The organism is Agrobacterium sp. 22-209-1, assembly GCF_053522485.1.
The window spans coordinates 57,134-112,515 of sequence record NZ_JBNWCH010000001.1 but is presented as its reverse complement, the minus strand read 5'-3'; the positions used below and the strand labels follow the sequence as shown (position 1 = coordinate 112,515).

The 55,382-nt window shown below is 59.9% G+C and carries 58 protein-coding genes (1 of these 58 cut by a window edge); 37 read left to right on the top strand and 21 right to left on the bottom strand.

Annotation, left to right across the window (positions count from 1 at the left end):
- The 4 genes from ugpE to ACQZ48_RS00540 all read right to left on the bottom strand — a co-directional run.
- Positions 1–726 carry the 5' portion of a sn-glycerol-3-phosphate ABC transporter permease UgpE gene (gene ugpE / locus ACQZ48_RS00555; protein ID WP_077984239.1) on the bottom strand. Its footprint begins 123 nt before the window's first position, so 726 of the gene's 849 nt are visible here — the first part of the coding sequence; the start codon lies at positions 724–726; the stop codon falls past the left edge of the window.
- Between the two features lie 9 nt (positions 727–735).
- The gene (gene ugpA / locus ACQZ48_RS00550; protein ID WP_077984238.1) at positions 736–1,617 is read right to left on the bottom strand and encodes a sn-glycerol-3-phosphate ABC transporter permease UgpA; all 882 of its coding nucleotides are present in this window, start codon (positions 1,615–1,617) and stop codon (positions 736–738) included.
- A 69-nt stretch (positions 1,618–1,686) separates the two neighbouring features.
- Complete coding sequence (gene ugpB, locus ACQZ48_RS00545) at positions 1,687–2,997, bottom strand: sn-glycerol-3-phosphate ABC transporter substrate-binding protein UgpB (RefSeq protein ID WP_169538598.1); 1,311 nt, start codon at positions 2,995–2,997, stop codon at positions 1,687–1,689.
- 36 nt (positions 2,998–3,033) lie between these two features.
- Complete coding sequence (locus tag ACQZ48_RS00540; RefSeq protein WP_448728343.1) at positions 3,034–3,264, bottom strand: hypothetical protein; 231 nt, start codon at positions 3,262–3,264, stop codon at positions 3,034–3,036.
- A 71-nt stretch (positions 3,265–3,335) separates the two neighbouring features.
- On the opposite strand from ACQZ48_RS00540, the gene ACQZ48_RS00535 reads away from it, so the two are divergent.
- From ACQZ48_RS00535 to ACQZ48_RS00525, 3 genes are all read left to right on the top strand, one after another.
- Positions 3,336–4,442 (top strand): CobW family GTP-binding protein, encoded by a 1,107-nt coding sequence (locus tag ACQZ48_RS00535; protein WP_448728342.1) that lies wholly within the window; start codon positions 3,336–3,338, stop codon positions 4,440–4,442.
- On the top strand, positions 4,439–4,708 hold the full coding sequence (locus ACQZ48_RS00530; protein ID WP_077984236.1) for a hypothetical protein: 270 nt from the start codon (positions 4,439–4,441) through the stop codon (positions 4,706–4,708). Before ACQZ48_RS00535 ends, ACQZ48_RS00530 begins: the two co-directional genes overlap by 4 nt.
- Positions 4,709–4,805: 97 nt before the next feature.
- On the top strand, positions 4,806–5,243 hold the full coding sequence (locus tag ACQZ48_RS00525; RefSeq protein ID WP_448728341.1) for a YqaA family protein: 438 nt from the start codon (positions 4,806–4,808) through the stop codon (positions 5,241–5,243).
- A gap of 93 nt (positions 5,244–5,336) precedes the next feature.
- On the opposite strand, the gene zigA is transcribed toward ACQZ48_RS00525, so the two are convergent.
- The gene (gene zigA / locus ACQZ48_RS00520; RefSeq protein WP_137411714.1) at positions 5,337–6,542 is read right to left on the bottom strand and encodes a zinc metallochaperone GTPase ZigA; all 1,206 of its coding nucleotides are present in this window, start codon (positions 6,540–6,542) and stop codon (positions 5,337–5,339) included.
- A gap of 295 nt (positions 6,543–6,837) precedes the next feature.
- Between zigA and aztA the strand changes: the two genes are divergently transcribed.
- From aztA to ACQZ48_RS00465, 11 genes are all read left to right on the top strand, one after another.
- Complete coding sequence (aztA, locus tag ACQZ48_RS00515; RefSeq protein WP_448728340.1) at positions 6,838–7,671, top strand: zinc ABC transporter ATP-binding protein AztA; 834 nt, start codon at positions 6,838–6,840, stop codon at positions 7,669–7,671.
- Complete coding sequence (aztB, locus tag ACQZ48_RS00510; protein WP_077984362.1) at positions 7,664–8,530, top strand: zinc ABC transporter permease AztB; 867 nt, start codon at positions 7,664–7,666, stop codon at positions 8,528–8,530. The genes aztA and aztB overlap by 8 nt, the downstream gene beginning before the upstream one ends.
- Positions 8,531–8,558: 28 nt before the next feature.
- The gene (aztC, locus tag ACQZ48_RS00505) at positions 8,559–9,584 is read left to right on the top strand and encodes a zinc ABC transporter substrate-binding protein AztC (RefSeq protein WP_077984232.1); all 1,026 of its coding nucleotides are present in this window, start codon (positions 8,559–8,561) and stop codon (positions 9,582–9,584) included.
- 170 nt (positions 9,585–9,754) lie between these two features.
- Positions 9,755–10,228, top strand: a complete 474-nt coding sequence (locus ACQZ48_RS00500) for a ribonuclease H family protein (protein WP_077984231.1) — start codon at positions 9,755–9,757, stop codon at positions 10,226–10,228.
- Positions 10,229–10,510: 282 nt separating this feature from the next.
- The gene (locus tag ACQZ48_RS00495; protein WP_162520603.1) at positions 10,511–11,203 is read left to right on the top strand and encodes a FadR/GntR family transcriptional regulator; all 693 of its coding nucleotides are present in this window, start codon (positions 10,511–10,513) and stop codon (positions 11,201–11,203) included.
- On the top strand, positions 11,200–12,372 hold the full coding sequence (locus ACQZ48_RS00490) for a PLP-dependent transferase (RefSeq protein WP_448728339.1): 1,173 nt from the start codon (positions 11,200–11,202) through the stop codon (positions 12,370–12,372). The genes ACQZ48_RS00495 and ACQZ48_RS00490 overlap by 4 nt, the downstream gene beginning before the upstream one ends.
- A 37-nt stretch (positions 12,373–12,409) precedes the next feature.
- A complete protein-coding gene (locus tag ACQZ48_RS00485) occupies positions 12,410–13,669 on the top strand; it encodes an ABC transporter substrate-binding protein (RefSeq protein WP_142913978.1) in 1,260 nt (419 codons plus the stop codon).
- A 150-nt stretch (positions 13,670–13,819) separates the two neighbouring features.
- Entirely contained in the window at positions 13,820–14,764 is a 945-nt protein-coding gene (locus ACQZ48_RS00480; RefSeq protein ID WP_003499971.1) for a carbohydrate ABC transporter permease, read from the top strand.
- 3 nt (positions 14,765–14,767) lie between these two features.
- Positions 14,768–15,598: a carbohydrate ABC transporter permease gene (locus ACQZ48_RS00475; protein ID WP_077984227.1), complete on the top strand. Its 831-nt coding sequence runs from the start codon at positions 14,768–14,770 to the stop codon at positions 15,596–15,598.
- 4 nt (positions 15,599–15,602) lie between these two features.
- The gene (locus tag ACQZ48_RS00470; RefSeq protein ID WP_077984226.1) at positions 15,603–16,679 is read left to right on the top strand and encodes an ABC transporter ATP-binding protein; all 1,077 of its coding nucleotides are present in this window, start codon (positions 15,603–15,605) and stop codon (positions 16,677–16,679) included.
- Between the two features lie 171 nt (positions 16,680–16,850).
- Complete coding sequence (locus ACQZ48_RS00465) at positions 16,851–17,864, top strand: LacI family DNA-binding transcriptional regulator (protein WP_448728581.1); 1,014 nt, start codon at positions 16,851–16,853, stop codon at positions 17,862–17,864.
- Positions 17,865–17,911: 47 nt separating this feature from the next.
- Here ACQZ48_RS00465 and ACQZ48_RS00460 read toward each other — a convergent pair whose 3' ends face one another.
- Positions 17,912–19,108: an MFS transporter gene (locus tag ACQZ48_RS00460; protein ID WP_448728338.1), complete on the bottom strand. Its 1,197-nt coding sequence runs from the start codon at positions 19,106–19,108 to the stop codon at positions 17,912–17,914.
- Positions 19,109–19,232: 124 nt separating this feature from the next.
- Between ACQZ48_RS00460 and ACQZ48_RS00455 the strand changes: the two genes are divergently transcribed.
- Positions 19,233–20,078, top strand: coding sequence for an AraC family transcriptional regulator (locus ACQZ48_RS00455; protein WP_142913975.1), 846 nt, complete (start codon positions 19,233–19,235; stop codon positions 20,076–20,078).
- Here the strand turns inward: ACQZ48_RS00455 and ACQZ48_RS00450 are convergent.
- Positions 20,075–20,965 (bottom strand): helix-turn-helix domain-containing protein, encoded by an 891-nt coding sequence (locus tag ACQZ48_RS00450; protein ID WP_077984222.1) that lies wholly within the window; start codon positions 20,963–20,965, stop codon positions 20,075–20,077. The genes ACQZ48_RS00455 and ACQZ48_RS00450 overlap by 4 nt on opposite strands.
- Before the next feature lie 92 nt (positions 20,966–21,057).
- On the opposite strand from ACQZ48_RS00450, the gene ACQZ48_RS00445 reads away from it, so the two are divergent.
- From ACQZ48_RS00445 to ACQZ48_RS00420, 6 genes are all read left to right on the top strand, one after another.
- A complete protein-coding gene (locus ACQZ48_RS00445; protein WP_448728337.1) occupies positions 21,058–22,329 on the top strand; it encodes an ABC transporter substrate-binding protein in 1,272 nt (423 codons plus the stop codon).
- A gap of 253 nt (positions 22,330–22,582) precedes the next feature.
- The gene (locus ACQZ48_RS00440; protein ID WP_448728336.1) at positions 22,583–23,443 is read left to right on the top strand and encodes a carbohydrate ABC transporter permease; all 861 of its coding nucleotides are present in this window, start codon (positions 22,583–22,585) and stop codon (positions 23,441–23,443) included.
- Complete coding sequence (locus ACQZ48_RS00435) at positions 23,440–24,276, top strand: carbohydrate ABC transporter permease (protein ID WP_077984220.1); 837 nt, start codon at positions 23,440–23,442, stop codon at positions 24,274–24,276. Before ACQZ48_RS00440 ends, ACQZ48_RS00435 begins: the two co-directional genes overlap by 4 nt.
- A gap of 11 nt (positions 24,277–24,287) precedes the next feature.
- Complete coding sequence (locus tag ACQZ48_RS00430; protein WP_448728335.1) at positions 24,288–25,373, top strand: ABC transporter ATP-binding protein; 1,086 nt, start codon at positions 24,288–24,290, stop codon at positions 25,371–25,373.
- A gap of 45 nt (positions 25,374–25,418) precedes the next feature.
- Positions 25,419–27,422, top strand: a complete 2,004-nt coding sequence (locus ACQZ48_RS00425) for an aldo/keto reductase (RefSeq protein WP_448728334.1) — start codon at positions 25,419–25,421, stop codon at positions 27,420–27,422.
- 316 nt (positions 27,423–27,738) lie between these two features.
- Positions 27,739–28,971, top strand: a complete 1,233-nt coding sequence (locus ACQZ48_RS00420) for a M24 family metallopeptidase (protein WP_448728333.1) — start codon at positions 27,739–27,741, stop codon at positions 28,969–28,971.
- 8 nt (positions 28,972–28,979) lie between these two features.
- Here ACQZ48_RS00420 and ACQZ48_RS00415 read toward each other — a convergent pair whose 3' ends face one another.
- The 3 genes from ACQZ48_RS00415 to ACQZ48_RS00405 all read right to left on the bottom strand — a co-directional run bounded on the left by ACQZ48_RS00415 (position 28,980) and on the right by ACQZ48_RS00405 (position 30,984).
- Positions 28,980–29,297: a cupin domain-containing protein gene (locus ACQZ48_RS00415; protein ID WP_003522691.1), complete on the bottom strand. Its 318-nt coding sequence runs from the start codon at positions 29,295–29,297 to the stop codon at positions 28,980–28,982.
- Positions 29,298–29,339: 42 nt separating this feature from the next.
- Entirely contained in the window at positions 29,340–30,077 is a 738-nt protein-coding gene (locus tag ACQZ48_RS00410) for a FadR/GntR family transcriptional regulator (RefSeq protein ID WP_448728332.1), read from the bottom strand.
- 109 nt (positions 30,078–30,186) lie between these two features.
- Positions 30,187–30,984 carry an NAD-dependent epimerase/dehydratase family protein gene (locus ACQZ48_RS00405; protein WP_142913966.1) on the bottom strand — a complete coding sequence of 266 codons (798 nt, stop codon included), beginning with the start codon at positions 30,982–30,984 and terminating at the stop codon, positions 30,187–30,189.
- A 139-nt stretch (positions 30,985–31,123) separates the two neighbouring features.
- Between ACQZ48_RS00405 and kduI the strand changes: the two genes are divergently transcribed.
- From kduI to ACQZ48_RS00380, 5 genes are all read left to right on the top strand, one after another.
- Entirely contained in the window at positions 31,124–31,948 is an 825-nt protein-coding gene (gene kduI / locus ACQZ48_RS00400) for a 5-dehydro-4-deoxy-D-glucuronate isomerase (protein WP_142913965.1), read from the top strand.
- Complete coding sequence (kduD, locus tag ACQZ48_RS00395; protein ID WP_448728331.1) at positions 31,945–32,688, top strand: 2-dehydro-3-deoxy-D-gluconate 5-dehydrogenase KduD; 744 nt, start codon at positions 31,945–31,947, stop codon at positions 32,686–32,688. Before kduI ends, kduD begins: the two co-directional genes overlap by 4 nt.
- 113 nt (positions 32,689–32,801) lie before the next feature.
- Positions 32,802–33,713 carry a 5-dehydro-4-deoxyglucarate dehydratase gene (kdgD, locus tag ACQZ48_RS00390; protein WP_448728330.1) on the top strand — a complete coding sequence of 304 codons (912 nt, stop codon included), beginning with the start codon at positions 32,802–32,804 and terminating at the stop codon, positions 33,711–33,713.
- Positions 33,714–33,737: 24 nt separating this feature from the next.
- Complete coding sequence (locus tag ACQZ48_RS00385) at positions 33,738–34,874, top strand: D-galactarolactone cycloisomerase (protein ID WP_448728329.1); 1,137 nt, start codon at positions 33,738–33,740, stop codon at positions 34,872–34,874.
- A complete protein-coding gene (locus tag ACQZ48_RS00380; RefSeq protein ID WP_448728328.1) occupies positions 34,871–35,749 on the top strand; it encodes a D-galactarolactone isomerase in 879 nt (292 codons plus the stop codon). The genes ACQZ48_RS00385 and ACQZ48_RS00380 overlap by 4 nt, the downstream gene beginning before the upstream one ends.
- 36 nt (positions 35,750–35,785) lie before the next feature.
- Here the strand turns inward: ACQZ48_RS00380 and ACQZ48_RS00375 are convergent, their stop codons facing one another.
- A complete protein-coding gene (locus tag ACQZ48_RS00375) occupies positions 35,786–36,712 on the bottom strand; it encodes a helix-turn-helix domain-containing protein (protein WP_448728327.1) in 927 nt (308 codons plus the stop codon).
- A 212-nt stretch (positions 36,713–36,924) separates the two neighbouring features.
- Here ACQZ48_RS00375 and ACQZ48_RS00370 point away from each other — a divergent pair, with 212 nt between their 5' ends.
- The 6 genes from ACQZ48_RS00370 to ACQZ48_RS00345 all read left to right on the top strand — a co-directional run bounded on the left by ACQZ48_RS00370 (position 36,925) and on the right by ACQZ48_RS00345 (position 43,908).
- Positions 36,925–37,806 (top strand): carbohydrate ABC transporter permease, encoded by an 882-nt coding sequence (locus ACQZ48_RS00370; RefSeq protein ID WP_006311867.1) that lies wholly within the window; start codon positions 36,925–36,927, stop codon positions 37,804–37,806.
- A 4-nt stretch (positions 37,807–37,810) separates the two neighbouring features.
- The gene (locus tag ACQZ48_RS00365; RefSeq protein WP_191218182.1) at positions 37,811–38,695 is read left to right on the top strand and encodes a carbohydrate ABC transporter permease; all 885 of its coding nucleotides are present in this window, start codon (positions 37,811–37,813) and stop codon (positions 38,693–38,695) included.
- 2 nt (positions 38,696–38,697) lie between these two features.
- Positions 38,698–39,798, top strand: a complete 1,101-nt coding sequence (locus tag ACQZ48_RS00360) for an ABC transporter ATP-binding protein (RefSeq protein ID WP_077984208.1) — start codon at positions 38,698–38,700, stop codon at positions 39,796–39,798.
- A 43-nt stretch (positions 39,799–39,841) separates the two neighbouring features.
- Positions 39,842–41,110, top strand: coding sequence for an ABC transporter substrate-binding protein (locus ACQZ48_RS00355; protein ID WP_448728326.1), 1,269 nt, complete (start codon positions 39,842–39,844; stop codon positions 41,108–41,110).
- A 111-nt stretch (positions 41,111–41,221) separates the two neighbouring features.
- The gene (gene pglA / locus ACQZ48_RS00350) at positions 41,222–42,775 is read left to right on the top strand and encodes a polygalacturonase PglA (RefSeq protein ID WP_448728325.1); all 1,554 of its coding nucleotides are present in this window, start codon (positions 41,222–41,224) and stop codon (positions 42,773–42,775) included.
- 8 nt (positions 42,776–42,783) lie between these two features.
- On the top strand, positions 42,784–43,908 hold the full coding sequence (locus ACQZ48_RS00345; RefSeq protein ID WP_448728324.1) for a glycoside hydrolase family 88/105 protein: 1,125 nt from the start codon (positions 42,784–42,786) through the stop codon (positions 43,906–43,908).
- A 2-nt stretch (positions 43,909–43,910) separates the two neighbouring features.
- Here the strand turns inward: ACQZ48_RS00345 and ACQZ48_RS00340 are convergent, their stop codons facing one another.
- Entirely contained in the window at positions 43,911–45,173 is a 1,263-nt protein-coding gene (locus ACQZ48_RS00340; protein WP_077984204.1) for a HAMP domain-containing sensor histidine kinase, read from the bottom strand.
- Complete coding sequence (locus ACQZ48_RS00335; protein ID WP_193600487.1) at positions 45,170–45,901, bottom strand: response regulator; 732 nt, start codon at positions 45,899–45,901, stop codon at positions 45,170–45,172. Before ACQZ48_RS00335 ends, ACQZ48_RS00340 begins: the two co-directional genes overlap by 4 nt.
- 202 nt (positions 45,902–46,103) lie before the next feature.
- Between ACQZ48_RS00335 and ACQZ48_RS00330 the strand changes: the two genes are divergently transcribed.
- From ACQZ48_RS00330 to ACQZ48_RS00315, 4 genes are all read left to right on the top strand, one after another.
- Complete coding sequence (locus tag ACQZ48_RS00330; RefSeq protein ID WP_077984202.1) at positions 46,104–46,742, top strand: hypothetical protein; 639 nt, start codon at positions 46,104–46,106, stop codon at positions 46,740–46,742.
- Positions 46,743–46,866: 124 nt separating this feature from the next.
- Entirely contained in the window at positions 46,867–47,166 is a 300-nt protein-coding gene (locus ACQZ48_RS00325; protein ID WP_374638419.1) for a hypothetical protein, read from the top strand.
- Positions 47,167–47,188: 22 nt separating this feature from the next.
- Positions 47,189–48,412 carry an efflux RND transporter periplasmic adaptor subunit gene (locus ACQZ48_RS00320; protein ID WP_173990556.1) on the top strand — a complete coding sequence of 408 codons (1,224 nt, stop codon included), beginning with the start codon at positions 47,189–47,191 and terminating at the stop codon, positions 48,410–48,412.
- 3 nt (positions 48,413–48,415) lie between these two features.
- Complete coding sequence (locus ACQZ48_RS00315; protein WP_173990554.1) at positions 48,416–50,374, top strand: MacB family efflux pump subunit; 1,959 nt, start codon at positions 48,416–48,418, stop codon at positions 50,372–50,374.
- Between the two features lie 13 nt (positions 50,375–50,387).
- On the opposite strand, the gene ACQZ48_RS00310 is transcribed toward ACQZ48_RS00315, so the two are convergent.
- Complete coding sequence (locus tag ACQZ48_RS00310) at positions 50,388–50,624, bottom strand: acyl carrier protein (protein ID WP_448728323.1); 237 nt, start codon at positions 50,622–50,624, stop codon at positions 50,388–50,390.
- Between the two features lie 312 nt (positions 50,625–50,936).
- Here ACQZ48_RS00310 and ACQZ48_RS00305 point away from each other — a divergent pair, with 312 nt between their 5' ends.
- The gene (locus ACQZ48_RS00305; protein WP_448728322.1) at positions 50,937–52,034 is read left to right on the top strand and encodes an acyltransferase family protein; all 1,098 of its coding nucleotides are present in this window, start codon (positions 50,937–50,939) and stop codon (positions 52,032–52,034) included.
- Between the two features lie 367 nt (positions 52,035–52,401).
- Here ACQZ48_RS00305 and ACQZ48_RS00300 read toward each other — a convergent pair whose 3' ends face one another.
- The 7 genes from ACQZ48_RS00300 to ACQZ48_RS00270 form a co-directional block, all read right to left on the bottom strand.
- Positions 52,402–52,689: a hypothetical protein gene (locus ACQZ48_RS00300; RefSeq protein WP_077984197.1), complete on the bottom strand. Its 288-nt coding sequence runs from the start codon at positions 52,687–52,689 to the stop codon at positions 52,402–52,404.
- 546 nt (positions 52,690–53,235) lie between these two features.
- Positions 53,236–53,373: a hypothetical protein gene (locus ACQZ48_RS00295; protein ID WP_162854307.1), complete on the bottom strand. Its 138-nt coding sequence runs from the start codon at positions 53,371–53,373 to the stop codon at positions 53,236–53,238.
- A gap of 96 nt (positions 53,374–53,469) precedes the next feature.
- On the bottom strand, positions 53,470–53,685 hold the full coding sequence (locus tag ACQZ48_RS00290) for a hypothetical protein (RefSeq protein ID WP_077984196.1): 216 nt from the start codon (positions 53,683–53,685) through the stop codon (positions 53,470–53,472).
- A 38-nt stretch (positions 53,686–53,723) separates the two neighbouring features.
- The gene (rpsU, locus tag ACQZ48_RS00285; RefSeq protein ID WP_077984195.1) at positions 53,724–53,960 is read right to left on the bottom strand and encodes a 30S ribosomal protein S21; all 237 of its coding nucleotides are present in this window, start codon (positions 53,958–53,960) and stop codon (positions 53,724–53,726) included.
- 27 nt (positions 53,961–53,987) lie between these two features.
- Entirely contained in the window at positions 53,988–54,278 is a 291-nt protein-coding gene (locus tag ACQZ48_RS00280; RefSeq protein WP_077984194.1) for a cold-shock protein, read from the bottom strand.
- Positions 54,279–54,387: 109 nt separating this feature from the next.
- On the bottom strand, positions 54,388–54,597 hold the full coding sequence (locus tag ACQZ48_RS00275) for a cold-shock protein (RefSeq protein WP_003508146.1): 210 nt from the start codon (positions 54,595–54,597) through the stop codon (positions 54,388–54,390).
- Between the two features lie 281 nt (positions 54,598–54,878).
- A complete protein-coding gene (locus tag ACQZ48_RS00270) occupies positions 54,879–55,049 on the bottom strand; it encodes a hypothetical protein (RefSeq protein ID WP_162854306.1) in 171 nt (56 codons plus the stop codon).
- Positions 55,050–55,382 lie beyond the last annotated feature (333 nt).

Here is a 55,382-nt window from a genome sequence, read left to right as displayed (position 1 = left end):
GGTAAAATCCACCATGCGCTTGAGGCCGATGATGATCGTGTTCATCTTGGCGTCGTTGGTCACGAGCAGCGGCCAGAGATATTGGGTCCAGCCATAGATGAACAGGATCACGAACAGAGCGGCGATATTGGTTCTCGACAGCGGCAGCAGGATATCCCGCATGAAGCGGAACGGCCCTGCATTGTCGATACGCGCCGCCTCGACCAGCTCGCCGGGAATGGTCAGGAAGAACTGCCGGAACAGGAAGGTTGCCGTCGCAGATGCCATCAGCGGCAGCGTAAGCCCCGCATAGGTGTCGATCAGCCCAAGATCGACGATGACCTTGTAGGTCGGCAGGATACGCACTTCCACCGGCAGCATGAGCGTGATGAAGATCATCCAGAAAAAGCCCATGCGGAAGGGAAAGCGGAAAAACACGATGGCGAAGGCCGACAGGAACGAAATGACGATCTTGCCGATGGCGATGGCGAGCGCCACGACGAAGCTGTTGAACAACAGCCGTTCGAGGCTCACACCGACCACTCTTTCGACACCGCCAACCATGGCCTCGGCGTAATTGGCGCCAAGATGGTCACCGGGCAGGAGAGACATGGGCGGGCGGATGATATCCGTCGACGTCATGGAGGAGGCGACGAAGGTGTAATAGATCGGGAAGGCCACGATGATGATGCCGAGTACCAGCATCAGATGGGCGACCACACGGGCGACCGGGCGATTTTCAATCATGGGAAATCCTCAGCCGTAATGCACGCGCTTCTCGACGAAGCGGAACTGGAAGGCGGTGAGCGCTATGACGATCACCATCAGGATCACGGATTGCGCGGCGGAAGAGCCGAGATTGAGGTTCACGAAGCCATCATTATAGACTTTGTAGACCAGTGTTTCCGTCGCCTTGGCAGGGCCGCCACCGGTGACGGCATGGATGATGCCAAAGGTATCGAAGAAGGCGTAGACCGTGTTGACGACCAGAAGGAAGAAGGTGGTTGGTGCTAGCAGCGGGAAAACGATGGTCCAGAAGCGCCGCGAACCGCGCGCGCCATCAATGGAGGCGGCTTCCAGCAGTGATTTAGGAATTGCCTGCAAGCCTGCGACAAAAAACAGGAAATTGTAACTGATCTGCTTCCAGGCGGCAGCCGCGACGACGAGCAGCATGGCCTGGTCGCCGTTGAGCAGCGGGTCCCACATGATGCCGTTACGGCGCAGGATATAGGAGAAGGTGCCCATGGCCGGGTTGAACATGAAGAGCCACAACATGCCGGCAACCGCAGGGGCGACGGCATAGGGCATGATCATCATGGTGCGGTAAAAGCCCTTGCCGCGCACAACGCGGTCGGCAGCCGTCGCCAGAAGCAGCGCCAGCCCCATGGAGACGAGCGCGGTCAGGATGCTGAAGATGATCGTGACCTGCAGCGAGTTCAGATAGCTTTCGTCTGAAAGCACAGCGGAAAAATTCGCCAGACCGACGAAATTGCTGTTCAGCCCGAAGGCATCCTCGCGCATGGTCGATTGGTAAAGCGCCTGGCTTGCCGGCCAGAAGAAAAAAATCACCGTGAGGATGATCTGCGGCGCGACCAGCAGATAGGGCAGGATTTTGTTGGGGAATACGACGCTTTGCACGGCGATCTCCTGATGAGATGGGAATGCCGCCCGCACCCTGTCGAGGATGCGGGCGGGGCAGGGGATCGTTTAGTTGCCGGCGGCCTGCTTGATGGCGGCGTCACCGCGCTCCACGATCTTGTCGAGGGCGGCTTTCGCGTCCTGCTTGCCGGCCAGCATCGCCTCGAACTCTTCATTCATGATATCGCGCACCTGTGGCAGGTTCACGAGACGCACGCCCTTGGAGTTTTCTGTCGGCGGCTTACCCATCATCTGCAGCAGCGGCGTTTCACGGGCGGGGTTCTTGTCATAAAATCCGGATTTCTTGGTTTCCTCATAGGCCGCGATCGTCACCGGCATGTAACCGGAGACCTGATGCAGGCGCGCCTGAATCTTGGTCTGGGAGAGGAAGTGGAAGAACTCGGCCACGCCCTTATATTCGGCGTCGCTTTTGCCGCCGAAGACCCAGAGGCTGGCGCCGCCGGGAATGGTGTTCTGCGGACCATGGCCCTCATAATAAGGAAGCTGGCCGATGCCGTAATTCATGCCGGTCTTGACGATATCGCCAAGGCCGCCGGAGGATTCGGTCAGGATGCCGCATTCGCCGGACATGAACAGCTGTTTGGCTTCTGAAGTGCGGCCGCCATAACGGAAAGTGCCGTCCTTCGCGAGGTCTGCAATCGCCTGGAAATGCTCGACGAAGAGCGGCGCGTTGACCGCAAGTTTCACATCCGTGCCACCAAGACCGTTTTCATTGCTGCCATAGGAGACGTTGTTCCAGGCGGCGAAGTTCTCGGTCTGGATCCAGGTGAGCCAGGTGGAGGTGAAACCGCATTGGGCGGCGCCGCTGGTCTTGATCTTCTTGGCGGCTTCGAAAACTTCCGGCCACGTCTTCGGCGGGTTGTCGGCGTCGAGGCCGGCTTTCTGGAAGATATCCTTGTTGTAATAGAGGATCGGCGAGGACGAATTGTAGGGGAAGGACAGCATGGTGCCGTCGGGCTTGGAATAATAGGCCACGATGCCGGCCAGATATTCATCCTTGTTGAAGGTGTATCCCCCTTCCTTCAGGACGTCCGCCACGGGCTTGATGGCGCCGGCGGCCCCCATCATCACGCCCGAACCGGCATCGAAGACCTGAATGATTGCCGGCGGCTGCTTGGCGCGGAACGCTGCAATCCCGGCATTCAGCGTTTCCGGGTAAGTACCCTTGAAGACCGGTGTGATCTTGTATTCTTTCTGGCTGTCGTTGAATTCTTTCGCAAGCGTATCCACGACCTCGTTATTCGCGCCGGTCATGGCGTGCCACCACTGAATCTCCGTCGCGGCGAAAGCATTCGATGTGACAAAAAACGAAAGCGCGGATGCCGCAGCAAGGCGGTAGCTGAGTTTTTTCAAGGCGATTCCTCCCGTTATGAAAACAGTAAAAGATACAGCCCCTTATTGCAGTCGTTCCTCCATGATCCGGCTGCGGGCGATCTTTTCTGCATTAGCGATCTGATTAAAAGCGAACTCTAATGAAAATGCAAGAGAACGTGGAACGATTAAAACGAAAGTGAAGGAAACGGTTTTATTATTCCATTTTCTTCGTTCCGTGGTTTTTTCATGCGCCTGCCCGTTGGCGACGCGCTGGCGCTGGTTTAGCGCGCGCCAGACATCAAATAATCGCAATTGATATGTTATTACATTACGTACTATGGTGCGGCGAATTTTTGGATGGTGAAGGTGCGGATGTGTTCGGAATGAAGCGGAAGAATGCGGTCGGTCCCAGGGGCGATTCGGCCGTCGCGCCACCTGCCCGCACAGTGCCGGTTACCCTGCTGACGGGTTTTCTGGGCGCAGGCAAGACGACGTTGCTGAATGCGCTTCTGACTGAGCCGGCCATGCGCGACGCCGCGGTCATCGTCAATGAATTCGGCGCAGTTCCCATTGATCACGGTCTGGTGCGGACGGGGTCTGAGCGATATTTCAGAACGACAACGGGCTGCATCTGCTGCACCGCCACCAGCGATATTCGCACTTCGCTTTACGAGCTGCACCAGGCCTTTCTGGAAGGGGTGATGCCGGAAGTATCGCGGGTCGTCATCGAAACCACCGGCCTTGCCGATCCCGCACCTATCATCAACAGCCTGATCGCTGGCGGAACGCCGGCGCTTGGCCTGCGCGATCACATCGTGGCGCGGCATTTTCATCTTTCCGGCGTGGTCACGGCTTTCGACGTTGTCTCCGGCCCGGCGATGCTCGACAGCTTTATCGAAGGCTGGAAACAGCTTGCCTTTGCCGATCATATCGTCCTGACGAAAACCGATCTTGTCGATGCTGCAGCCGTGGACCGCGAAAGCCTCGCCGATCTCAATCCTGCGGCCTCGTTTCATGACCGCAATGCGGTCGATTTCGATCTGATGTCGTTGTTTGCAGCCTCGGATTATTCGCTGCGCGGCAAGCCGGAGGATGCGCCGGGATGGCTTGCGGCCGACAGGCTGAGCCTTCATGCCGCCCACCAGCACGATATCAACCGCCATGGCGTCGGGGTCGAGGCTTTCGATCTTACCTTTGACGGCGCTTTTGATCCGCAAGCGATTGTCACTTTTCTGGAGCTCGTCACCAGCAATGTGCATTCCGGCCTGCTGCGACTCAAGGGAATTTTCGGCGCGACGGATGATCCGGAGCGGCCGGTTATCGCCCATGCGGTACAGCATCGGCTTTATCCATTGACCCGCCTGGAGCGCTGGCCGGATGGCAATCGTGGCACGCGCATCGTGCTGATCGGCATGGAGATGCCGCAGCAGCCGATCCGCGCTCTCTTCGAGACATTGGCCGCGCAGGCGGGGCGAAAGGGCAGGGCATGAACAATCCGCTTGCGCGCAGCGGCTCCGCAATCGTCTCGCAGGCCCGTCTTGTGAAGCAATGGTCCCGCGATTTGCTGCATCTCCACCCCGAAGACATTATTACAGTCACCGAGCTTTCCTGCGCCCTGCCGGATTGCCCGCCGCGCGAAACGGTGATCGTCATTCTGTCGGCTTCCGGCACAAGCCGGCAACTATCCATCCACAAGGCGCTTCTCGCCGTGGATCATGACGATATCGTGCGCGCCATCGCCGCGAATTCGGCTTGAGAACCCGTTTTCAGGCTCAAGATGCGCTTGACCGCCGCCGCCCTCATCCGCCACTTCAGGGGCAGCGACGGGATTCGTCGAGGATGAAGGGCGGGCAATGGCCGATCTGGCGGTATATGCGGGTTTGTTCCTGACGGCGTTCATAGCAGCGACCATTCTACCCATGCAGTCGGAGGCCGCATTGGCCGGCCTCATCCTTCTGAAATCACAGCCCGTCTGGCTGCTGGTCGTCGTGGCCAGCGCCGGCAATGTCGCCGGCTCCTTTGCGAACTGGCTGCTCGGCCGCGGCATCGAGCGCTTTCGGCATGAACGCTGGTTTCCGGTCGGTGACGCGGCGCTGGAGCGCGCCCAGAACTGGTATCGGCACTATGGGAAATGGTCCCTGCTGCTCAGCTGGGCGCCGCTGATCGGCGATCCGCTGACGGTTGCCGCCGGGATCATGAAGGAACCGCTGCCAGTGTTTCTGCTGCTGGTCACCGTCGCCAAGGTTGGGCGTTATCTCGTTCTGGCGCTGGTGACGCTGAATTTTCTGTAGTGTTTCGCAAGAAACGGGGCGGCCTGTTTCTTCTCCCCGGCGGGGAGAAGACGACAGGCGCATACGCCCGGCTAAAATAAGGGCGAGGAACGATCAAGCCGCCTGCCGGTCCCAGCTTGCGAAAGGATCGGGCAGGTGCCGCCATGCATCCGGTGTGAATGCCTCGGTATCGATCAGGCAGGCATCGAGCTGCGCGCGGATGCGTGCCTCGTTCATCGGATCGGAGCCGATGAAGACGATTTCCTGCCGGCGGTCACCGAAGACCGGATCGAGATAGGGCTTCATCATATCGAGGAACTGCTTCTCGCGCGGCCATTGCTCTTTCGGCACGGCGGACCACCACAGGCCCATCTTGCCGGTACGCACCAACGCGCCGGCCTGGCTGATCTCGCCGACATAACGCGGACGCGTCGCAAGCCAGAAGAAGCCCTTGGCGCGCACCACGCCTGGCCAGGCGCGGTCGATGAAGCGTTGGAACAGCACAGGGTCGAAGGGTTTTTTGGCGCGGTAAACAAAGGAGCGGATGCCATATTCCTCGGTTTCGGGAATGTGGTCCTTGAAGCCGTGCAATTCCTTGAACCATAGGGGGTGTTCTTCCGCCCTGGCGAAATCGAAACGGCCGGTGCCCAGAACCTCCTTCAACGCCACCTTGCCGAAATCGGCCTCGATGAGTTTTGCATCCGGGTTCAGCCCGACGATGATCTTGCGGGCGGCGTCCCGCTCCTCCGGCGTCGCGGTGCCGATCTTGTTGAGGACGACGACATCGGCAAATTCGATCTGCTCCACCAGGAGATCGACAATGGTGCGGTTGTCGCCATCGCCTGCCGTTTCGCCCCGGTCGGCCAGAAAATCGGACGAACCGTAATCGTTGAGAAGATTGGCGGCATCCACCACCGTCACCATGGTGTCGAGACGCGCAACATCGGAAAGGCTGCGGCCGTTTTCGTCGCGAAAATCGAAGGTCGCAGCGACCGGAAGCGGCTCGGCGATGCCGGTGGATTCGATCAGCAGGTAATCGAAACGACCCTGTTCGGCCAGCGCCCGCACCTCCTTCAGGAGGTCGTCGCGCAGCGTGCAACAGATGCAGCCATTGGTCATTTCCACCAATTGCTCCTCCGTGCGGGAGAGATTGGCGCCGCCATCGCGCACCAGCGCGGCGTCGATATTGATCTCGCTCATGTCATTGACGATCAACGCCACACGCAGACCATCACGATTTGCGAGAATATGGTTGAGGAGCGTCGTCTTGCCAGCGCCCAGAAAGCCGGAAAGCACGGTGACGGGAAGTTTGTGCGACATAAGGACCTCGTTCTTTGGTAACGCTCGCGTGCACCTCATGGCGACCACGCGGACGATCTGAAAACGACGGGTTCGGTGCTACCCGTCTCTGTGATGTAATGTAATAACATTACAAATCGTCCGCCTGTCAACGGGCGACAGAAAAAAAGTGTCCCGCTATGCGGGGGCTGTGACTTATGCGAAGCGCAACGCATCTTTCCGATAGTTAATGTTATTTCATTACGTATTCGTTTGACGAATGTAATAACATTACATATCAAGGGCCATCGAATGACATCCTGCCTTGGAGGGATCGATGAGCGATCCGTGCCTCACCTTCAAAAACCTGACGCTTGGATATGCCGGCCGCGCGGCCGTGCATCATCTGAATGGCGATATCGCCAAAGGCTCGCTCACTGCGGTGGTCGGCGCCAATGGCTCTGGAAAATCGACGCTGATGAAAGGCATTGCCGGCATTTTGAAACCGCTCGGCGGGGAATGCCGGTTAAGCCCAAATCTGTCCGTCGCTTATCTGCCGCAGCAATCGGAACTCGACCGCTCCTTTCCGGCGCAGGTGCGGGATCTGGTGGCGCTTGGTCTCTGGCCGCAACGCGGCCTGCTTGGCCGCCACCGTCCCGAAGACCGGGCGGCGATGGGCCGCGTGATGGAGGCGGTCGGGCTTTCCGGTTTTGAAAATCGGAATATAGATTCGCTGTCGGGCGGCCAGATGCAGCGCGCCCTGTTTGCCCGCGCGATGTTGCAGGATGCGCAGCTGATCCTGCTCGACGAACCCTTCAACGCCGTCGATGAGAAGACTGTTGCCGACCTTATGGTCCTGATCAAGTCATGGGTGGCTGAGGGGCGCACGGTGCTGGCGGTCCTTCATGACTTCCAGCTCGTGCGGCAGCATTTTCCAGAGACCCTGTTCCTCGCCCGAAAGCTCGTCGGGCTGGGTCCTACGGCCGAGGTGTTGAAGTCCGAGAACATCCGGCAGGCGCGGCATTTTCACGAGGCGTGGGAAGAAAATGCGCCCTGGTGCGATCCGGCCGAAGCACCTTCGCTGCAGATCGTCGGGGCAAGTCCGCACGCTGCCGCCGCCCATTCCCATTCCCATGACCACTCACGCGCGAATTCGAATGCCCATGGCTGATATCTTCATCCAACCCTTCGTCCAATATGTCTTCATGCAGCGGGCGCTCGCCGGTGCGCTGATCCTTGCCATCAGCTGCGGCCCGGTCGGGGTGTTTCTGATGCTGCGCCGCATGAGCCTGACGGGCGACGCCATGTCTCATGCCATCCTGCCGGGGGCGGCAGTCGGGTTTCTGTTCTACGGGCTGGAAATCCTGCCCATGACCATCGGCGGGCTGGCTGTCGGCCTTCTGGTCGCGCTCGGCGCCGGCGCGGTGTCACGCTTCACCATCCAGAAGGAAGACGCTTCCCTTGCCGCCCTTTATCTCATCTCGCTTGCGCTCGGCGTGCTGCTCGTCTCATGGCGCGGTTCCAGCGTCGATCTCATGCATGTGCTGTTCGGCACGGTGCTGGCGCTGAACAACGAGGCGCTCGGCCTGATCGGCAGCATCTGCATCGTAACGTTGGTGGTGATGATCACCTTCTGGCGGGCGCTGCTGGCGGAATGCCTCGATCCCCTGTTTCTGCGCTCGGTCAGCAACTGGGGCAGCCCGGTGCATTTCCTCTTCCTTGCCATCGTTGTGCTCAATCTCGTCGGCGGCTTTCAGGCGCTGGGAACGCTGCTCTCGGTCGGGCTGATGATGCTGCCCGCCGCCGCCAGCCGCTTCTGGTCCAACCGTGTCGCACCAATGTGCTTCATTTCCATCGGCATCGGCATGGTGTCCTGCTTTGCGGGCCTGCTCCTTTCCTATCACGCATCGCTGCCATCAGGCCCGGCGATCATCCTGTCCGCGGGCGTCATTTACGCCCTCTCCATCCTCGTCGGCACGCGCGGCGTGCTCAGCGATCTTCTCGGTTCCGGCCGTCACAGGACGGCCTGAAAACAGCGTTCGAAAAAGGAGAACCTTCATGTTCAAAACCCTCCGTCTCGCCACTGGCGTCAGCCTTCTTTCCCTCTCCCCGGTCCTGATGGCGCAGGCGTCCGCCGCCGAACTCAAGGTCGTGGCGAGCTTCTCGATCATCGCCGATTTTGCTAAAAACGTCGGCGGTGACCGCGTGGAGATCACCACGTTGGTGGGGCCGGATGGTGACGCCCACGTTTATGAACCCCGCCCGGCCGATGCCGTCGCCGTCAGCAAGGCGGATGTGGTGCTGGTCAACGGTCTGGAATTCGAAGGCTTCCTGAAGCGGCTGATCGACACCAGCGGCACCAAGGCGCCGGTGGTGGAACTGACCAAGGGTGTGGAGCCGCTCAAGCTTTCTGAAGAGCCGGCTGGTCACGCCCATCCGGAAGCCGAGGAAGAGGATGGCCACGACCATAAGGCCGAAGAAGCCGGCCACAGCCATGAGACCGCCGAGGCCCATGATCACGACCACGGCCATGAGGGGCATCACCATCACGGCGAATACGATCCACATGCCTGGCAATCGATCAAGAACGCGGAAATCTACGTGAAGAACATTGCCGGCGCATTTTGCGAAGTCGACAAGGCCGGTTGCGCCACCTACACCGCCAATTCGGACGCCTATATCGCCAAGCTTGCCGCGCTGAACGAGAAGGTGAAGACCGAGATCGCCGCCATCCCGCCGGAAAAACGCGTCATCATTACTTCGCATGACGCCTTCGGTTATTTCGAGCATGCCTATGGTCTGAATTTCCTTGCGCCCGAAGGCGTATCAACGGAATCAGAAGCCTCGGCCGCCGATGTCGCCAAGCTCGTTGACCAGGTAAAACATGACAAGGCCTCGGCGATCTTCGTCGAAAACATTACCGACAAGCGGCTGATCGACCAGATCGCCAGCGAAACCGGTCTCAAGGTTGGTGGCACGCTATACTCCGACGCGCTTTCGACTGCCGATGGCCCGGCTTCGACCTATATCGACATGATCAATCACAATATGCAGACGATCACGGCGGCGGTTCTCGGCCAGTAAGTTCAGCTCTTTCGTTGTGGAGTCGGGGAGGGCGGCTTGCGCCGCCCTTTCTGCTTTTCTGCCCGCGCTTTTTGGCTGCCTGCGAGGGGGAAACGCTATTGGCACCGAAGAAACCTTCTCAAATGGCGTGTTGCTTTAGTGGTTTCCGATTGGGTACTACACAACCTGTCATGTCCGATGCGCTTCACATTTTCACCGACGGCTCCTTCGATGATGCCTCCCGTTCCGGAGGATGGGCGTTCGTCGTTTATGAAACAGCCGACCAAATCCATTCGGCCTCGGGCAAGGCGGCCGGCACATCCAACAATACGTTCGAGGTCCTCGCCGTCCTGAATGCCATGTTGTGGATCGCCGCTGAGGCGCCAACGCGGGCAGTCACGCTCTGGACGGATGCGGTTCATGTCATTGAGGGCTGTCGGCGGTATAGAGCGATCTGGCGCAACAATGGCTGGACGCGCATCACGCCCAACCAGCGTAGCCGCCGAAGACCGATCCCTGACAGGGAAATCTGGCAGCAGCTCGACACGTTGCTTGAGCAGCATCCCCATGTGGCCGTAGAATGGTGCAAGGGGCATTCCGGCACTGTCGGCAATGAGCATGCCGACGCATTGGCGCGTCAGGTGGCTCGCGTGAAGACGGCTTAACCGGCGGCTCTCAGTCGTCGTGATGCGGCACAATCGATTCCCTTCAAGCCCGCACTCTGACTTTTCGATATCGAGGGATCGCGCAGTTACTTTTTTGCTGCACCAATAACCCAAGAGACACTTTGGGCATTTCATTATTTCTATTTTTTCAGCAGCATACGAGATTTTGCTGAGAGGAGCGTACAGCGTCCCTTGCCCGTTGACATTCCTTTTACCTTTTGAAATGGTAAGATGTCAGACCAATTTAGGGGATACGTTTTGGACAGGTCCAGCCGGGAACTCATGCAGCCGATTCCGCCGAGCGACCGTGTGCGCCAGGTCGAGGCTGCGCTTTCCGAGTATGTGGAGCGGGCTGGACTGAAGGCGGGAGATCGGCTGCCGGCGGAGCGGGAACTTATGGCGGCGCTGGGCGTGGGGCGGTCCACCATCCGCGAAGTCATCCGCAAGTTTCAGGCGCTCGGTGTGATCGACAGCCGAAAGGGCAGCGGGAACTACCTCCTGAAACCGATTTCCGCCGCCACCGTGCATATGCCGATCTCCATCGATGCCGAAAGCCTGCGCGACGCGCTGCTGATGACGCTGGAAGTACGACGCGGCATCGAAGTGGAGGCCTCCATGGCCGCCGCTCGTCGCCGCACGGCAGACGATATCGCCACCATGGAAGCGCGGCTCGATGAGATGGAGCGGGTGCATCTGGCCGAAGGCACCTCCGGTAAAGCCGACCTTGCCTTCCATCTGTCGATCTACGACGCCACCCACAATACGCTGTTCAAGCAGCTTCTGGAGCAGATGCGCGAAGGTTTCGAACGTTTCTGGTCGAAACCGTTCGACCGCCCGGATTTCGCCGGTCGCTCCTTTCCCTTTCACCGCACCCTGTTCAACGCGATCGCTGCGGGCGATGCGGAGACCGCCCGTGAAGAAACACTGAAAATCCTCGCCGTCGTCGAGGAGGATATCAAGGACATGTCGAAATGAACCATGGCAACGATCTGTTCGATCCCGCCTCTTTGATCGTCGCCCATGACGAAGCCCACGCCTTCGACGCCGTGGTGCCGCCCATCGTGCAGACCTCGCTTTTCACCTTTTCCAGCTATGACGAGATGGTCTCCACCTATCGCGGCGAAAAGGTGCGGCCGGTCTATACGCGCGGGCTCAATCCCACCGTGCGGCTGTTCGAGGAAATGCTGGCGAAGCTCGAAAGGGCGGAAGATGCGCTCGGTTTTGCGAGCGGCATGTCTGCCATTTCCTCCACCGTGCTTTCCTTTGTTTCGCCCGGCGACCGCATCGTCGCGGTGCGCCATGTCTATCCCGATGCCTTCCGCCTGTTCGGCACCTTCATGCAGCGCATGAATATCGAGGTGACCTACGTTGACGGTCGCGATGAGGCGGCGGTTGAAAAGGCGATGCCAGGCGCCAAGCTGTTCTACATGGAAAGCCCGACAAGCTGGGTGATGGAAGCCCATGATGTCGGTGCGCTCGCTGCCATAGGCAAGCGTCATGGCGCGGTCACCATCATTGACAATTCCTGGGCAAGCCCCATTTTCCAGCAGCCGATTTCGCTTGGCGTCGATTTGGTCGTGCATTCGGCCTCGAAATATCTCGGCGGCCATAGCGATGTGGTGTCCGGCGTGGTTGCCGGTTCGAAGGCGATGATCGACCGCATCCGGGCGGAAACCTATCCCTATCTCGGCGGCAAGATGTCTCCCTTCGATGCATGGTTGCTCATTCGCGGACTTCGCACCCTGCCGCTGCGCATGAAGGCGCATCAGGCCTCGGCTTTGGATATCGCTAGCCGCCTGCAGGCGCTGGATGTGGTGGAGAAGGTCTGCCATCCCGGGCTGGCGAACCGCCTGCCGCCGGGTCTCAACGGCACGTCGGGCCTGTTTTCCTTCATTTTCAAGGAAGGGGTGGATGTGCGCGCTTTTGCCGACCGCCTACAGCTTTTCAAACTGGGCGTTTCCTGGGGCGGGCATGAAAGCCTGATCGTTCCCGGAGAAGTGGTGCTCGAACAGAAGGCGCAGCCGAACTCCGCCCACACCTTCGGCATCAGCGCGCGTTCCGTGCGCCTGCATGTCGGACTGGAGGGCACGGAAGCGCTCTGGAACGATCTCGAACCCGCGATCAAGGCGGCGTCTGCCGCCTGACGTGTTTTTAAACTGACCACAAAAAGGGGAGAACGACATGAAAAAACTGGTAGCAGCAGCAATCTTCACCGCCCTGATGACCGGAACGGCGCTGGCGGACACGACCTTGAAACTGGTGGAAGTCATCACCAGCCCGGAACGCACCGAAACGCTGAAGGGCATCGTCTCGAAATTCGAAGCGGCCAATCCCGGCACCAAGGTAGAGATCATCTCGCTGCCGTGGAGCGAGGCCTTCCAGAAATTCGCCACCATGGTTTCCGCGGGCGATATTCCCGATGTGATGGAAATGCCTGATACCTGGCTGTCGCTTTATGCCAATAACGGCATGCTGGAGAGCCTTGAACCCTATCTCGCCAAGTGGGAACACACGGCGGGCTTGAGCGAGCGCACGCTCGAACTCGGCCGCGATGTGAAGAACACCGCCTATATGCTGCCTTACGGTTTCTATCTCCGCGCCATGTTCTACAACAAGAAACTGCTGGAACAGGCCGGCGTGAAGGAGCCGCCGAAGACGCTCGACGAATTCGCCGACGCCTCGAAGAAAGTGGCGGCCCTTCCCGGTAAATATGGCTATTGCCTGCGCGGCGGCCCTGGCGGCCTCAACGGCTGGGTCATGTTCGGCGCGTCCATGGCTGGCTCGAACGAGTTTTTCACCAAGGACGGCACTTCCACATTCGATAGCCCCGGCTGGGTGAAGGGCCTGACCTATGTGATCGATCTTTACAAGAACGGCCTGGCGCCAAAGGACAGCGTCAACTGGGGCTTTAACGAGATCGTCGCAGGTTTTTATTCCGGCACCTGCGCCTTCCTCGATCAGGATCCGGATGCGCTGATCGCCATTGCCCAGCGCATGAAGCCGGAAGATTTCGGCGTCATGACCATGCCGAAGGGACCCGACGGCAAGACCTTCCCGACGATTGGTTTCGCCGGCTGGTCGATGATGGCGAAGTCTGAAAACAAGGACCTTTCCTGGAAGCTGATCGAGACGCTTGAGGGACCGGAAGGCAATATCGAGTGGAACAAGAAGACGGGCGCGCTGCCGGTGCACAAGTCGGCGGAGAAGGACCCCTTCTATGCCAGCGAGCAGTTCAAGGGCTGGTTCGATGAACTGGCGGACAAGAACGCCGTGCCGACGACGATGCCGACCTATCTTGAGGAATTCGCCTTCTTCAAGGACTCGCTCGTGATCAAGACCTCTCAGGAAGCGCTGCTCGGCGACATCACGCCGGAAGACCTCGCCAAGCAATGGGCGGATTACATGACGAAGGCGCAGCAGAAGTTCCTCGCCTCGAAGTAACGACACGCACCAGCCGTGCGGGCGCAAATGCCCGTGCGGCGGGTCTTGCCGGCCTTCGCTGCGACAGGCTTTTTCTTGCAATTTTTCGGATCGGTGAGCCGAGAGGCTGGAAAACCCGTCCGTTCCGTCGTCCGATCAGGGAGCGATACAATGTCCTATGCCCATGGCGCCGGGCCGGTGGCTGCGCGCAAACCGGCTGGCAAGCCCGCAATGCGGCGGTTTGCTGATTGGGCCGAACCATGGCTCTACAGCGCGCCCGTTCTGGTGCTCATCGTCGCCGTCATGCTGGTGCCGCTGGTGCTCGGCCTCTCCTATGCGTTTCGCGACGTGCAGCTGCTCAACCCGTTCTCCGGCGGTTTCGTTGGCCTGAAACATCTGGAGGCTCTGTCGCAGGACGCGGCCTTTTACCGGGCGCTGAAAAACACGCTCTGGTGGACAGGCGCTTCGGTTTTCCTGCAATTCTTCTTCGGCCTCATTCTGGCACTGCTGCTGGATAAGCCTTTCGCAGGCAGGGGGCTCGCTCAGGCGCTGGTGTTTCTGCCATGGGCCGTGCCGACCTTTCTCGCCGGTCTCAACTGGGCATGGCTGTTCAACCCGGTCATCGGGCCGCTGCCGCACTGGATGGTGTCGCTCGGGCTTTTATCCGCACCCAACAATATTCTCGCCGATCCGCATCTGGCCATGTGGGGGCCGATCATTGCCAATGTCTGGTGGGGCATTCCCTTCTTCGCCATCACTTTGCTTGCCGCATTGCAGGCGATTCCGCGCGATCTCTACGAGGCTGCGGAAATCGACGGGGCGAATCCGCTTCAGCGTTTCACCTCGATCACCCTGCCGTTTCTCGCCCCCACCATCGCCATCACCATCCTGCTGCGCACCGTCTGGATTGCCAATTTCGCCGATCTCATCATCGTCATGACCAATGGCGGACCGGCCGACCGCACGCAGATCGTCGCCAGCTACATCTTCACCCAGGCCTTTAGGCGTCTGGATTTCGGTTATGCCTCGGCCATTGCGCTGGTGCTGCTGGTGTTGCTGCTTGCCTATTCCATGCTGATCGTGCTGCTGCGCCAGCGCCTGATCGAGAAGGATTGACCGATGACATCAAGGATATTTTTCACCCTTGCCCATCGTCTGGCGATCCTCGCCTATATCGCTTTTGCGCTGTTCCCGCTGTTCTGGCTACTCAAGGTCTCCGTCACGCCGAATGACCTGCTCTACAGCGAAGGTGTGCGAATGTGGCCGTCGCGGGCGACATGGGACCATTATCGTTTCGTCATAGAAAACAGCGCCTTCCCGACGTTTTTTAAGAACAGCGTCATCGTCGCTGGTTCCACGGCGCTTGCCGTAACGGTACTCTCCTCGCTCTCGGGTTACGCGTTGTCACGCTTCCGTTTCAAGGGCAAATACTGGATCGTCGCCCTGATGCTGATCACCCAGATGTTCCCGCTGGTGATGCTGGTCGCGCCGATCTTCAAGATGCTGTCGCCGCTCGGCCTCACCAACAGCCTGACGGGCCTCGTCATCGTCTACACCGCCTTCAACGTGCCTTTCGCCACCTTCCTCATGCAGTCTTTTTTCGACGGCATTCCGAAGGATCTGGAAGAAGCCGCAATGATCGACGGGGCGAGCCGGTTTACGGCCTTTCGCCAGATCATTCTGCCGCTGACGCTGCCGGGCATTGCCGCAACGCTCGGCTTCGTCTTCACCGCCGCATGGAGCGAGCTGCTGTTTGCGCTGATGCTGATTTCCGGCAACCAGAGCGCCACTTTCCCGGTCGGCCTTCTGACCTTCGTGTCTAAATTCTCCGTCGATTTCGGGCAGATGATGGCGGCGGGCGTTCTGGCGCTCATTCCGGCCTGCCTCTTCTTCCTGCTTATTCAACGTTATCTCGTGCAGGGCCTGACGGCCGGCGCGGTGAAAGGATAATCCCATGGCTTCCATCGAGCTGAAGAATGTCGGCAAGACCTATGGCGATCTCGCCGTGCTGCATGGCGTCGATCTTGATATTGGTGATGGCGAGTTCATCGTTCTCGTCGGCCCATCCGGCTGCGGAAAATCGACGTTGCTGCGCATGATCGCGGGACTTGAGGAGATAACGTCCGGCGACCTGTTCATCGACAGTGAGCGCGTCAATGATCGCCGGCCGAAGGACCGGGATATCGCCATGGTGTTTCAATCCTACGCGCTCTATCCGCATATGAGCGTTGCCGACAATATGAGCTATAGCCTTCGCCTGCGTCGCAGCCCGAAAGAAACCATCGCGGCGGCGGTGGCCGGTGCTTCCGCGAAACTCGGCCTCGATCCCTATCTCGCCCGCCGCCCGAAGGCGCTCTCCGGCGGCCAACGCCAGCGTGTCGCCATGGGCCGCGCCATCGTGCGCCAGCCCAAGGCCTTTCTGTTCGATGAACCGCTGTCCAACCTGGATGCGCGGCTGCGCGAGCAGATGCGCGCCGAAATCAAACGCATGCATGCCGATCTCGGTGCCACCTCGGTTTACGTCACCCATGACCAGATCGAGGCCATGACGCTCGCATCGCGTATCGTCGCCATGAATGCCGGCCATGTGCAGCAGATCGGGGCGCCGCTCGATCTCTATGACCGTCCCGCCAATCTCTTCGTTGCCGGCTTTATCGGCTCACCGGGCATGAATTTCCTCGAAGGCCGGATCGGACGGGAGAATGGCGGTAGTTTCGTCGTGCTGAGTGACGGCACGCGCCTTGAGCTTGGCCGGGATGTGAAGCTGGCCGATGGCGAGCCGGTCACGCTCGGCATCCGTCCGGAACATGTCACCGTTGCGCCGGCCGAGGGTGATGTTGAAGCGACGGTCGATCTGGTCGAGCCGACCGGCCTCGGCGTCATCTTGCATCTCACCGTGCACGGATTGCCCTTCAAGCTGTTTTCGTCAGACCGGGCGCTGTTGCAGCCGGGCAAATCCCTTCGGGTCGGTTTCCCGCAGGAGCGGCTGCATGTCTTCGACAGGAGCGGCGCCCGGATCGATGGAACCTGATACTTGAAGCTATTCTACTTATGTTATGAGAACGAATGTATAGTTTGTACGCTCTGATGTTTTGGCTTCCGGGAGGCGCATATGATCGGTCTTTCGCGACAGGAAAGAGCGATGTAATCTACCCATGATTCTTTCATTGGGGGTAACATTGTGGCCAAGTCTATCAGGACGATGGAGGAATTTTCGGAGTTCGTCGGGTTCTCTCGCCCGACGGTATCCAAATACTTCAATGACCCGTCCTCGGTGCGTAAGAAGACGCGGGACACAATAGAGGAGGCGCTTAGAAAATCCGGCTTCCGGCCGAATATGTTTGCCGTCAATCTCAACCGCCGTCGCAGCAATATTATTGGCATTGTCATTCCGAACTATGCCGACCCTTTCTACATGGCCCTGACGAACCGTATCGAATCGATTGCCAACGACGCCGGTTTTCTTGCCTTCGTGCTGTCTTCGGATGGAAAGCCGGAAATCGAAGACCGTGCCATCCGTACTTTCAAGTCCATGAACATCGCGGGCGCGATCATCGCGCCGCTGGGTGTTACATCGCACTGTTCGACGCTAGAACAGCTTGCCGCTATCATCCCCATCGTCTACGTCGACTCGCCGCTGGACGAGATGTCGGCCTTTGTCGGCACGGATAACAGGCAGAGCGTTGACCTGATCGTTGATTATCTCTGCCGCTCGGGTGAGCCGCCCAGCTATTTCGATATGCCGCAGGTCAACAACAACTCCTCGACGCGCCGTATAGCCTATGAGGAGGCTATGCGGCGTCTCGGCCGCGAACCCTTGTGCCTGGATGTCGCGAAGCCCGCGCGATGGGATTTCGAGCGGTTTGCGTTCGATGAGGCGAGCCGGCTTTTCGAACGAATGGGAGATCTGCCCTCCCGAACCATCCTGTGCGCCAATGATCGGATCGCTTTCGGCGTCATCTCGGCTGCCTCGCAGAAGGGCATGAAGGTCGGCCATGGCACCGGGTATGATCTGCGGGTTGCCGGTCATGACGATCATCCGCTGTCGCGTTACGCCAACCCGCCGATTACGACCGTGGCGCAGAATTATAACGAGATCGGCAGGCTGTCGATCGAGCTTCTTTTTCAGAAGCTGAACGAGGAGGCGGGTCAGTCGACCCGCATTCGTGATCGCATTCTCCTCAGTGCCGACCTCATGTTGCGAAAATCGGCCTGATGCGGGGCGGCGGTCAGGTTTGAAATGACCGCCGCTATTGGCCGGTCCTAGCGGTGGCTCGGCAGTTTCGGCAGGAACACTGTCAGAAGGCCGAGCAGCGGCATGTAGGAGCAGATGCGGTAGACGAATTCGATGCCTTCCTTATCCGCATAGACGCCCAGAACCGCAGCCCCGATGCCGCCGAAACCGAAGGCGAAACCGAAGAACATGCCGGCGATGAGGCCGACGCGGCCCGGCACCAGTTCCTGCGCGAACACGACGATGGCCGAGAAAGCGGAGGAGAAGACGAAGCCGATGACAACCACCAGGACCGCCGTCCAGAACAGGTTGGCATAGGGCAGCATGAGCGCGAAGGGAATGACGCCGAGGATCGAGAACCAGATGACGACGCGGGAGCCGAAACGGTCGCCGATCGGGCCGCCGAAGAACACACCGAGTGCCGAAGCCCCGAGGAAAAGGAACAGCAGAACCTGCGCGTCCTGAACACCAAGACCGAACTTGTCGATGGTATAGAAGGTGAAGTAGCTGGACAGGCTGGCGAGATAGGCATTCTTGGTGGCGGTCAGAACCACCAGCACCAGTAGCGTCATCATTACCGTGCCACGCGAGAGGGGCAGGGCGCGGCTGACCGCGGCCTTGCCGACGGTTGCGCGGCGGTGGCGGGTGTACCAGACGCCGACCCAGGAAAGCACGCCGAAGCCGAGGAGCGCGATCAGCGAGAACCAGCTCAGGCTCGACTGGCCGAGCGGGATGACGATGAAAGCGGCGAGCAGCGGGCCGATGGCCGTGCCGGTATTGCCGCCCACCTGAAAGAAGGACTGCGCCAGACCGTGTCGGCCGCCCGATGCCAGGCGCGCAACGCGGGATGCTTCCGGATGGAAGATCGCAGAACCGATGCCGATGAGGCAGGCGCCGATCACCAGAACCTCGAAACTATGGGCGAAAGCGAGCGTGATGAGGCCGGCGCAGGTGGACAGCATGGCGACGGGCAGGGAAAACGGCATCGGCCAGCGATCCGTCACCATGCCGACGACCGGCTGCAGCAGCGATGCGGTGACCTGAAAGGCGAAGGTGAGCAGGCCGATCTGTACGAAATCAAGCGCGTAATTGGCTTTCAGCAACGGGTAAAGCGACGTCAGCAGCGATTGCATGATGTCGTTCAGCATATGGCAGAAGCTGGCGGCTGCGATTATTGAAAACGCCGTGCGTTGCGGGTTGAACCCGGTGCTGGTGACGGTTGCCATGGTAAATCCTTTTCAGATTCCCGCTCAAACAACGGGAAACACGTCTTTATTTCTTCCCGCTTTTATTCATATTGTTTCTGGCCTGCATTTGTGTTCTGGACGATTTTCTTTGTGAGTGGGCCAAATGGCTAAAATCAAATCTGCGCAGTTCGTGGGTGTAACGCTTGAAGAGCATGAGCGTAGCCTGAAATTGATTGACGGCACCAACGAGCCGGTACTGGCGCTTCATCGGGTTTATCCGACCGGGCATCGCACGCCGCCCCATAACCATAGCCGTGTGCAGATTTGGTGCGCGCGCCGGGGTGTGGTGCTCGTCAGCACGGCGGACGGGCGCTGGATGATACCGCCCGGTCACGGGCTGCTCATTCCCGCAGGCCTGCAACATGAGGCCGAAGTCATATCCACGGTCGAGATGCACTCGATCTACGTCCATCCCGATCTCTTCCAGGCAATGTCTCCAAAGGTCGTGGAAGTAACCGATCTGGCCTCGAGCCTTATTTCCGAATTGTTGGCCGAAGAGCACCAGCCGTCGGCCTTTCACCGGCAGGGCCTGGTGCGCGCCCTTTTGCTGGATGAGGTGAATCGCCTGCCGGAACGCCCTTTGGGCTTGCCTTTTCCGGACAATCAGCGGCTGGCTGCGCTTTGCCGTGACTTCCTTAAAAAGCCGGTGGCGCGGGTGGAGATCGACGACTGGGCCGCGGCAATGGGCATCAGCCGCCGCTCCTTCACACGCCTTTTTCGCCGGGAGATGGGGGTGAGCTTCGTTACCTGGCGCCAGCAGGCCTGCATCTTTGCCTCATTGCCGAGATTGGCGGCGGGCGAAGCGGTGACCAATGTGGCGCTGGATGCGGGTTATGAAAACATCCCGGCTTTCACCACCATGTTCCGGCGGATGCTCGGCAGTTCGCCGCGCGCTTACCGTCAGGCGGCGCGGCAGCGCAGCGCCGCTTTCGCCGATAGTGAAGATTAAGCCGCCGTCGCCCGCATATCGCGGCGGAAATCGGAAGGCGACATGCCTGATATCTGGCGAAAGGCCTTGTTGAAGGCGCTGACCGAGCCGAAACCGCTTTCCATGGCGATTTGCAGAATATTGTCCTTGCCCGTCATCAGCATCGCCTGTGCGCGGGAAAGCCGGAGCAGGGTGAGATATTTGATTAGCGTCATGCCCGTCGATTTGCGGAACAGGTTCATTGCATATTTCGGGTGCAACGACGCGGCGCGGGCAATCTCCGTCGCGTCGATATCGTCGAGAAAATTGGCGGCGATGAAGTCGCACATGCGCACCACGCCAATGGAGGGCGCCATGCCCTCGTCATCCTGTCTGCGTTTTCCATTGAGGGCAGAGGAGATGACGGTGTACGGCTCGAGGAACATCCGCTCGACCCTTAGCAGCAGTTCCTCCACCGCATGCTGGGCTTTCACCGGATTGCCCGAGGTAACGTAACGGAACCAGCGGCCGAAATTTTCCGCATCCGCCCTATCCGTCTCGGCGCTCACCATTGTCGCACCACCCATCAACTGGCTGGAGACGGCGGCCGGCAGGCGCATGCGAAAGAAATGCACCAGCGGCAGATGCGCACCCGCGTAAAAGGAATCATCGGAAGAACGGTCCATCTGATGCGGCTGGCCACCCCAGAAGATACACATCTGGCCGGCGTTGAGCGTCAGGTCGTGATCGCCCATGCGGTAATGAACCGATCCCGACATCAGGTAATTCACCTCCACCTGCGCGTGCCAGTGGGGCCGGAGCATGATGGGCGGGTGGTTGTGGAACAGCTGAAGCGTTGTCGGCATACCTTCGATGCTGCTCGCACCGGGCTGGTAAAAAGCTCTTTCGGCAACCTTACTTTTCGCCAAATCGATATTCCCTTTGTACGAGACAGATTTCCTGCCGCCGCTAATGTGCCCATGTTCGCTGAAGAACGGCAATTGAAAAAGGGAGGTTTTCAATGTGCTTGAAATTTCTTGGCGCGTCTACGGCCATGCTGCTTCTCGCAGCTCCGGCTTTCGCGCAAACCGAAACCGTCACCATCTGGAGCTGGAACGTCGCGGCTTCCGCGCTGAAATCCACGGTGGAAGGCTTCAACAAGCAGAATCCGGATATCAAGATCGTCGTTGAAGACCTTGGAAACGATCAGGTTTTTGACAAGACGCTGGCTGCCTGCGCAGCCGGCGGCGATGGTCTTCCTGATATCGTCACCATCGAGAATTTTGAGGCCGAACTGTTCTGGAGCCGCTTTCCCGATTGTTTCGCCAATCTGACCGAACTTGGCTATACGCCTGAGAAACAGGCACTTTTCCCTGACTTCAAGCGCACGGAACTGGAAGTTGACGGCGTCGCTTATGCGGTTCCATGGGATTCCGGTCCGGTGGCCGTGTTCTACCGCCGTGACTTCTATGAAAAAGCAGGCGTCGATCCCGCCACGATCAAAAGCTGGGACGATTTCATCACTGCCGGCAAGAAGGTGATGGCCGCCAATCCCGGCACCGTCATGGCACAAGCCGATTTTAACGGCGACAGCGAATGGTTTCGCATGATCGCCAACGAGCAGGGATGCGGTTACTTTTCGACCGATGGCCAGACTATCACCATCAACCAGCCCGCCTGTGTCGCGACCCTCGAAAAGGTCAAGGAGATGAAAGACGCCGGCATCATCACGGCGGCGATCTGGGATGAAAAAATCCAGGCCAATACCGCCGGCAGGGCCGCAAGCCAGATGTATGGCGCCTGGTACGAGGGCACCATCCGCTCCGGCTCTCCCGATCTCTCCGGCAAATGGGGCGTCTATCTGATGCCGAGCCTGACGCCGGACGGTCCGCATGCCGCCAATCTCGGCGGTTCGTCGCTGGCGATCAGCTCGACATCCGAGCACAAGCAAGCCGCGTGGAAATATATCGATTACGCGCTGACCACCAATGAAGGGCAGGTGACGATGCTGAAATCCTTCGGCCTCGTTCCCTCGCTGCTGTCTGCCATCGATGATCCATTCGTCAAGGAAAAGCAGCCCTATTGGGGCGGGCAAGCGGTTTGGACCGACATTCTCGCCACCCTGCCGAAGATCGTGCCGAGCCGTGGCACGGCGTTCCAGTCGGATGCGGATGCGATCTACAAGGCGACGCAGACCAAATATTTCGCCGGCGGCTATCCCGATGCGAAAGCCGCGCTCGATGATGCGGCCAAGCAGATCGAGACGGCGACGGGTTTGCCAGTCGCGCAGTAAGTCGGCAGTTAGGACCGAGTGGGCGCCACAAGTTTCTTCTCCCCGAGGGGGAGAAGTCCGCGGCAGCGGGATGAGGGGGCGACGTTAGCGATAGACCGAGAGCTCGCCCCCTCATCCGACCCTTCGGGCCACCTTCTCCCCCTCGGGGAGAAGAAATAGGCCGCACCGCCTTGCAATGGTCTCGCCCTCAAACGGGGGCAGGCCTCAAAGCTTTTCCATTTATCCGGCCATCGTCCGGCTTCTGGAGGTCGTCATGCCGTCTAGGAACAGGATCGCTTATGCGTTCCTTGCGCCCTATCTCCTGATTTTCGCCACCTTCTGGGTCTGGCCGATCATCAGCTCGTTCATGCTGTCGTTCCAGAATACCCGCATCAACCCATGGCGGTTCGCGCCCTCCATGAACTGGGGGCGGCTCGTTTCCGATCCGGCCTTTTATAATGCGCTTTATAATACGCTGATCATTCTGGTCATTCAGGTGCCGGTGATGATCGCGCTCGCCACCGTCATGGCGGTGCTGTTGAATTCGCCGCTGCTGAAAGTCCGGCCGCTTTACCGCTTCGCCTTCTTTGCTCCAGTCGTCGTTGGCGAGGTGGCCTATGCGGCTGTCTTCCGGCTGATGTTCAGCGCCGATTTCGGCATCATCAACAAGCTCATCACCTCCGCCGGCCTTTCGCCCGTCTCGTGGTTCGACAATGCCAATGCGGCCATGGCGCTCGTCATCATCGCGGTCACCTGGCGTTGGGCGGGGTATAACGCCATCATCATCCTGGCCGGTCTGCAATCGATTCCTGGCGATGTCTATGAAGCGGCGACGCTGGACAAGGTCAGCAAGCGGCAGCAGTTCTTTTACATCACCCTGCCGTTGCTTAAACCCATCATCCTGTTCTGCGTCGTGCTGTCGGTCATCGGCACCATGCAGCTGTTTGCCGAACCCTTCCTCATCACTAACAGGGGCGGGCCGGGCGGCGGCACGGAAACGCTGGGGCTGTTCCTCTATCGCCAAGGCTTCACGTCGCTCAATTTCGGTTACGCCTCGGCCATTGCCTACACCATGGCGGCGCTTGCCATCGCCATTTCACTCCTCAATCTCTGGGTCGGGAGGGAGCCGAAATGAGATCGAAATCGAGATCGCTTTTCTGGCAGAAGATCGCCCTGCATGCGGCGCTGACGCCGCTTGCCATCGTCTGGCTGTTTCCGCTGTGGATGATGTTCGTATTCTCGACCATGCCGGATTACGGCATTTTCAGCCCTGATATCGTGCTGGCGCCCTCCACCAACTTCATCGAGAATTTCAACAACCTGCAGGCGGATACCAATTTCCTCAGGGCCATGTTCATCTCGATCACCGTTGCCGTCATCTACACAGTTCTTTCGGTGTTCCTGACCTCCATGGCGGGCTGGGCGCTGGCGCGTTACCGCTTTGCCGGACGCAGGGTGGTGATCGCCATCATTCTCGGGACCATTACCTTGCCTTTTGCCGTTGTCGTTATCCCGCAGTTCATCATGGTGGCGCGCGAATTCAAGCTGGCCAACACCTGGGTGGCCCTGATCGTGCCGCCGCTGTTCAATTCCCTCGGCGTTTTGTTCATGCGACAATCCTTCTCGATGATGCCGACCGAGCTTTTCGATGCGGCAAGGGTGGAGGGCGTCAAGGAATGGCAGATTTTCCTGCGCATCGCCCTGCCACTGGCACGGCCCACCATGGCGGCACTGTCGATCATTCTCTTCCTGGCCTCGTGGAACAATTACCTCTGGCCGCTTCTCATCAATTCCCGCCCAGGAATGATGACCGCACCCGTGGCGCTTGGCACCCTCATCGGGCTGACCAAAGTGTCATGGGGCGGCATCATGGCGGGGGCCGTGCTGCTCACCGCACCCATCCTCGTGGTTTTCGTGGCTTTGCAGCGCCACTTCATCGCCGGCATTTCCGCCGGGGCAGTCAAGTAAGGGGAGGCCGCATGGCGGAACTTTCGCTCAAAAACGTTGTGAAGCGTTATGGCGCGCTGGAGGTGATCCATGGCGCAAATCTGGAGGTGAAAGACGGGGAATTCGTCGTTTTCGTCGGCCCCTCCGGCTGCGGCAAATCCACGCTTCTCAGAATGATCGCCGGGCTGGAAGATATTTCCGGTGGCGATATCGTGATTGGCGGCAAGACGGTCAGCGATGCCGATCCGGCCGATCGCGGCATTGCCATGGTGTTCCAGTCCTATGCGCTTTATCCGCATATGACGGTGGCCGAAAACCTCTCATTCGGGCTCAGGATGAACGGTAACCCCAAGGCCGATACGCAAAAGCGGGTCAAACGCGCCGCGGAAATCCTGCAGATCAACGAGCTGATGGAGCGACGCCCGAAACAGCTTTCCGGCGGCCAGCGCCAACGTGTGGCCATCGGCCGCGCCATCGTGCGCGAACCGCAGGTCTTCCTGTTCGATGAGCCGCTGTCGAACCTCGATGCGGAATTGCGGGTGCAGATGCGCGTGGAAATCTCGCGGCTGCACAAGCAGCTCGGCACCACGATGATCTATGTGACGCATGACCAGACCGAGGCGATGACGCTTGCCGACAAGATCGTCGTGCTGCGGGCGGGCAATATCGAGCAGGTCGGCGCGCCGCTCGATCTTTACGACGATCCCGCCAACCGTTTCGTTGCCGGTTTCGTCGGTTCGCCGAAGATGAATTTTCTCGACGCCACCATCGTCGGCAGCAGCGCGGAGGGCGTCACGCTCTCTCTCGACAGCGATCCTACGGTGCGGCTGAGCCTGCCGGTCACGGCCCGTTTGAACGAGGGAGCCAGAGTGTCGCTCGGCATCCGGCCAGAGCACTTTACCGATGCGGGCGCAGGCGATGCTGATCTCACCGTTCATGTCGATGTCGCCGAACATCTCGGCAATACCAGCTATGTCTACGCGCGTGCGCAAGGCGGCGAGCAGCTCATCATCGAGCGACCGGAATCGCGCGATGTCGGCAATCGTGACCGGCTGACTGTCGGCCTTTCCGCCCGCAGGGCTTTCATTTTCGACAGCGAGGGCGACCGCCTGCGCTGAACCCTTTCCCAAGCACCCAAGATTGATATGAAGGACGAGGATTTCATGACGACCGAACAACCGATCCGCTGGGGCATCATCGGCCCGGGCACCATCGCCAGAACTTTTGCCGATGGCATTGCCCATTCCCGAACCGGCAGGTTAGAGGCCATCGCCACACGCAATCCGGATAGGCCCGGCCTTGCCGAGGCCTTTGCCGGTGCGCGTGTGATCCATGGGTACGATGCGCTGCTTGCCGATCCCGATATCGACGCCGTCTACATCGCCACACCCCACACCGGCCATGCCGAATGGGCGATCAAGGCGATCCGGGCGGGTAAGAACGTGCTGGTGGAAAAACCCATCGCGCTCTCAGCCTATGATGCCGACGCCATTTTCCACGAGGCGAAAAAGGCCGGCGTTTTCGCCGGCGAAGCCTATATGTATCGCCTGCATCCGCAGACGTCGAAATTGCTGGAACTCGTGAAAGCCCGCGCCATCGGCGATATCCGCATCATCCGCTCCAGCTTCGGTTTCAACATGGGCTCGTTCCGGGCCGATCACCGGCTTTTCGCCAATGAAACGGCGGGCGGCGGCATTCTCGATGTCGGCGGTTATCCGGTTTCCATGGTGCGGCTGATCGCCGGCGCCGTGGACGGAAAACCCTTCGCCGAACCGGAAAAGGTGGCGGGCGTCGCCCATCTCGGCCAGTCGGGCGTCGATGAATGGGCCTCGGCCGTGATGAAATTCGCAAACGGCATTGTTGCCGAAGTTTCGTGCTCGATCATGGCGGCGCAGGACAATGTGCTGCGCATCATCGGCTCGGAGGGCCGTATCGAGGTCAAGGATTTCTGGTTCGCCGCCGGCCACAAGGGCGGCACCGGGCGGATCGATATTATCAGGGGCGACAAGGTGGAAACCATCGAGTTGCCGGAGGATCGCTGGCTTTATTCCTTCGAGGTCGACGCGGCCGGCGAGGCGATCCGGCATGGCAAAATGGAATTCGACGCACCCGGCATGGCCTGGGTGGACAGCCTCGGCAATCTGCGTGTCATGGATCAATGGCGGGCTTCCGTCGGGCTTGAATACAGCGTTGAAAAAGCAACGTCGCGCGTCACGAATATTGCCGGCGGCAAGGTCGTGGCCGGAAACGCAGTGCCGAAACGGCAGATTCCGGGCCTTGCCAAACCCGCTTCCGTGGTCGCGCTCGGTTTCGAATTCTTCCCCAATTTCGCCTCCGCATCGCTGACGCTGGATGCCTTCTATGAAGCGGGCGGCAACCTCTTCGATACGGCCTATGTCTACGGCGCAGGCAAGACGGAGACGATTTTCGGCGACTGGCACACCAGCCGTAACGTGCCGCGCGAAGAGATCGTGCTGATCGGCAAGGGCGCACATTCGCCGCTCTGCTATCCTGATATGATAGCAAAGCAGCTCGATCAGTCGCTCGCGCGGCTGAAGACGGATTATGTCGATGCCTATTTCATGCATCGCGATAATCTGGAGGTTCCGGTCGGCGAGTTCGTCGACGCCATGGATGCCGAAGTCCGGCGCGGGCGCATTCGCGGCATTTTTGGCGGCTCCAACTGGACACGCGAACGTATGGATGAGGCGGCCGCCTATGCTGCGAAGAACAGCAAGCAGGCGCCAGCCGCGCTTTCCAACAATTTTTCGCTGGCGGAAATGCTCGACCCTATCTGGGCGGGCTGCGTCGCTGCATCGGATGACGAGTGGAAAGAATGGCTGCAACAGCGTCAGATCCCCAACTTCGCCTGGTCCAGCCAGGGGCGCGGTTTCTTCACCGAGCGTGCCGGGCGGGACAAGCAGGACGATGAAGAAATCGTCCGCGTCTGGTATTCCGACCGCAATTTCGTTCGCCGGGACAGGGCGATCGAGCTTGCCCAAGAACTTGGGCGGCACCCGATCCATATCGCGCTCGCCTATGTCATCGCCCAGCCTTTCCCTGTCATTCCGTTGATCGGGCCGCGCACGATTGCGGAGCTGGAGGACAGTCTTTCGGCGCTGGATATAAGGCTGACAGCCGAGCAGGTGAAGTGGCTGGAGGCGTGAAAAGTAATGAGGCGGCGGGTTTATCCACCGCCTCAACGATATTGGGCAAGATGTTGTCGCCCGTTTCTTCTCCCCGCCGGGGAGAAGGTGGCCCGAAGGGTCGGATGAGGGGGCCAGCTCTCCGGATAACTCTACCCTTGCCCCCTCATCCCGCTGCCGCGGACTTCTCCCCGGCGAGGAGAAGAAACAAGCGGGAAGCGCTCGCGCAACTGACAATACTCGGCATAGAGAGGTCATCTTCCACCTTCTTTCCTCTCCCGGTGACTGCTAAAGCGTAGGTTCACAAACCTGCCGCCAAACAATCACCGGGGTTCCCATGAGCGATATCGACCGAAGCCGTGCGCAGCAGCTGATGCGGGAGGCGGACATTGATGCGCTGGTGCTGTTCCAGCCCGAAGCCTTCCGTTATGCCGTTGGTGCTCCTGCCGGCGTGGCGACCATGTGGGGCAGGGCTGGTTCAGCGATTGCGCTCGTTCCAGCCGATGCCGGGGTGACGCTCGCCGCCGTTGTCAGCGATCATGCCGCTCCGCTCGTCAGGAAGGCGGTACCTGATGTCGATCTGCGCTGCCATCGCATCTGGATCGATATGGTCGATCTGTCCGGTGCCGAAACCGTCCCGCAGGTAGATGACGCCTATCGCCGCAACAATTCCGGTGGGCCGCGGCCGGAGATATTCGATCGTGCCGCCTGTTTCGGCCTGCTCTCCGATCTGCTGCGGGAGCGCGGGCTGTCTGCGGCGCGTATTGGTGTGGACCTTGAATTCATGCCTGCCGCCGATTTTTTGGCCCTGCGTCAGGCGCTGCCCCACGTGAACTGGATTGATGGTTCGACGGTGCTCAAACGTCTGAGGGCGGTAAAATCCGAACGCGAGATCAAACTTCTCAGGCAGGCGGCAGCCGCTGCTGAGGCAGGGTTGGTCGCGATGGCGGCCGCCGTCCGACCGGGAGCAGCCCTTGGTCAGCTCTCCGCCGCCTGGAAATCCGGCGTACAGGCGCATGCTGCGACATCCGGTTTTTCGCTGAGCGGGCATTGGGACTATATTTCCGTCGGCCCGGCCCTGTCGGATATGGCGGCGGTTGTTACGCCGGGAGCGCTCATCAAGGCCGATGTCGGCACGCTGGTCGACGGTTATTCATCGGATGGCGCGCGGAGTTTTTCGTGGGGGCCGGTCTCGCCGCTGGCCGCTGATGTTTTCAGCGCGTTGGAGGCGGCCTTTGCCCGTGGGCTGGAAGTGCTTCGTCCCGGCAACACATTCGGTGCGGTGCACGCCGCCATGCTGGCCTCGATGCGCAGCGATGGTTTCAGCGAATATTATCGCGGCCATTTCGGCCATTCCGTCGGCGGCGGCGTGGGCATCGAGGAATGGCCGTTCTTTTCCCATGACAATCCGGAAATCATTCTTCCCGGCATGGTCGTTGCGGTTGAAGCGCCGTTTTATGGCGAAGGACTGGGAGCGCTGATGATCGAGGACCAGTTCCTTGTCACCGCCTCCGGCGCGGAATGCATGAACAGCCTGCCACGCACCCTGCGGGATTTATCGGCGAACTGAGCGCCGGATCAGAGAAAATCGTCGCGGCGCGGGGTAAAGCAGTCGATCAGCTCGCCCTCTTCCAGACACAGGCAGCCATGCTCGATATGGCCGGGAATGACGAGACTGTCGCCCTTCTGAAGATCGTAGGCCTCACCGTCGCGGTAAAAGCGGAAGCTGCCGCTGGCGACATAGGTGGATTGCACATGCGGATGGCTATGCAGCCTGCCTTCGGCGCCGGTTTTGAAGCGGAAGGAGACCACCATCAATTCCGGCGCTTCGGAAAGCACGGTGCGCTCCACGCCATCGTCGGGGGAAACGGTGGGGAAGGTCGGAAGCTGCTGCATATCGTTCTCCTCGGTCATGCAATGCGGTTTTAACTGGCGATCTCAGCGCGGCGCGCGCAGCATGGAGCGATAACGCGTCTGGCTGCTTTTCAGGTGGCTGCGCATGGCGCTGCGCGCCGCCTCTTCGTCGCCGTCCTGTATCGCGATCAGGATCGCTTCGTGTTCACCGACGAGTCGGGCGAGATCGGCGGGCGAAAGCACGGTTTCCGCGCCGTTTTCGGCCACGGCGCGGCGCGGAATGAGGGTGGGGCCGAGCACCTGCAAAAACTCGCTGAAGCGGGGATTGTTGGTCGCTTCGGCAATGGCGAGATGGAAGGCGAAATCGGCTTCCGCCGTCGGCACGCCCCTGGTGGCGCTGGCGCGGAAGGCATCGAAGGCCTCGATGATCTTTTCCTCCTGCGCCGGCGAGCGGCGAATGGCGGCAAAACCGGCGGCATCACCTTCGACGGCGGTGCGCAATTCCAGCATTTCGATCAGCGAGGAGACGCGCGCAAGATCGACATTGTGGAAGGGACGTCGCTCCGTAGGTGCGGGTTCCAGTACGAAAACACCCGCGCCCTGACGCGGCTCCACCAGACCGTCGGATCGCAGCGAGGCGATCGCCTCCCGCACCACGGTACGGCTGACACCGAATTCCTGCGTCATCTGCGCTTCGGAGGGCAGGCGTTCGCCCGTCTTGTAACGGCCCTTGGCGATCTGGCTGCGGAGTTCCTCCGAAACCCTCACCACAAGCGTTCTGCCTTGTGGAGATGCCGGTTCGGAGCTTGTCGCTTTTGTCATCTTGGTCGCCGTTCTAAAAAATGTCGGTTGCGTGCACCGTTCCTCGATACGTCATTCGCGGCCTGGCATGCAATCCCGCCGTTTTAGCGGGAAACGTCCGTGCGACATTTCACGTCTCCTTGAAGATCGGGTTGTCGACAAACACGCCACCCTGAAAGCGGACAATCGGGTCGCGCGCGTCCGGCTGCGGCGTCGTTTCGGCAATCTTCCGGCGGAAGGCCTCGGCATTGTCCTTCGGTTTCCATCCAATAAAGCCGAGATGCGAATTGTCCCACCAGCTCGCATCGTTGGCCGACGCGCCCCAGACGATGGGGCAGCCGAGCACGGGTGCGCGGAACGCCGCCTCGATCAGCGAGACGAAATCATCATGCGAAAACCAGGTGGACAGCATGCGGTAATTAAGGGGTTCCGGCGTGCAGGAGCCGATGCGGACAAGCGCGGTCTCCTGGCCGAATTTCTCGAAATACATGCGGGCAAGGCTCTCGCCGAAACATTTGGAGACGCCGTAAAGCCCATCCGGGCGGAAGGGAACATCCGGTCCAAGCCTCTCCGTCTGCGGGTAATAACCGATCGTATGGTTCGAACTGGCGAAGATGATGCGCGGCTGGCCGTGGGCGCGGGCGGCCTCATAGAGATTATACAGCCCGATGATATTGCCCTGGAGAATCTGCTCGAAGGGCTTTTCCACGGAGATGCCGCCCAGATGCACGATGCCGTCGCAGCCGGCCACCATAGCGTCGACGGCTGCCGCATCGGCCAGGTCGCATTGCACACATTCCTCGTTAGGCCCAGCCGGATCGAGCGGGGCGAGATCGGCAAGACGCAAAATCTCCGCCATTGGCGCGAGACGTTGACGCATCATGCGACCGAGTTGGCCTGCCGCACCGGTAACAAGAAGCCGTTTCATTGCCAGTCTCCCTTAGCGCTTGCACGTCTCCGATGCGGTCGAGATATGGCTTCACCCCTTGACCTTGTCATACAGATCGTACAAAAAGCGGATAACATATATTATGTGCTATACGCAACAATCATGAGGGATGAGTTTGATGTTGACCGTTGAAACAAGGCAGGCCGTGAACCCGGAATATGCAAAAACGCTGGATACCGAAGGGCTCCGTCGGCATTTCCTCGCCAACGACATGTTCCGTTCCGGCGAAATCAGGCTGATCTATACCCATTATGACCGCTTCGTGATGGGCGGTGCTGTGCCGAACGGTGCGCCGCTGACGCTGGACAAGGTGGAAGAAACCAAAACACCGTCCTTCCTCGACCGGCGCGAGATGGGCATCGTCAATATCGGCGAGACCGGAACGGTCAGCGCCGGCGGCGAGACCTACACCCTCAATCGCGGTGACGTGCTTTATCTCGGTGCAGGCAGCGGCGCGGTGACCTTTGACGGGGCAGGGCGATTCTACATCACCTCCTGCCCGGCGCATCGCAGCCTGCCGGCGAAGCTCGTGACGCTGGCCAGCAGCAAAGAGGTCAAGCTCGGCGCGACCGAAACCTCCAACAAGCGCACCATCAACCAGTTCATCCATCCGCTGGTCATGGAAAGCTGCCAGCTGGTGCTGGGTTATACGACGCTTGAGGATGGCTCCGTCTGGAACACCGTTCCCTCGCATATTCATGACCGCCGCATGGAGGCCTATCTCTATTTCGGCATGGATGAGAAGTCCCGCGTGCTGCATCTGATGGGTGAGCCGCAGGAGACCCGGCATCTGTTCATTTCGAATGAAGAGGGCGCGATTTCCCCGCCCTGGTCCATCCATTCCGGCGCCGGCATCGGTTCTTACACCTTCATCTGGGCCATGGCGGGCGACAATGTCGATTACACCGACATGGACTTCATTCAGCCGGGAGACCTGAAATGAAGAATCCCTTTTCGCTTCAAGGGCGTAAGGCGCTCGTCACCGGCGCGAATACGGGGCTTGGCCAGGCGATTGCGGTTGGGCTCGCCGCTGCCGGTGCGGAGGTGGTCTGCGCCGCCCGCCGCGCGCCGGATGAAACGCTGGAGATGATCGCCAGTGACGGCGGCAAGGCCAGCGCATTGTCCATCGATTTTGCCGATCCGCTGGCGGCGAAGGACAGTTTTGCCGGCGCCGGTTTCGATATTCTCGTCAACAATGCCGGTATCATCCGCCGTGCCGATTCCGTCGAGTTCTCCGAACTCGACTGGGACGAGGTGATGGACGTCAATCTCAAGGCGCTGTTTTTCACCACCCAGGCTTTTGCAAAAGAGCTGCTGGCGAAAGGCCAGTCCGGCAAGGTGGTCAATATCGCTTCGCTCCTTTCCTTTCAGGGCGGTATTCGCGTGCCGTCCTATACGGCGGCGAAACATGGTGTCGCCGGCCTAACCAAACTCCTGGCGAATGAATGGGCCGCCAAGGGCATCAATGTGAATGCCATTGCGCCCGGTTATATCGAAACCAACAATACCGAGGCGCTACGCGCCGATGCGGCCCGTAACAAGGCCATTCTCGAGCGCATCCCGGCCGGCCGCTGGGGGCGCTCGGAAGACATCGCCGGGGCCGCGGTTTTTCTGTCATCTGCGGCGGCGGACTATGTGCATGGCGCCATTCTGAATGTCGATGGTGGCTGGCTGGCGCGATGATCCGCGCCAGTTTTCAAAATTCATCATATAACTTGTATGATGACTTGTTGACAAATATGCGGCAAGCAGTTTAGGTGACGTTCAGTCAGTGAACTTGCAGAGGAATTTCGATGATGAACCCCGAACAAATCAAGACGGCGCTCGGCTCCGGTCTGCTGTCCTTCCCGGTCACCCATTTCGATGCCGAGGGTCGTTTTGCCGCCGATAGCTACAGGGCGCATGTGGAGTGGCTCGCCGGTTACAAGGCGCCGGTGCTGTTTGCCGCCGGCGGTACGGGCGAATTCTTCTCGCTAAAGCCGAATGAAATCCCGACGATCGTTGCTGCCGCCAAGGAAGTGGCCGGTGAAACCGCCATCGTTTCCGGCTGTGGTTACGGCACCGAGATCGCCGTCGATATTGCCCGCTCGGTCGAAAAGGTCGGCGCAGACGGCATCCTGCTTCTGCCGCATTACCTTATCGATGCGCCACAGGAAGGGCTTTACGCCCACATCAAGAAGGTGTGCCAGTCGGTCGGCATCGGCGTCATGGTTTACAACCGTGACAATTCCGTGCTGCAGGCGGATACGCTGGCGCGTCTCTGCGACGAATGCCCGAACCTCGTCGGCTTCAAGGACGGCACCGGCGATATCGGCCTCGTTCGCCAGATCACCGCCAAGATGGGCGACCGCCTGATGTATCTCGGTGGCATGCCGACGGCGGAACTGTTTGCCGAAGCCTATCTCGGCGCTGGTTTCACCACCTATTCCTCGGCCGTCTTCAACTTCGTTCCCGGTCTTGCCAATGAGTTCTACGCCGCCCTGCGAGCCGGCGAACGCACCACCTGCGAGCGTATCCTGACGGAATTCTTCTATCCGTTCATGGCGATCCGCAACCGCGCCAAGGGTTACGCCGTCTCCGCCATCAAGGCTGGCGTGCGCCTGCAGGGCTTCGATGCCGGTCCGGTGCGTGCGCCGCTGAAGGATTTGACCAATGAGGAAGTCGGAATGCTCGAAGCCCTGATCGGCACGCACAAGCGCAAGGCCTGAGGACGGAATGACGGGAGGGGAGCGATGAAAATCACAGCGGTGCGGACGCATCTGCTTGAACATCGTCTGGACACGCCGTTCGAAAGCGCCTCCATGCGTTTCGACCGGCGGGCCCATGTTCTGGTGGAAATCGAATGCGACGACGGGACCGTCGGCTGGGGCGAATGCCTCGGTCCGGCGAGGCCCAACGCGGCCGTGGTTCAGGCCTATTCCGGCTGGCTCATCGGCCAGGATCCGCGCCAGACCGAAAAGATCTGGGCGGTGCTTTATAATGCCCTGCGTGATCAGGGCCAGCGCGGCCTCAGCCTCACGGCATTGTCGGGCATCGATATCGCGCTCTGGGATATCAAGGGCAAGCACTACGGCACTTCAATCTCGATGCTGCTTGGCGGGCGCTGGCGCGAAAGCGTGAAGGCCTACGCGACCGGCAGCTTCAAGCGCGATGGCGTCGACCGCGTCTCCGACAACGCCTCCGAAATGGCCGAGCGGCGGGCGGATGGCTTTCACGCCTGCAAGATAAAGATCGGCTTCGGCATCGAGGAAGACCTTCGCGTCATCGTCGCCGTGCGCGAGGCGATCGGGCCGGATATGCGGCTGATGATCGACGCCAATCACGGCTATACCGTCACCGAAGCCATCACGCTCGGCAACCGTGCCGCTGAATATTGCATCGACTGGTTCGAGGAGCCGGTTGTCCCCGAACAGCTTGATGCCTATGCCCGGGTGCGGGCCGGCCAACCGATCCCGGTTGCAGGCGGTGAGACCTGGCATGGGCGATATGGCATGTGGCAGGCGCTTTGCGCCGGCGCCGTGGATATTCTCCAGCCCGATCTCTGCGGCTGCGGCGGATTTTCCGAAACGCAGAAGATCGCGACGCTCGCCACGCTGCACGGCGTGCGCATCGTGCCGCATGTCTGGGGCACCGGCGTGCAGATTGCCGCCGCACTGCAATTCATGGCGGCGATGACGCCGGACCCGGTGCGTGCGAACCCCATTGAGCCGATCATGGAATTTGACCGTACCCATAATCCGTTCCGCCAGGCCGTCCTGCGTGAGTCTCTCGAGGCCGTGAACGGCGTTGTCGCCATTCCCGATGGTCCCGGTCTCGGCATCGAGATCAACCGCGATGCATTGACCGAATTCAGAATGCCAGACCCATGAGCGAACTCGTCAGAAAACTGAGCGGCGCAGCGCCGAATCCCGCCTTTCCGAGAGGCGCGGTCGATACGCAGATGCACATGTATCTGCCCCACTATCCTGCCTTGCCGGGTGGCCCTGGCCTGCCGCCGGGCGCTCTGCCTGGACCGGAGGATTATCGTCGCCTCATGCAATGGCTCGGCATAGACCGGGTCATCATCACGCAGGGCAATGCCCATCAGCGCGATAATGGCAACACGCTCGCCTGCGTCGCCGAAATGGGCGAGGCAGCCCGCGCCGTGGTCATCATTGATGCGACGACGACCGAAAAGGATATGGAAAAGCTTACCGCCAGCGGCGCGGTCGGGGCGCGCATCATGGACCTGCCGGGCGGTGCGGTAAACCTGTCCGAGCTGGAAGCCGTGGACGAGCGCGCGCATGCGGCCGACTGGATGGTGGCGGTGCAATTCGACGGCAATACGCTGCTCGATCACCTGCCGCGTCTTCAGAACATCCGCTCGCGGTGGGTGTTCGATCACCACGGCAAGTTCTTTAAGGGCATCAAAACCGATGGCCCGGAAATGGCGGCGCTTTTGAAACTCATCGACCGCGGCAATCTCTGGTTCAAGTTCGCCGGCGTTTACGAAAGTTCGCGTGAGAACTGGCCCTATGAGGACGTCGCCGCCTTTTCGCGCGTTGTCGCCGCCCATGCGCCGGAACGAATCGTGTGGGGCACCAACTGGCCGCATAATTCCATTCGCGAGACGGCCGCCTATCCCGACGATGCCCGCCTTGCGGAACTCATACTCGGCTGGCTGCCGGATGAAGCGGCGCGCCATCGGGCGCTGGTGGAAAACCCGGAAGCGCTGTTCAAGCTGCCTCCATTCAAGGGGGCATAGGTCAATTCGGGATAATCATACTCCTTCGAGGCCCCGCTATGCCGGGGCCTTTTCCATTTCATCGGCAAGCAGCCTTTGCTGTTCGTGTTCGTCAAAGGCCATGAGATTGCCGTGCCGGCTGCGGCGTATTCTGTTCATATGGTCGCGCGGACTTAAGCCCAGCGTGCGTTTGAACATGCGTGAAAAATAATAGGGGTCGCCATAACCCACTTCTGCGGCCGCTGCCGAGACAGAAAGCCCCGCCTCAAGAAAATGCATGGCGCGTTCCATGCGCTTGAACTCCTGATATTTGCGCGGCGTCCGACCGACCCGCTTCTGGAATTCCCGCAAGAAATAATCGCGATTATAGGGAGCCGCCTCGGTCGCCCTGCCGGCAATATCGGGGTCGAGCGGATTGGCCGAAATCATGGTGATCGCCTTCATCACGGCAAGATCGAGACCTTCCGTGCCCTCCGGCTGGAAGCTCGGGCGATCCACCCATCCGAGAAAGGCATCATCGATAAAGGCAATCAGCAGCACCATGAAAAGATGGTGCTGGCCGAGTGTCACGGAGGAGGGCGGCGCACTCTGCCGGTAGTGACGAACAAGTGGCTCCAGCAACGACCAGCGACTCAGTCTTACCTTTGGTCTCAGGTCCATCTGCGCGATCAGGTTGTGGCGGCCGTAAATATCGAGGTTGAAGTGCTGCGCCACGCCGCGATAAGTCACGGCCTGTTCGTTCCAGCCGACGAAGCGCTGCCCTCTGAAAATCAGCATGGCGTCACCCGGCTCCAGCACCCGTGCTTCGCCATCCACGAGATAATGCCCGCGCCCTTCCAGGCAGATGATCAGATCGTCCACCGGGTTGGATTTGTCGATCTGCCAAGTGCGCGAATGCTCCATCTTGATCGTCGCGCGCGTGAGGTTGAGGTTGAGCGCCGCAGGCGGAACGGATGACAGGATGCCACCTTCGATTTCGTCCATCTTTTTCCTCGTCTTTGTTAATTCACCTTGGCGCGGAAATTTGGTTTTGTCACCGTATAAATCGCTTTTGAGTGCCGTTTCAATGAGGGAGGAGAACGGTCGCGACGTGGAATTGCGCTTTTATGCGCCCGTCGTCGCCCGTTCCGGGAGAATCACTTGTACGAAATTGAATTCTGTCATTCGCGTCCCATCGGGGCGCGGGGAGGCGCATCATGAAATCTCAGCGCTTTCTGGGGCTGGGATATCTGACGCCTTATATCGTCGGGCTGCTGGTCTTTACCGCAATCCCTTTCCTTGGCTCCCTGTATCTTAGTTTTACCCGTTACGACCTGATGAGTGATCCCACATGGGCCGGGCTTGCCAATTACGAACGGCTGTTCACCCGCGACCGTACCTTCATGAAGTCGCTGAACGTCACCCTGTTCTACGTGTTCCTGACGGTGCCGCTGAAGCTTGCCTTCGCGCTGTTCATTGCGGCCATACTCAATTACAAGCTGCAATTCATCAACTTCTTCCGCACTGCCTTTTATGTGCCATCCATCCTCGGCGGTTCGATCGCGATTGCGGTGCTGTGGCGTTACATCTTCGCGAGCGAAGGACTCGCCAACATGGCGCTGGCGGCCATCGGCCTATCGCCCGTCGACTGGTTCGGCGATCCGGGCAATGCGCTTTTCACCATCACGCTGTTGCGCTGCTGGCAGTTTGGTTCGGCCATGGTGATCTTTCTCGCCGCGCTGCAGTCCATCGACAAATCGCTTTACGAAGCGGCCGCGATTGATGGCGCCGGCAAGGTAAAGACCTTCTTCTTCATTACCCTTCCCTTGCTGACGCCGGTGATCTTCTTCAACCTCATCATGCAGATGGTGCAGGCGTTCCAGGAGTTCAACGGACCTTACATCATCACCCAGGGCGGGCCGCTGAAGTCCACTTACCTGTTGCCTCTCTACATCTATGACGAGGCCTTCAAGAAGTTCAACATGGGTTATGCCTCCGCCATTGCCTGGGTGCTCTTCACCATCATCACCGTGCTGACCCTCGTGGCCTTCTGGTCATCGAAGAAGTGGGTCTATTACGCCGGCGACAAGCGGAATTGATGCCATGACCGATATCGCAACCCTCAACGACATGCAGGCGGCCCGCCGGGCAAGGCTCAGGCTGCTTTCCACCTCCGTGCGCTACGTGCTTCTCTTCGCGGTCGGTCTCGTCATGCTCTACCCGCTGATCTGGCTGGTGGGCGCAAGCTTCAAGACCAATTCGGAAATCTTCTCCGGTGCCGGTTTCATCCCGGAAAACCCGACACTGGACGGCTATGTCCGCGGCTGGGAAACCTCGACGCCTTATACGTTCGGCCGGTTCTTCTGGAATTCTTTCCTGATCATCCTGCCGAAGGTCATCGGCACGGCGATTTCCTGCACCATGGCGGCCTATGCCTTTGCCCGCTTCGATTTTCCGCTGAAGAAGATCCTGTTCGGCTCGGTCATCGCCATCCTGCTTTTGCCGAATGTCGTCACCCGCATTCCGCAATATATCCTGTTCCGCGATCTCGGCTGGCTGGACAGCTTCCTGCCGCTCTGGGTGCCGTCCGCGCTCGCTGGTGATGCCTTCTTCGTCTTCATGCTGGTGCAGTTCCTGCGCTCGCTGCCATCGGATATGGAAGAGGCCGCCCGGGTGGATGGCGCCAACAGCTTGCAGACGCTGATTTACATCGTCGTGCCGATGCTGGCGCCGGCGCTGATTTCGGTCTGCCTGTTCCAGTTCATGTGGACGATGAACGATTTCCTCGGACCGCTGATCTACCTGTCCTCGGTCGACAAATATCCGGTGAGCCTTGCGCTCAAACTCTCCATCGACACCACCGAAGCCTTCGAATGGAACCGCATCCTGGCGATGTCGGTGCTGACGATCGCACCTGCGCTGATCGTGTTCTTCGCGGCGCAACGGTATTTCATTGAAGGGATCTCGTCTGGCGGGGTCAAGGGCTGAAAATGGCAAGCGTTCAACTTAAAAATCTCGAAAAAGTCTATGGCGGCAGTTTCAAGGCGGTGCACGGCATCGATCTCGATGTCGAGGATGGTGAGTTTATGGTATTCGTCGGCCCTTCTGGCTGCGCCAAATCCACGACGCTGCGCATGGTGGCGGGGTTGGAGGAAATCACCGGCGGCGAAATCCTGATCGGCGACCAGCGTGTCAACGACCTGCCGCCCGGCAAGCGCTCCATCGCCATGGTGTTTCAGAATTATGCGCTTTATCCGCATATGAAGGTGCGCGGCAATCTCGCCTTCGGCCTGAAGATCGCCGGTGTCGCAAAACCCGAAATCGAAAAGGCAATCGACAATGTCGCGCGCATTCTCGAAATCGAGCCGCTGCTAGACCGTCTGCCGAAACAGCTTTCCGGCGGGCAGGCGCAGCGTGTGGCGCTGGGCCGCGCGCTCATCAAGAAGCCCGGCGTGTTCCTGTTCGACGAGCCGCTCTCCAATCTCGATGCAAAGCTTCGCGCCTCCATGCGGGTGCGCATCACCGATCTGCACCGTCAGTTGAAGGCGGAAGGCCTGTCTTCGACGGTGATTTACGTCACCCATGACCAGACGGAAGCCATGACCATGGGCGACCGTATCTGCGTCATGCAGGCCGGCCGCATAATGCAGGTCGCGACCCCGAAGGAGCTTTATAACCACCCCGCCAATCTTTTCGTCGCCGGCTTCATCGGCACGCCGGAAATGAACCTGGTGGATGTGGCAATCGAGGGCGCGGAGTTCGTCATTGCCGGCCAGCGCCTGCCCATCGGCGCGCATCTGGAGCAGCGGCTATCGGCCAGACCCGCGGATGCGGTCATCGGCATCCGCCCGCAACATCTGTCATTGACGGAGGCGACCGATGGCCCGGCGCTGCAGGCGAAGCTCACCAATGCGGAATTCATGGGCCACGAGGTCTATCTGCATGCCGATCTCGGCGGCCAGAAGCTGGTGAGTGTTGTGGGTGCGGCGGAATTCGAGGCGCTTGGGCGCGACGGCATCCTGCGGCTGAAGCCGGACCCGGAGAAGCTGCATATTTTCGACAAGGCCGATGGCCGCAACGTCTCGCTGTGAGGAGGGGACGGGCGTGCCTGATTTTTCGAGGAGGAGAACAACAATGACGATGATGACAAGAATGATGGCGATGCTCGCCGGCGCCGCCTATGTGGCGATGGCAGCCGCTCCGGCGGCAGGTGCCGCGGAGCTGCGTATGTCTTGGTGGGGCGGCGAAAGCCGCCATGTCGCCACCCAGAAGGCCATTGCCGCCTGCGGTGAGAAATATGGCCATACAGTCAAGGGTGAATTTACCGGCTTCGACGGCTATCTGGAAAAGCTGACCACGCAGATGGCCGGCAAGACGGAAGCCGATATCGTTCAGGTCAACTGGCCATGGCTGCCGCTGTTTTCCAAGAACGGCGAGGGTTTTGCCGATCTGCGCCAGCTGAAACCGCTCGATCTTTCCCAATGGGCCGAGAGCGATCTGGACGCCGGTTCGATGAACGGCGTGTTGCAGGGGCTTTCCGTTTCCACCACCGGCCGCGTCTTCTTCTTCAACGTCACCACCTTCGAAAAGGCCGGTGTTGAAATTCCGAAGACATGGGACGAGTTCTTTGCGGCAACCAAGACCATCAAGGAAAAGCTCGGCAAGGACTATTACACCTTCAATGCCGTGAAGGAGACTGCCCAGCTGCTGGTGACGCTGGCTGTCGTGCAGAAGACCGGCAAGGATCTGGTCGATCCCAAGACCAACCGCGTGGCCTGGACGCCCGAGGAACTGGCAGAGGGCATCTCCTTCGTCGGTAAGTTGGTCGAAACCGGTTCCATCCGCTCCCAGAAAGAGGAAGCGGCCGACGGTAACGTCAATCTCTATGAGAAGCCGTCCTGGTCGGAAGGCCGCATCGCCGGCTCCTATGAATGGGATTCGACCTATTCGAAATATGCCGACCCCCTGAAAGAAGGGCAGGTTCTGAAACCGGTACCGATGCTGAAGCGTGCCGATGCCGTGACAGAGGGTGTCTATCGCAAGCCTTCCATGGTGTTTTCGATCTCGAAAAACTCGAAGAACCCGGAAGCGGCTGCGCAAATCCTGAACTGCCTGCTGAACGAACCGGAAGGCATCGATGCGCTCGGCACCTCGCGCGGTTTGCCCGCATCGAAGGCCGCGGCGGCGCGTCTGGGGGGCAAGGGCGAGCCGGAAGTGCGGGCCGCCAACGCCATCGTCATGGCGGCATCGGGACCAGTGGTTTCGCCCTTCAACGAACATCCTGAAATCCGATCGGGCTTTATCGATACGCTTGAGGAATATGCCTATGGCCAGCTGACGGCGGAAGAGGCCGCCGAGCAGATCATCGATACGACCAACGATGTTCTTGCCAAGTTCGATTGATGACAATGGCCCGCCGCCTCCGGTGGCGGGCCCTCTATCCGGACGCCGGACGATATGAAGCATGTCCGCCAAGGGTTTGGTCGGCTATGCAAAAAAAGACGAGAAGAGAGCATGAACGAACCCCTTATCATCGCGTCTTCGGCGCGAATGGCTGCGCTTTGCCTTGCTGCGCCCGGCGCTCGCTATTTCCTTCCGTCCAAAACGGCATGGCGTCTGACGTCGGCGGATGGTGCCGAAAGGAGAGGCGAAACCGCGACCGTGGTGACGCTGCTGCATGATCTCTCCCCGGATACCCGCTATGTCTTCGAAGCGGAAGGGTTCGGACGGCTGGAGTTCAGAACCGCCCCCTGCGCCGGGCTTGTCGAGGCTGCGGCATTTTCCCTGATGTCGAATGTTGCGCTCGATGATGAAGAAGGTGTGCGCGCCAACGCGCAGGCGCTGGAAAGGGCCGTGGCCGCGGTGCCGCACGGCGGCACGTTGCGTCTCGGGAGCGGTCTCTGGACGGCATTTCCCGTACGCCTCAAAAGCAATATGACCTTCCACCTTGCCGAAGGAGCCGTGCTGCGCGCGCCCTCCATCCGCAGGGGCTGGCCGATCCTGCCTGCCCGCGATGAGGCCGGCCGTATGCTCGGAAGCTGGGAAGGCTTGCCGGACGCCTGTTTCGCCGCGCCGGTTCATGCGATTGAGGCAGATAATCTCTTCATCGAGGGCAGGGGCGTTCTCGACGGTTCTGGCGACAGAGGCGATTGGTGGAGCTGGCCGAAAGAAACCCGCGATGGCGCGCGCCGGCCGCGCGGCCTGCATCTCGTTTCCTGCCGGAACACAAACCTGCTCGGTTTCACGATCCGAAACGCTGCCTCCTGGACGATCCATCCGCAGGGCTGCGAAGACTCGATTGCCGCCGGCCTCAGCATCGTCGCGCCCGATGACAGCCCGAACACCGATGGTTTCAACCCGGAAAGCTGCCGCAACGTCACGATATCAGGCGTGCGCTTTTCCGTCGGCGACGATTGCATTGCGGTGAAGGCGGGAAAACGCGGTCCTGATGGCGAGAACGATCATCTTTCGGAAACGCGCGGCGTTCGGGTGCGCCATTGCCTGATGGAACGAGGCCATGGCGGGTTGGTGATCGGCTCGGAAATGTCCGGCGGTGTGCATGACGTGGCGGTTGAGGATTGCGAGATGGTCGGCACGGATCGCGGCCTGCGCCTCAAGACACGGCGCGGGCGCGGCGGCACCGTCAGCAACATTGCCATGCGCCGGGTGCTGCTGGATGGCGTGCAGACCGCGCTTTCCGCCAATGCTCATTATCATTGCGATGCCGATGGACATGACGACTGGGTGCAATCGCGAAACCCGGCACCGGTCGATGGCGGCACGCCTTTTATCGACGGCATTAGCGTGGAGGACGTCGAGATCCGCAATCTCTCCCATGCGGCCGGCGCTTTTCTGGGCCTTGCCGAAGCGCCCATCCGCAACGTCGCCATCCGCAATCTCACCATCGTCTCGCGCGATCCTTCGGCCATCGCAACGCCGCCGATCATGGCCGACGGGGTGCGTCCCATGCGCCATGAGGCGATTGTTTTCGAGCAGGCGCATATAGTCTGCGATAATCCTGCCCTGTTGAGCGATGCTTCCGTTTCCATTGTGTCAGATTCCGATTGAGAAAACAGATGAAAGCCACTGAATATTTTGATCAATTCTCCAGTCTTTATAAACATTACAAGGGCGGAAGCTGGTGTTATGAGGATGGATGCGTTTATCGCGGCCTGCAACAGCTGTTCGAGGCGACCGGGGAGGCACGCTGGAACGATCATCTGCATCGTCTCGCCGATGCGCAGATAGCGCCAGACGGCACGCTCGCCGGTTACGATCCGCACGAATATAATATCGACCATATCCTTGCCGGCCGTATCCTCTTTCCTCTTGCGGCGGAAACGGGCGATCCGCGTTACCTCGCTGCGGCGGAACATCTGGCGGGGCAACTGCGCAGCCATCCACGCATCGCATCCGGAAATTACTGGCACAAGAAGCGTTATCCGCATCAGGTCTGGCTGGACGGGCTATATATGGGGCTTCCTTTCCAGATAGAATATGCGCAGGCGACGGGCCGGACGGAACTGATCGACGATGCGCTGCGGCAGTTTTCAGCAGCGCTCGCGGCGACGAAGGATAGCGGCGGGCTTTATGTCCATGGTTATGACGAGAGCCGCAGCCAGCGCTGGGCCGATCCTCAAAGCGGAAAATCTCCCGCTATATGGGCACGCGCGGTGGGCTGGCTCGCCATGGCGCTGGTGGACGCGCTGGCCACCCTGCCGGATGACGATGCGATGGTGGCGCTTCGCAACAAGACGCAGTCGCTTCTGGCCGGTATCATCGCCCGGCAGACCGAGACCGGCCTCTGGATGCAGGTTCTCGACAATCCGGACCTTGCGGACAATTATGAGGAAACATCCGCCTCGGCCATGTTCGCCTATGCTTTGCTGCGCGCGGCGCGGCTTAAGCTCGTGCAGGGCGAAGAGGCGAATGCCGCCCTTTCGGCGGGTCGCCGCGCGCTTGAGGCACTTCTTGAAACGCGGCTGAAAGCCGATGAAGAAGGCGTGACGCGCCTCACGGGCATCGTGCACGTCGCGGGCCTTGGCGGCTTCGAGGGCAATTATCGCGATGGAACGCCGGAATATTATCTGACCGAGCCGGTGGTGTCTGATGATGCCAAGGGCGTCGGGCCGTTGATGATGGCCTATGCTGAAAACCTGCTTCTGGCCAAGCGGCAGGCGCAGGCTGTTTCAGCGGCGTGACGTCACGCCGCCCTTGCGAAGGTCACGGTCTGGATAAGGCCCTGTTTCTTGTGGTTGGCAATGGTGATCGTGCCGCCGAAGCGCTCGATGATTTCCCTGGCGATGGCAAGACCAAGACCCACGCCGGGGATTGATTTGCGCCGCGCGAGGTCCACCCGGAAGAAGGGTTCGAAAACCCGCCCGATCAGTTCCTGCGGAATGCCGGGGCCTTCATCCCTGATGGTCACGACGATTTCGCTCTCGTCTCCGATCAGATCGATATGAGCTTTCTTGCCATGGGTGACTGCGTTCAGGATGAGGTTGCGCAGGGCTCTCTTGAGCGCCAGCGGGGCCGCCTTGATGGTCATGGCGGCTTCCGGCTCGATGAAGACAAGCGAGCCCGCATGACCGAGACCGGAAACATCGCTAACGATTTCGCTGAGAAGCCTGCCGATGTCGATCGTCTGGATGCTGTCCTGGCGGACCTCTTCTCGTACCAGCAGGATGGCGCTGTCGGCGATGGCGTCCAGTTCCTCGAGATCCGCCAGCCATTTGGCCCGTTCCTCGCCGTTTTCGATGAATTCCGCCCTGAGCCGCATGCGGGTCATCGGGGTTCTGAGATCGTGGCCGGCGGCGGCGACGAGGCGCATGCGGCTTTCCATCGCCGCCTTCAGGCGGGTGGCGAGTTCGTTCAGCGCCCGCGCCGTGGCGCGGATTTCGCCCGGTCCGATTTCCGGCAGGTGCGGCAGCGAACCGTCAGGCCCGATGCTGGCGGCCGCATTTTCCAGCATGTCGAGCGGGCGGGTGATCTTGCTGGCGGCAAAGATCGAAACGGCGGCACTGCCGAGAATGATCAGCCCGATCCACATGCCGAAAATCTTCCAGCCGCCCGGCGGCGGACCCATATGCGGAATTTCCGCAACCAGCCAGCCGCCTTTTTCCAGCGCGATAGCCGCCACGGGGGCAGGATTTCCCGGTGAGCGGATGACCATCGCGGTGCGCGGCTCTCCGACGCGGGCCAGCGCCTTTTCCAGAAATTCCGAAAGCATGCCGTCGAGATCGCCTTGCGGCGGCTTCTGTTCTATCTGGAAATAGCCGGGCTGCTGCAGGGAAGGATCACGTTCGGCCATGGTCACGGCAAAGGCGAGGCTGCGGGCCAGCGGCTCGATGGTGGCGTCGGGCGGCGGCGGCTGCAACGTCCGGTCCGCCACAAAAGTCGCAAGTGCGATGACGGCGATGATGGAGACGATCATCAGCGCCGTGATGCGGTTTTTAAGCGAGCTCATCGCTGCACCGGTAGGGTTCTGACCTGAACCGTCATCTGGTAACCGCCATTGCGCACGGTCTTGAAGATCGGCGTCTGGGTGTCGGCGTCCAGCTTCTTGCGCAAGCGGCTCATCAGCACGTCGATGGAACGGTCGAACGGGCCGCGATCCTTGCCCTGCGTGAGATCAAGAAGCTGATCGCGGGAAAGCAGCCGACCGGGCCTGTCGAGAAAGACTTTCAGCAGATCGAATTCCGCTCCCGTCAAATCTATCTTTTCACCGCTGGCGCGGATGACGGAGCGCTGCTCGGGATCGGCGGTAAAATCCGCAAAACCATAGGCGGCGGATGAGGGGCGGGGAGCCTCCTGCGGTGTCGCGCGGCGCAGCACGGCCTTGATGCGCGCGGTCAGTTCGCGCGGATTGAAGGGTTTGCCGAGATAGTCGTCTGCGCCGATTTCCAGCCCGACGATCCGGTCGACATCTTCCTTCAGCGCAGTCAGGAGAATGACCGGCGTGCGCGGCCGGCGGCCCTGCAGATCGCGGCAGATATCGAGGCCGGAGCCATCGGGCAGCATCACGTCGAGCACGATGAGATCGGGATCGGAGCTGGCGATCTTTTCCTCGAACTCACGCCTGTCGGCGGCCATCGACACGCGAAACCCCTGCGAGCCGAGATATTTCGCGAGCAATGTGCGTATTTCCGGATCGTCATCGACGATCAATATATGTGTCACCGAAACTGTCGTCATATCGTCCAACCTTTTGATGCCACTATACATAAGCGCTGAAAAGAAACGGCGGATTTTTGCAACGAAAGCTTTCCGGGGCCGTTCTGGCAACATTCGGTTACAAATAGGCGGTTTGCGGAAGCAGCCTGGAAACATTCGGACCAAAGCCGGACACGCGATGCTCCTATCATCCTTTCATGTTGGAAAACGGAAGGAAGGTAAGATGAGACACTCGCTACTGGCCGCCGCCATCGCGACAGCAACTATGGGCGTTTCCGCCGCCGCGCAGGCAGCGGAAGAGAATGCGCCCGCACCCCAGGCGACCGAACAGGCTGCGCCGCCGCCCGCCAATCTCGATCTCGGCCCGGACATCGGCCCGGATCGGGGTCCGGATGAAAGGCCGCTGCCGCCGCATATGCGCAGAATGCCCGGCCCGGATGTTCTGGGGCTGGCGACGAAGCTTTCGGCGGCCGAAATCTATCTCGGCGTCACGCCGGAACAGCTCGGTCCATGGCGCGCCTATACCACGGCGTTGATCGATCTCGTTTCCCCCGGTCCGGAGCGCAATCCGCCGCCGCCGGTGGCGGGTGAAGGCAAGGCCAAGCCCGAGCCGCGTCTTGCGGGAGAGGAACTGGCAGGCATCATCGCGCAGAAGGCGGAAAAGGCCAAAGCCCTGCAGGACGCCGTTGCGGCGCTGAAACCGAAGCTTTCGCCGCAGCAGGTGCTGAAGCTTGCCGAACTCGAGCGTGCGCTGATGCCGCCTCCGCCTCCCGGCCCGCGTCATGGCCCCGCAGAGCGCGGCGGCTTTGCTCCCCCGCATGGCGATATGAGGCCGCCGGTTCCCGAGGCGGAACGGGGCTGAGGCAACCTTTCGAAGTTTCCTCCTTTAATCTGCCCCCCAGTAAAGGAGGAAATCAGCCGGCAACGGCTGGAGCCGGGGGATCGCACGCCTGCGATCCCCCGCGTGATTTTCAAGCAGGAACATGATGATGAGATATTTCTATCTGGTGCTGGCAACGGCTTTTGGTTTGAGCTTTGCCTGGTCGGTGGCCGTGGCAAAGGACAAGCCCGTGCAACAGCCGGCGGCCAAGTCCCGGCAGGATGAACAGCGGCGCCAGCCCGCCTGTGCGAAGGATCTGCGCGGAAAGACGGACTCCAGACGTCTTCGCAGCACCTGCCGCAAGGCCGCGGTGCGAAACTCGGCCTCTGCCTATGAATGGATCGAAGCGGAGAGGGGTTTCATCCTCGTGAAACACGAGATGACGCCGGTTTCTTCCTTCGAGTGAACCGGCTGGACAGGACATCAATATGAAAACGGCACGCAAGGCAGGCGCATTGCTGGCGGTTGTCGCTCTCGCTGTGGGCGGCTACTGGCTGTCCTCGCAATATACGCGGGCGGCCACACCCGGCTATATCACCGCGCCGGTGACGCGCGGCGATATCGAGCAGACGGTGCTGGCGACGGGAACGCTGAAACCCGTTCGCCTTGTCGCCGTCGGCGCGCAGGCCTCCGGCCGCATCACCGCCGTCAAGGTGGCGCTCGGCGATACGGTCGCGGCGGGCGATCTGATCGCCGAAATCGATTCCGTTACCCAGACGAACAGTCTGCGCACGGCGCAGGCGGCCCTGGCGAACGTGAAGGCGCAGCGGGTTGAGAAGCAGGCGACGCTTCTTCTCAACCGCCAGAGCCTTGCCCGTCAGCAGGAGATGGTGTCGAAGAACGCGGCCTCCCGCGCCGATTTCGAAAGCGCCACCGCAGCCCTTGCCGTCACCGAGGCGCAGATCGAAGCCATCGACGCCCAGATCGAGGAAGCGCAGGTCGCGGTGGAAACGGCCGAGGCCAATCTTGGCTATACCAAGATCACAGCGCCCATCGAAGGCACGGTTCTGTTGATCGTCAGCCAGGAAGGGCAGACCGTCAACGCCACGCAATCCGCGCCAACCATCGTCATTCTGGGCCAGCTCGACCGGATGACGGTGCGCACGGAAATTTCCGAGGCGGATGTAACGCGGGTCAAACCGGACCTGCCGGTCTATTTCACGGTGCTCGGCGAGCCGCAGCAGCGGTATGACGCAACGCTCGCCTCGATAGAGCCGGCGCCGGAATCGGTGCGCAGCGATTCCAGCTTCAGTTCCTCGACCTCTTCATCCTCCAGCTCATCCTCTTCCAGCACGTCGTCATCCGAGGCTATCTATTATAATGGCGTGTTCGAAGTGCCGAACCCGGAAGGCAAGCTGCGTACCTATATGACGGCGGAGGTCCATATCGTTCTCGGCGAAGCGAGGGACGTGCTGACCGTCCCCTCGGCGGCCCTTGGCAGCATGAACAGCGACGGCAGCTATGCGGTGCGTGTGGCCGGTGCCGATGGCAGGGTTTCCGAGCGCAAGGTCGAGATCGGGCTGAACAACAAGGTCACTGCGGAAGTGCGTTCCGGCCTTGCCGAAAACGAGCGCGTGGTGACCGGCGAGCGTTCCACCGACACCGCCACAAACGCCATGCCGGGGCCGGGCGGCCCGCCGATGGGGCTTTGAACCATGGCTGAACCTTTGATTTCGCTTAAATCCGTGCGGCGGGATTATCCCTCCGGCGAAGGCACGATCAGCGTGCTGAAGAACATCGACCTCACCATCGAGGCCGGTGAGATGGTGGCGATCGTCGGCGCGTCCGGGTCGGGCAAGTCGACGATGATGAATATTCTCGGCTGCCTCGACCGCCCGACATCGGGTAGCTACAGCATCAGGGGCCGGGAAACGGGTAATCTCGATGCCGACGCGCTTTCGGCGCTCAGGCGTGAAAATCTCGGCTTCATCTTCCAGCGCTACCATCTGCTGGCCGAACTGACGGCGCTGGGCAATGTCGAAATTCCGGCAATCTATGCCGGCAAGACGCAGGGCGACCGCAGGCAAAATGCCGCAAGGCTGCTTGGCCGCCTCGGCATGGCGGAACGCCTCGATCACCGTCCCGGCCAGCTTTCCGGCGGCCAGCAGCAGCGCGTTTCCATCGCCCGCGCCCTGATGAACGGTGCAGAGATCATTCTTGCCGACGAACCGACCGGCGCGCTCGACAGCGCCAGCGGCGACGAGGTGTTGCGCATCCTCGGCGAGCTGCATGCCGAAGGCCGCACCGTCATCATCGTCACCCATGATATGTCGATTGCCAGACGCGCCGGGCGGATCATCGAAATCAGCGACGGAACGATCATTTCCGACCGCAGGACGGATGCAACGCTCGTACCGCAGGTCGATGCCGAACCCGCTGCCGTTTCCGTCGGGTCTTCGGGTCTTGCGGGTCTCGTTTCGTCTCTGCGCGAGGCGTTGCGCATGGCGCTTCTGTCGATGCGGGCGCACAAGCTGCGCACCTTTCTCACCATGCTCGGCATCATCATCGGCATCGCCTCGGTCATCAGCGTCGTGGCGCTGGGGCAGGGGTCGCAGCAGCGGGTGTTGCAGAACATATCGAGCCTCGGCACCAACACGCTGGAAATCTTCGCCGGCAAGGATTTCGGCGACATAAGGTCGGGCAAGATCACCACGCTCGTCGTTTCCGATGCCGACGCGCTTGCCAAGCAATCCTATGTCGCGGCGGTGACGCCGACGGTCTCGACCTCCAGCACGGTGCGTTTCGGCGCGAAGGAGGCGAATGCGCTGGTGAACGGCGTCAGCGAACGCTATTTCGTCGCCAAGGGCACCAAGCTGTCGCAGGGCCGCTTTTTCGATGGCGGAAGCGTCGCGCAGAAGGCGCAGGACGTGGTGATCGACGAAAATACCCGCAAATCGCTGTTTGCGGATTTCGACGGCAGCCCTGTCGGCCAGGTCATTCTCATCGGCAAGGTGCCGGCCCGCATCGTCGGCGTCACGCAGGCGCAGCAGGGCGGTTTCGGCTCAAGCCAGAACCTGTCGCTTTACCTGCCCTATACCGCCGTCCAGTCGCGCTTTCTCGGCAACCTGTCGCTGCGCAGCATCACGGTGCAGGTGGCTGACGATGTCGATGCCTCAATCGCCGAGCAGGCGGTGACGACACTTCTGACCCAGCGGCACGGCACACGGGATTTCTACATTCTCAATACCGACGATATCCGCCAGACCATCACCAGCACCACGCAGACGCTGACTCTTCTGATTGCGGCGATTGCGGTGATTTCGCTGCTGGTCGGCGGCATCGGGGTGATGAACATCATGCTCGTTTCGGTGTCTGAACGCGTTTCGGAAATCGGCGTGCGCATGGCGGTGGGCGCGCGCCGCACCGATATTCTGCGGCAGTTCCTCATCGAGGCGGTGCTGGTCTGCATCATCGGCGGTACGCTGGGCGTGCTCGGCAGCCTCGGCTTCGGCGCGCTTTTCTCCGCCTTCAGCAGCAATTTCGCAATGGTCTATTCCACGGCGTCGATCATCGCCGCCTTCGTCTGCTCGACGCTGATCGGTGTTGTCTTCGGTTATCTGCCGGCGCGCAACGCGTCGAAGCTCGATCCCGTCGCGGCTTTGTCTGCGGGGTAAATCCCCCCGCCGGTCACGTCTTGTTTTTTTCGACGAAACGGATGGCGTCGCCAACGGTCAGGATCGTGCTTGCGGCGGAATCTGGAATTTCCACCCCGAATTCCTCTTCGATTTCCATGACGATCTGAACGGTCTCGAGCGAATCCGCGCCGAGATCGTCAGCAAAATTGGCATTGTCCACCACATTGGCGGGGTCTGCGCCAAGCTGGTCCACGATGATTTTTCTGATACGTTCTGCAATGGTGGACATGGTGAGACTCCGCGAAAGTTGCCTGCCGCCGAACGCCGCCCCATCTGAATTTGCGCCGAAGATATCCAAGCGAAATCAAGCTGAGTTTCGAAAGGACAAGGCCGCAGAGTCAAAGGCTCGAAAGATCGATGACATCCGGACGTAGCACGCCTTTCGCAGCCGCGAAAGAGTGTCGATCACCCGTTAGTATTCCATAATAATATGGGACGTTCGCCACGTTAAACAGTTTGTGACTGGCGGCGGTGAACCGCAACGCGGTAAAGCTCGTTGCCTGTGAACCTCAAATCCGTCAGCCACACCGAGCCTCATGCCATGGTCCAGTCGTCCCCGGAACGCTTTATATTGCTCGATGGCATAAGGGGCGTGGCCGCACTTTTCATCGTCCACCGCCATGCCGAGGATCTGTTCGGGAAAAGCACGGCTTCGAGCTATCTCGCCGTGGATCTGTTCTTTGCGCTGAGCGGTTTCGTGCTCGCGCATGCCTATAGCAGGAAACTGGCCGAAGGGGCGATTACGCCAGGCTTTTTCATGAAGGCGCGCTTCGCACGTCTTTACCCTCTTTATGGGCTGGCGCTGGCCCTGATGGCCGCCTATTTCATCTGCCTCTACGTGCTGGGCCTGCCGACGCCGATCGACGATCTGCACCGTCTCATCGATCCGGGCGAGCTTGCTTTCGCCTTGGTAACAGGGCTGCTCTTTCTGCCGGCGCCCTTCACGCTCACGCTGAACGGTGCGCTGTTTCTCGTCAGCCCGGCATGGTCGCTTTTCAATGAGCTGGTGGTGAATGCGTTTTACGCCCGCTTCGGTGTCCGGGCCACGCCGAAACAAACCGCCGCGGTGCTCACGGTCAGCGCCCTTGTGTTGATGGTGGCTGCCGCCGAGTTTGGCCGTTTGCATGCCGGTTTTCGCTGGCATGAAATGTATGCCGGCATGGGGCGAGTGTTCTTCTCGTTTTTTGCTGGCGTGCTTATTTACCGTTTCCGCAATCGCGTGCCGCAGTTGAAACCCTTTCAGGCGGCGCTTTGCCTTCTGCTGGTCTGCTTCATTCTGGCCGTGCCGATGTCGCGCGAGCTTCGGCCGTTCTTCGATCTTGCGGTTGTCCTTGTCGTCTGGCCGCTCCTGCTGTTTATCGCCAGCAAGACGGTTCCAGGGCGCGGGGTGTCAATGGTGTCGGTGTTTCTCGGCACGGCGTCCTATGCGGTCTATGTGCTGCATATTCCGCTTCTGGCCTGGACGGAGCTTCTTATCCCCGCGGTGCACCGGGAAAACCTCGCTTTGTCGGCCGGCCTTGTTTTTCTCATCGGCACGACATGCCTGTCATGGTTGCTGACGGTCTATTACGATCAGCCCGTTCAGAAATGGCTGAAGAACCGGTTGAGAAAGCGGAGCGAAATCCGCCAGCCGGTATGACCCTGCCTCGCGGCTGAAAACCTCAATAATGGGCGAAAATCGGGGCTGTCAGCACAAAAGCTGCGACGAGGCTGATGATCGTCAGTTTCGCCGCTCGTATGCGGCGCATTTTGCGGCCGCTCCAGTCATACGTCATACTCACCTCCACGCAGACGCAAAACTTACCGGTATGGGAAACAACCGAAACCTGGCGCAGACCTGTCATGGCCCCGCAACGCACCGGATGCACATTCGATACCCAAACTCCCGGACGCGCCTGATCGCGCGCGGGATGCTCAATTTCAGTGTTGCCTGATATACGACTTTTGCCAAGCCGTTATTTTCATCGGTGATTTTGAAGGCCGCCACGAAAAGGGCGGCAAGCCCATCACTGGTAAAGAGGCGGCAGGCCCTGAATGGCGTAACGCGGCAGCGGTTTCCACGGTTTGACGCGCTCATGTTTGTGAACGCCGAACAGGAACAGCATTTCCTTCGAAATATCGGCAGGGTCGGTCAAGCCATCCTGAAAGAGCTGGATCACCTTGCGGGCGGCATTGTCGTAGAGAATGACTTCGTCATCCATGGTGCGGCTATCGTAACCGAGACCTTCCAGGACTGACTGAAGCATTTTCAGGTCCTGCGATGTGATGATGCAATTTTCGTGTGCGGAAGACATGAGGTCGTCCTTTCCTGCGGGAGTTAGAAAAAAACCGGAGCGTCGCGCTGCCGTCCAGAGATGGCGCTGGGACGCTTCAACGTTTCGAAATGCGGACGCGTCAGATAAACCGTTTCCGGCGCGTGCTGTCATCCATGTCGCGTGAATTGCGGATCGTTACCGCCGGCAACAGGCGGGACAGGGCTGAGGGCGCAACAGACCAGACGGTGGCAACGCCGCTTAGTTAACTATCACGGAGCCTGCGCCGTTTAAGGGGAATAGGCAAGTTAATTCCGCTAAACACGGTGAGAGATATAGCCGCTGCCGCAGGCAACAAAAAAGGCCGGGGCAATATTGCACCGACCTTCCTCATATCGCTCTCAACACCAGTGCCAGTACATCCGTGGTCAAAAGTCTAAAAGCGACTGGAGCAACTGCGAACGTCGATTTCATTCGCGCTCACCAGCAGTTGCTATGGGAGACATTTAGTTTGGCAATGTGGCCAAATCAAGACCTGCATTCATGGCGATGCATTTATTCGTCCTGATTTCCCAGCCACAGGGGGCGTCATGTCTTCTTGCCATCCCCGGTGGTTGCATTGGCAAACTTGACCTGCGAGCCTGGCGGGGCTGCTGCAGGCGTTTTCGTCTTGTCTTTTTTAGGTTTGCGGATTTCCTTGTTGCTGCGCAATTGACCCTTGGCCATGGTGTCCTCCTCCTGCTGAATTCATGAGGTCTCGAGCGGGTATTAATCATCCCCTCAAGACCCGTTTGACGGGGCGGTTCTGGAAATCCCGTCCGGCTATTTCTTGCCGGATCGTTTCTTTGCGGATGCAGGCGCGTCAGCGATAAATGACGCTTCCTGTGCCTCACGAAGCTGGCGAAGGCGCTCTGTTTTGCGGGCGCGCTGGTCGGCCTCGGTATTTATGATCTGTTTTGCGGCGTTATCCGTCAGTGATGCTTTGTCCTGTGCGGATAGTTTGCCGGGCTTGAAGAAAGCTTCTTTAGTCGCGGCCATGTCATTCTCCTTGACGTAAGAGAGCAGTATCAAAGGGCTTAGCGGGTGCGGGCGGCCTTCTTTGGGCCCGGCAGCAAGCCTTCGCGTTGCATCTTCTTCTTTTCCATCTTGCGATGGCGGCGTACGGCTTCGGCCTGTTCGCGGACACGCTTTTCCGAGGGCTTCTCATAGGATTCCCGCGCGCGCATTTCGCGGAAGATGCCTTCGCGCTGCATTCTCTTTTTCAGAACACGAAGGGCTTGGTCTACATTGTTGTCGCGGACGAGTACTTGCAAGAAATTCTCCTTCAGCAGCCCATGCTGCTACTTTCTGACTTTAATGGAACTCAGGTTGACCCAGCTGGATCCCGCTTCGCGCACCGAAGTGTTTTCGCTGACGCGTGGCGTCGGTGTGGTGGACGCTGACAAATCTATTTCGTCGATCGCAATACTGCGTTCGAAATTTTCATGTTGGAAGCGCACCCTGAGACGAACGACGCCCTGTCCCTCCGGCATCACGGACATCACGCGCGCAGGACCCTTGGGCTGGTTGTTGCCGATGACACCGGGCTTCAGAAAAACCGTGTCGCCGCACTTGTAGGAATTTTTACGCATAGGACCTCCATGGCCCAAAAACAAAAGGCCGGGCTTTGACCCGACCTCTCACAGTCATCCTAACCTGCAGCCAGTACATCCGTGGTCTGCGAGTTGGAGATGACGAATATCAAGCTGCCTGAAGGTTATCAGCCGAGCTCTTGCCGGACCGACGGTCCTGGACGATCTCGTAGCTGATCTTCTGGCCATCGTTCAGCGAACGCATGCCGGCGCGCTCAACTGCGGAGATGTGAACGAAAACGTCCGTGCCGCCATTGTCAGGCTGAATGAAGCCGAAGCCCTTGGTGGCGTTGAACCACTTTACAGTACCAGTGTTCATAACGATTTCCTTTCGTAGAATCGTTGTGGTTCCCGCGATACCTTGCGGGATAAGATCGATTATTTGAGAGGAAATCCGACGGGGAACAGTCTGTTCCAGAACGACGTCACAAGCAATGGTCGATGAAGAAAATATAGGCGCAATTTTTGATTTTGCAATGGGCCCTGAAGGAAAAAGCGCCGGCGAGCAACGCTTGATCCGCTAAGTATCTGTTTTACGACGTTATTTCCCGATGGGCCAATGTTAACCCCGGTCTGGCGCTGCCTTTGGTCTCACGCGCATCAACCTCCGCCGGGAGACACGTCTTTCGCATCGTCGTCCGGCAGACTGCCTGCGCCCGGCGTCTTGTCGCAGTCAGTGAGGGAAGGTTTGGCGTGCGGGCCGGCCGGGGGAATGTCGTTCGGGCTGGAAGGCCCTTTGTCGACAGTTTTCGGCTTCGTTTTCTTCGTCATGTCGCGTCCTCCTTTTAGCAGGAAAACGCCAGGGAAAAGGCGCGGGTTCCGTTTCCACACCGCGCGGGCGCGCTTTTCCGCCGTCAGCGGCGGGAACGCGGCTTTTTCTCTTCTCGGTTCATATCTCGTCCGACCCATTTGAAGAACACAACGAGGCTGGCGCCGATGATGATGAGCGGAACGAAGGATTCAAAACTGGACATGACTCACTCTTTCTTCCCCCGGCGGCCATTTTACCGGCCTGAAAGAAGAGCGTAATCTGCGGAATATCGTCGGTTCTTTTTTGGCGATTGCCGTCTGCGGCCCAGCTGCCGATGAGGTCGCAGACGACAG

Excerpts from the sequence above, each read along its gene's own strand:
- ACQZ48_RS00290 (WP_077984196.1), bottom strand. The coding sequence starts at position 53,685 with ATGGCCGCGACTAAAGAAGCTTTCTTCAAGCCCGGCAAACTATCCGCA.
- ACQZ48_RS00420 (WP_448728333.1), top strand. The coding sequence starts at position 27,739 with ATGAGCGATATCGACCGAAGCCGTGCGCAGCAGCTGATGCGGGAGGCG.
- ACQZ48_RS00385 (WP_448728329.1), top strand. The coding sequence starts at position 33,738 with ATGAAAATCACAGCGGTGCGGACGCATCTGCTTGAACATCGTCTGGAC.
- ACQZ48_RS00275 (WP_003508146.1), bottom strand. The coding sequence starts at position 54,597 with ATGAACACTGGTACTGTAAAGTGGTTCAACGCCACCAAGGGCTTCGGC.
- ACQZ48_RS00425 (WP_448728334.1), top strand. The coding sequence starts at position 25,419 with ATGACGACCGAACAACCGATCCGCTGGGGCATCATCGGCCCGGGCACC.
- ACQZ48_RS00525 (WP_448728341.1), top strand. The coding sequence starts at position 4,806 with ATGGCCGATCTGGCGGTATATGCGGGTTTGTTCCTGACGGCGTTCATA.
- zigA (WP_137411714.1), bottom strand. The coding sequence starts at position 6,542 with ATGTCGCACAAACTTCCCGTCACCGTGCTTTCCGGCTTTCTGGGCGCT.
- ACQZ48_RS00315 (WP_173990554.1), top strand. The coding sequence starts at position 48,416 with ATGGCTGAACCTTTGATTTCGCTTAAATCCGTGCGGCGGGATTATCCC.
- ACQZ48_RS00415 (WP_003522691.1), bottom strand. The coding sequence starts at position 29,297 with ATGCAGCAGCTTCCGACCTTCCCCACCGTTTCCCCCGACGATGGCGTG.
- ACQZ48_RS00330 (WP_077984202.1), top strand. The coding sequence starts at position 46,104 with ATGAGACACTCGCTACTGGCCGCCGCCATCGCGACAGCAACTATGGGC.
- aztA (WP_448728340.1), top strand. The coding sequence starts at position 6,838 with ATGAGCGATCCGTGCCTCACCTTCAAAAACCTGACGCTTGGATATGCC.
- ACQZ48_RS00500 (WP_077984231.1), top strand. The coding sequence starts at position 9,755 with ATGTCCGATGCGCTTCACATTTTCACCGACGGCTCCTTCGATGATGCC.
- ACQZ48_RS00320 (WP_173990556.1), top strand. The coding sequence starts at position 47,189 with ATGAAAACGGCACGCAAGGCAGGCGCATTGCTGGCGGTTGTCGCTCTC.
- ACQZ48_RS00480 (WP_003499971.1), top strand. The coding sequence starts at position 13,820 with ATGTCCTATGCCCATGGCGCCGGGCCGGTGGCTGCGCGCAAACCGGCT.
- ACQZ48_RS00405 (WP_142913966.1), bottom strand. The coding sequence starts at position 30,984 with ATGAAACGGCTTCTTGTTACCGGTGCGGCAGGCCAACTCGGTCGCATG.
- ACQZ48_RS00300 (WP_077984197.1), bottom strand. The coding sequence starts at position 52,689 with ATGTCTTCCGCACACGAAAATTGCATCATCACATCGCAGGACCTGAAA.
- ACQZ48_RS00410 (WP_448728332.1), bottom strand. The coding sequence starts at position 30,077 with ATGACAAAAGCGACAAGCTCCGAACCGGCATCTCCACAAGGCAGAACG.
- kduD (WP_448728331.1), top strand. The coding sequence starts at position 31,945 with ATGAAGAATCCCTTTTCGCTTCAAGGGCGTAAGGCGCTCGTCACCGGC.
- ACQZ48_RS00270 (WP_162854306.1), bottom strand. The coding sequence starts at position 55,049 with ATGACGAAGAAAACGAAGCCGAAAACTGTCGACAAAGGGCCTTCCAGC.
- ACQZ48_RS00365 (WP_191218182.1), top strand. The coding sequence starts at position 37,811 with ATGACCGATATCGCAACCCTCAACGACATGCAGGCGGCCCGCCGGGCA.
- ACQZ48_RS00535 (WP_448728342.1), top strand. The coding sequence starts at position 3,336 with ATGAAGCGGAAGAATGCGGTCGGTCCCAGGGGCGATTCGGCCGTCGCG.
- ACQZ48_RS00325 (WP_374638419.1), top strand. The coding sequence starts at position 46,867 with ATGATGAGATATTTCTATCTGGTGCTGGCAACGGCTTTTGGTTTGAGC.
- ACQZ48_RS00465 (WP_448728581.1), top strand. The coding sequence starts at position 16,851 with ATGGAGGAATTTTCGGAGTTCGTCGGGTTCTCTCGCCCGACGGTATCC.
- ACQZ48_RS00340 (WP_077984204.1), bottom strand. The coding sequence starts at position 45,173 with ATGAGCTCGCTTAAAAACCGCATCACGGCGCTGATGATCGTCTCCATC.
- kdgD (WP_448728330.1), top strand. The coding sequence starts at position 32,802 with ATGAACCCCGAACAAATCAAGACGGCGCTCGGCTCCGGTCTGCTGTCC.
- pglA (WP_448728325.1), top strand. The coding sequence starts at position 41,222 with ATGAACGAACCCCTTATCATCGCGTCTTCGGCGCGAATGGCTGCGCTT.
- ACQZ48_RS00295 (WP_162854307.1), bottom strand. The coding sequence starts at position 53,373 with ATGGCCAAGGGTCAATTGCGCAGCAACAAGGAAATCCGCAAACCTAAA.
- ACQZ48_RS00445 (WP_448728337.1), top strand. The coding sequence starts at position 21,058 with ATGTGCTTGAAATTTCTTGGCGCGTCTACGGCCATGCTGCTTCTCGCA.
- ACQZ48_RS00460 (WP_448728338.1), bottom strand. The coding sequence starts at position 19,108 with ATGGCAACCGTCACCAGCACCGGGTTCAACCCGCAACGCACGGCGTTT.
- aztC (WP_077984232.1), top strand. The coding sequence starts at position 8,559 with ATGTTCAAAACCCTCCGTCTCGCCACTGGCGTCAGCCTTCTTTCCCTC.
- ACQZ48_RS00380 (WP_448728328.1), top strand. The coding sequence starts at position 34,871 with ATGAGCGAACTCGTCAGAAAACTGAGCGGCGCAGCGCCGAATCCCGCC.
- ACQZ48_RS00495 (WP_162520603.1), top strand. The coding sequence starts at position 10,511 with ATGCAGCCGATTCCGCCGAGCGACCGTGTGCGCCAGGTCGAGGCTGCG.
- ACQZ48_RS00345 (WP_448728324.1), top strand. The coding sequence starts at position 42,784 with ATGAAAGCCACTGAATATTTTGATCAATTCTCCAGTCTTTATAAACAT.
- ACQZ48_RS00360 (WP_077984208.1), top strand. The coding sequence starts at position 38,698 with ATGGCAAGCGTTCAACTTAAAAATCTCGAAAAAGTCTATGGCGGCAGT.
- ACQZ48_RS00440 (WP_448728336.1), top strand. The coding sequence starts at position 22,583 with ATGCCGTCTAGGAACAGGATCGCTTATGCGTTCCTTGCGCCCTATCTC.
- ACQZ48_RS00355 (WP_448728326.1), top strand. The coding sequence starts at position 39,842 with ATGACGATGATGACAAGAATGATGGCGATGCTCGCCGGCGCCGCCTAT.
- ACQZ48_RS00430 (WP_448728335.1), top strand. The coding sequence starts at position 24,288 with ATGGCGGAACTTTCGCTCAAAAACGTTGTGAAGCGTTATGGCGCGCTG.
- ACQZ48_RS00305 (WP_448728322.1), top strand. The coding sequence starts at position 50,937 with ATGGTCCAGTCGTCCCCGGAACGCTTTATATTGCTCGATGGCATAAGG.
- ACQZ48_RS00375 (WP_448728327.1), bottom strand. The coding sequence starts at position 36,712 with ATGGACGAAATCGAAGGTGGCATCCTGTCATCCGTTCCGCCTGCGGCG.
- ACQZ48_RS00310 (WP_448728323.1), bottom strand. The coding sequence starts at position 50,624 with ATGTCCACCATTGCAGAACGTATCAGAAAAATCATCGTGGACCAGCTT.
- ACQZ48_RS00485 (WP_142913978.1), top strand. The coding sequence starts at position 12,410 with ATGAAAAAACTGGTAGCAGCAGCAATCTTCACCGCCCTGATGACCGGA.
- aztB (WP_077984362.1), top strand. The coding sequence starts at position 7,664 with ATGGCTGATATCTTCATCCAACCCTTCGTCCAATATGTCTTCATGCAG.
- ACQZ48_RS00455 (WP_142913975.1), top strand. The coding sequence starts at position 19,233 with ATGGCTAAAATCAAATCTGCGCAGTTCGTGGGTGTAACGCTTGAAGAG.
- ACQZ48_RS00370 (WP_006311867.1), top strand. The coding sequence starts at position 36,925 with ATGAAATCTCAGCGCTTTCTGGGGCTGGGATATCTGACGCCTTATATC.
- ACQZ48_RS00470 (WP_077984226.1), top strand. The coding sequence starts at position 15,603 with ATGGCTTCCATCGAGCTGAAGAATGTCGGCAAGACCTATGGCGATCTC.
- ACQZ48_RS00530 (WP_077984236.1), top strand. The coding sequence starts at position 4,439 with ATGAACAATCCGCTTGCGCGCAGCGGCTCCGCAATCGTCTCGCAGGCC.
- kduI (WP_142913965.1), top strand. The coding sequence starts at position 31,124 with ATGTTGACCGTTGAAACAAGGCAGGCCGTGAACCCGGAATATGCAAAA.
- ACQZ48_RS00475 (WP_077984227.1), top strand. The coding sequence starts at position 14,768 with ATGACATCAAGGATATTTTTCACCCTTGCCCATCGTCTGGCGATCCTC.
- ACQZ48_RS00435 (WP_077984220.1), top strand. The coding sequence starts at position 23,440 with ATGAGATCGAAATCGAGATCGCTTTTCTGGCAGAAGATCGCCCTGCAT.
- ACQZ48_RS00490 (WP_448728339.1), top strand. The coding sequence starts at position 11,200 with ATGAACCATGGCAACGATCTGTTCGATCCCGCCTCTTTGATCGTCGCC.
- ACQZ48_RS00280 (WP_077984194.1), bottom strand. The coding sequence starts at position 54,278 with ATGCGTAAAAATTCCTACAAGTGCGGCGACACGGTTTTTCTGAAGCCC.
- ACQZ48_RS00335 (WP_193600487.1), bottom strand. The coding sequence starts at position 45,901 with ATGACGACAGTTTCGGTGACACATATATTGATCGTCGATGACGATCCG.